Origin of the sequence: Moraxella sp. FZFQ2102, assembly GCF_024137865.1 — a bacterium.
GTDB lineage: Bacteria > Pseudomonadota > Gammaproteobacteria > Pseudomonadales > Moraxellaceae > Moraxella.
Window position 1 is genome coordinate 2,018,500 of the sequence record NZ_CP099960.1, and the last position, 57,671, is coordinate 2,076,170.

The window sequence follows — 57,671 nt, forward strand, 5'->3', positions numbered from 1 at the left end:
AGGACTGCTTTGGCAAATCGCAAGGCTTGATTGGCTTTGGTGATCGGCAGATAAATCTCAAATCCCAAACGCATGGCAAGCTTGGCAATTACATCGGTTGGCAGCTCACCAAAATCATCCAAATAAATACCGATTTTGGCATGGCGTGGCAATTGGCGAAATAATTTGAGCAAGTGCCGACTTGCTAAAAATGCTGTCGTTTGCCGCTGCTTGGCGGATAGGGCGCGGCGCTGTTTGGTAAAGGTTTTACGAGAAATGGGGCTGGCTGTCATCATATTTGGTCGGTATGGATGAATGAGTGAATAAAAAGCCAAGAATTTCGTGCGGATTTGTTGAAAAACTGAAGCTTTTTGGGGATAATAGCACATTTGTTGATAATTATAAATCTTAACCACCATGACCGCCACAACCACCGCCCCGCCCACCAAACAGCGCGCCAGTAAAGACAAAAATTCTCGCCGCGATCCTGCTGACATCGCTGCTAATAATTTTTTAAAACAAACCTTTAAACCTGTCAAAAAATCCATCTATCTGGCATGGCTGTGTGATGTTGTCAATGTGCTATTGCTCATGGTGCAGGCGTGGGTGATTGTGCTGATTTTTGATGGATGGTTATTGCCGTTCATCCCTCAGTTTGCCCATCATGATGCGATGGCTATTGCTGCGTTGTGGTTGTATTTGGCAGTGCTGTTTTTGGTGTTTGTATGTCGTGCGTTGGTGGGTTATGCACGAGATGCGATCTTGACGCGTGTGGGCGTACAGGTGGCAGGCGATGTACGCGCGCGATTGATGGCGAAGCTTGGCGGGATGGGCGTGGCGCGTAGATTTTTTGGCTCGGATGGGGTTTTGGCAAGCAAAGTCGTCGATGAGCCTGAACATTTGCTTGGTTTTGCGCGCTTTGAAGTACAGAAAATGACTGCGGTGACGACGCCGATTTTATTGGCAATTTGCATCAGTTTTTTTAGTAAAGTATCGGCGCTGATTTTGCTCGCTACCGCGCCTCTTGTGCCGATTTTTATGGCGATCATTGGCATGGCGACCGCGCGCAAAAGCCGTGAGCAGATGGATGCGATGGGACAGCTTGGCGGGCGGTTTTTTGACTGGATTCGCGGTGTGAATACTTTAGCTCGGCTAAATGCAGTACAGATCGCAACGCAGGATATTGAGCGCTCGAGCGAATCCTACCGCCAAAAAACCATGGATGTGCTAAAGATTGCGTTTTTAAACAGTGCGGTGCTTGAGTTCTTATCTGCTTTATCGATTGCACTGGTGGCGGTGTATTTGGGTTTTGGCTTGATGGGGATTTTGCCGTGGCAGACGGGTGTGATGGTGACGAGCTACAGTGCAGCGCTGTTGATTTTGCTGCTTGTGCCGGAATTTTATGCGCCACTGCGCCGACTTGGGGCGGAGTATCATGTCAAAGGACAAGCACAAGGCGCGGCAAAGGCGATGGTGGATTTTTTGGCGTTCAAACCTGCACAAACTGGCAAAACACCGCTGATCATCACGGATAAAACAAGCATCCGACTGGATAAAGTCACGGTCTTTGGTGATGATGGGCGACTGCGCTTGCCGCCGACCAGTCTTGATTTTCAAGCAGGGCAAATCACAGGCGTGCAAGGTCAAAGCGGCTCTGGCAAATCGACGATTTTACAGGTTTTGCTTGGCTTTGGACAGTTTACAGGCACGATCACCTTTGATAATGGTGTGCAGATGCATTCATTAGATACGCTAGATATTGTTAAGCTGCGCGAACAAATCGGCTATTTGGCACAGACGCCAGCATTATTGCCGATGTCGATTGCGGATAATTTACGACTTGCCAAGACTGATGCAACCGATGATGAGCTGATGGCTGCACTGGACGCAGTGGGCTTACAAGATGTGGTGACGGCATTACCACAGGGGCTAGATACCGTGCTTGCTGAGCGCGGCGGTGGTTTATCGGGTGGTCAGGCGCATCGGCTTGCCATCGCGCAGCTGTTATTACAAGACGCTGCGATTTGGCTATTGGATGAGCCGACTGAGCATTTGGACGCTGAGACGGCTGAGCGGATTACGGCGCTGCTGAAGCGTTTGGCGGTGGGTAAGACGGTTATTTGGGTGACGCATGATGATGAGACGGCGGCATCGTTCGCGGTATGTCATCGCTTGGGCGCGCCGCACGCGGATATGGGGGCGTGATGAAAAAGACACAATTTCAACTGCGCCAACTGATCGGCACGCAGACAGCCATGTGGATTTTGGCGTGGTTTCTAGGCTTATTGACTGTGTGGTCGGTGCTTGGCTTGACCATACTCTCAGGCTGGTTCGTCACCATGTCGGCGGCGGCAGGGCTTGTGGCGGTCGGCGGTCATACCTTTAATTATATGATGCCAGCGGGGATCATTCGTGGCTTTGCCATCGTGCGCACCTTGTCGCGTTATGGTGATCTGATGGTGTCGCATCATGCGGTATTTGGGCTGCTGAAAGATTTGCGCGTGCGGTTTTTTCAGCGTTGGGCAAGCTTAAGTTTCGCCACACGCAGCGCGCAAGCAGGCTCAAGCAGCCAAAGAATGCACCGACTGGTCAAAGACATCGATGTACTGAATGAATTTATCCTGCGCTTCGTCACGCCGTGGGTGATGGCAGTCGGCGCGGTGCTTGCGGTGAGCGCGGTGACGATCGCCATCTTGCCAAGTGCGTGGCTGTCGGTACTGCTACTGATCGCAGCGATGGCGGTCGCAGTCGTGGCGATTTATCTTGCTAAAGCATCTGCCATCCAAGAAAGCACACTGCACGAACAGCACAAATCACAGCTGTTAGACACTTTGCCTGCCTTGACATCGCTGCTGATTTGGGGGCAATGGCGTAAGCAAACCGCACAATTGACCCATATCGAAAATCAGCGGCACGCGCTTACATTGTCCACACACAGACTGCGCCGTATCAGTGCCTTTGTGATTCAGATACTACACGCTGTTGCCTTGCTACTATTACTATGGGCGATGGGCGAATTTTTTGCGGCGGCTGACATCGTGCCATTTACCGAGCATCTGCTCAATGACTATCCGATGATGAGCTCGGCAGTGGCTTTGGCGCTGTTTTTGGGTTTGGTGGGCTTGGGTGAATTTTTACAAAATTTGGTGGCTGAGCCTTTGGCATATGGCCGCTCATTGGTCGCCAAAGATCGCCTAAATGCGATGATCGCTGATGAAGATAACATTGCCAAATCTGTGCATATTGATGAATTTGACATCAATCACCTATCATTAAAAATTGAAAATGCCACAGTCAAAGCGCCCAAAGCCATTATCGGTGCAAGTCATCTGAACGCCGTTATTACGCATGATAAACCTTGCCTAATCGTCGGCGCTTCAGGCGCGGGCAAATCGACACTGCTCCACACCATTGCCCAAGAGCATCAGCTAGTGGCAGGGCAGATGTGCCTTGCTGATGCTGTGCAATCGGCTGAGCTTCAGACGGTAGATTTTGGTGCGTCGATGGGCTTTTTGGGTCAGGCGGTGGATATTTTTGATCAGACTTTGGCGGATAATTTACGCTTAGGCAAGCCAACTGCCAGCGATGATGAGCTGTATGCGGTGCTGAATGCGGTGGGTCTGGGCGACTGGGTGCGCGCGCAGCCGCAGGGTCTTGCCACGCCACTGGGCGAATATGGCATGGCGGTATCGGGCGGTCAGGCGCGGCGCATAGCCTTGGCGCGTTTATTGCTTGCGCCAAAATCACTGCTGCTGTTGGATGAGCCATTTGCAGGGCTTGATAGCGACACGCGCAAAATCGTTTGGCAGTATTTGGCAGACGAACAGCGTGCAGGACGCATCGGCTTGTTGATCATCTCCACACATCAGCTGTGGGATGAGATGGGCGCGGTGGATGTGCTGAAAGTGGGCGAATAATAAAAACGGCTGGTGTGATAATCAGCCGTTTTTGCATATATTGCCAAGCTATCGCTAATCCGCCTTTTTATCCGCTTTGTTCGGGTTATCTTTAGCGGTGATGATGTCGGCATTGGGATCACCGAAGCTGAAAATTTCGGTGAAGTTCGGCTGTAGCTTGAGCAGTAGTTGTTCGTTTTTGAGCGTGGCGTGATTGACCTGCGCTTGGCGCAATTTGTCCTTATGGTCAGCCTTAAGCCAACGACCGATATCCAAATAAATCACATCGTCTTTATGCTCGGTAAATGGCACGCCTTTAATTTTAATCGAACTTAAAATAAACGGTAATGGATCTTTACGCATGATCGCACGATAGCTTGCGACGGCGAACTTGGCAAGCGGTGCTTTGTACCATTGGCGCGTGTGCAGTTCGATGACATCGGTGTCGCTGATCTGTCTTAGGATCAGGCGCTGATGATGGCGATCCAGCTGTAGATTCACCAATTCAAAATTACTGGCGACACTGGCAAAAATCCCATGAAAATCAACAGTGCAATACAATCTGAGCCAACCATCATGCAGATCAAGATGTACATCGTGCAGCATCTTGACATTGCGCGTGACGAAGCGATACAGCGCATCATTGATTTGCTGTTCACTGGCTGTTAATAAAACTTCATCAATATAACTGTCAGCAGCAGTGGCATAATTATGCTTAATATTGCCCAAAGTCTGCTGCCAACTGATCAAAAAAGAATCAAACAATCGCGCTGCATCAAAGGTTTCTTCGTAGCATTCTGCGCCGATTTCGTTGGCATCGTACTTGGAATTTGTGGTGTCATTCATGGTTTTGGCTGTGTTTTGTGTGTAAATTTGTCCATTTTAACAAATTTTTGCCAAGAAGTGTGTTTTTGATGGTAAATAAGCATTTTATGGACAAAGCTGATACAATGGTGGTGAGTATTGGCACTTATTCAAAAAATTGAGTATGGGTGTGCTGTTAGGGCAGTCAATCGACAATTGCCCAAGATTTTTATAAAATTTATTTAAATCAAATGCTTGTGATGAATTAATGTGTGGAATGAATTCAAAGAGCAATGCTACACATAAATTAAGTTTTGCCAAAAACCAACCCAATTATTCAACATTGTCATTAAATAAAGAAGTTATTTTCATAGAAAAATGTTGGGTTTTGCAAGCTTAACCCAACCTACGGGCTACCATGTGGGCAGATTGGGGCTGTGGGTGCATAATGCGGGTTGTTATGGGGCTATTTCAATCAAATAACAACCACAGTCACCCACCCAAAAAATCACCACCATAACAGCGGTGAAAATAAATAACTGCAAACTTAGCAAATCACAAACCCAAAAAATCCACCACAAAATCGCTATTTGGTGTGGCGAACAGCTCAGCAGGTGTGCCGATTTGTTCTACCTTACCATGATTCATGATGACAATTTTATCCGAGATGGCTTGTGCTTCTTCTTGGTCGTGGGTGACCATAATGCTTGTGATGCCAATCTCACGCTGAATATCCTTGAGTGAGCTGCGCAGCTCTTTACGCACTTTGGCATCAAGTGCGCCAAATGGCTCATCGAGTAGCAGTAGGCGTGGCTTGGTTGCGAGTGCACGAGCCAGCGCGATACGCTGACGCTGACCGCCTGATAGTTCGTGTGGATAGCGATGCTTGGTTTGGGGAAGTTGCACCAGTTCAAGCAGTTCATCGACACGCTGATCAATGCCACGAGCATCAGGGCGCACATTTTTTGGTAGTAGCGTCAAACCAAAGGCGATGTTTTGGGCGACGGTTTGATGGCGAAACAGGGCGTATTGCTGAAATACAAAGCCGATACCACGCTTTTGGACAGGGATATCGGTGACATCCACACCTTCAAAGGCGATGCGACCGCTGTCGGCATTTTCTAGCCCTGCGATGATGCGCAATAGTGTCGTTTTGCCACACCCTGATGGGCCAAGTAAGGTGGTTAGCTCGCCTGTTGGAACTTCGATATTAATATCGCCAAGTGCCACAAAGTCGCCAAACTTCTTATGAATGTGTTTAATCTCGATGCTCATGGTAATTCTCAATACTATATTTATAAATAATGGATAATCAGTGGCTTTGTTTGCGCGTCATGATGCCTTGGATAATCAGTGTCACCAGTGCCAATAGTGCCAATAGGCTCGATAGTGCAAATGCTAAAGTAAAGGCGTATTCGTTATAAGCAATCTCAATCATCAGCGGCATGGTATTGGTCTCGCCACGGATATGCCCTGAGACGACACTCACTGCACCAAATTCGCCCATCGCGCGGGCATTGGTTAGGATGATGCCATACAGTAGCGCCCATTTGATATTTGGCAAAGTCACTTTCCAAAACATCTGCCAGCCGTTCGCCCCTAGGGTCAACGCTGCTTCTTCTTCGCTATCGCCTTGGGCTTGCATCAGCGGAATCAGCTCACGAGCAATAAACGGAAAAGTGACAAATAAAGTCGCAAGCACAATCCCTGTCGTCGCAAAAATCACCTGAATGCCCATGCTCTCAAGCCAACCACCAAGCAGCGTATTGGCGCCAAAAACCAGCACAAACATCAGACCTGCTACCACAGGCGATACCGCAAAGGGTAGGTCGAGCAAGGTGGTGATGATAAATTTACCACGGAATTTATGGCGGGTAATCAAATACGCCAATGCTACACCAATAAGGGTGTTAATTGGTAGTACGATGGCAGTGGTGATGAGCGTCAATTTAATCGCCGAGAGTGCATCAGGCTCAACGAGTGCCACCTGATAAGCCGCCCAACCTTCACGCAATGCTTCATAAAACACCGATAATAAAGGTACGACAAGCATCACGCCCATGAATAGCAAGGCAAGGCTAATCAGTAGCCATTTGACCCACGGTTTATCACGAGTAGCAGGGTTGTTTTGGTATGCGTATTGAGTTGAACTTGCCATAGCTGACCTGTGTGATTAATTGGTTTTTGCACCCAAGCGGGCAGATAGTTTCCATTGGGCAAAGTTGATGCCAAATAGCACAATGAGTGATAGTAGTAGCATAAATAACGCCACGCACGCCGCCCCTGCGACATCAAATTGCTCAAGCTTTGAGACGATAATCAGGGGCAGGATTTCTGATTGCATCGGGATATTACCAGCAATAAAAATCACCGAGCCGTATTCGCCAGTAGCACGAGCGAACATCATCCCTGAGCCAATCAAAATCGCAGGGATAATCTCAGGCAATACCACACGGCGAAATGTCGTCAAGCGAGATGCGCCCATCACTGCTGCCGCTTCTTCAAATTCGACAGATAATTCTGCCAAGACAGGCTGTACTGCACGCACAATGAAAGGGAAGCTGACGACAACGAGCGCAAGCCAAATGCCAATCGGTGTAAAGGCAATCTTAATCGGCTCACCAGTCAAGGCGATACCAAGTTGGCTAAACCACTGACCAAAGAGTCCGTTGGGCGCATAGAGTGTCGCAAGTGCAATACCAGTCACCGCTGTCGGCAGGGCGAAAGGTAAATCAACCAAGGCATTGATGATGGATTTGCCCCAAAAATCATAACGCACAAGCACCCAAGCAATCAGCGTGCCAAAGATGACATTGGTCAAGGTGGCAAGCGCAGCCATGCTCAATGATAGCTTGATGGCAGCAAAGACCTGTGGCTCACGGATGGTGCGAATGATGTCAGCAAAGCCCATCTCAAGCGTCGTCAAAATCATCATCGCAAAAGGCAACACAACCAATAGCGATAGGGCAAACACGCTAACACCAAGGCTCAGCCCAAAAAACGGCATCACACGACGGGCGCGGTTTTTGGGTTGGTTGGTGGATGATGACACACTCATAATAAATCCTGTGATGGCGACTGCTAAATCAATGATAATGGATAATATATTTGATAGCGTACTTTAAAATATCACCCATCAAAACACTACTAACAAAATGGACTTTTTATTTTCGATATTGGAATTTAAGAGATGGCATTAGAATTAAAGGCATGATAAGATAAACAAGATAAATTATTTAAGGGGCTGTCCTAGATAATGACCAAAAACTCCATTTTTAAAATAATTAGTTAGGGGTGGTTTGGTTTAGTTATCTAGGACAGTCTCTTTTTATTTGTCATCACTCGTACTTGGCGATGTATTGCTATTGTATGGTTGAATGAATATCGTACAACCCATAAAATTATCAATAAAAATTTAATAAAAACCAATATAACACAACACTTGTTCACTGAGCATGGCTTGCCTAACTGCCTAAAAAATAAACAAAAAATTCCCTACAAAGTTTATGGATTGATTAAAAAACATACAAAACTATAAATTTATATAAAAATTTACAAAAAAATATAAATTCAACTTTCGTAGCAAAGAAATATCAAGGCTTGCTTAATAATCCGCACTTTTAAATTTAATTTTAATAAAGGTTAATGATAATCAATCCCAATAAATGCAATATAGTATAGACTTTTTATATAATTATAATTTTGTTATTAATTATAAACTTTTTGGATATATCAGATTTTTCTCTATAAATCAAAAACTTATATGAATAAAATTTAAACATATCGTATTATTATAACATTTTTATATATTACATTAATTTACATAACTTATGGTAATAATTGAGCATCTAGTAACTTTGTGTCATTATTTTAATTAAGTATAAATAAATAAAATTAAGTATTATATACCAATTTTAAAAAAAGAAAATATATTATAAAACAATAGCTTATAAAATAGTATCAAATATTTATCCATCGTGTTTTCATATTTTCCGCAGGGGGGGGGGTGTAGCATTGTATAAATTTTCTTGCTAAAATAATACTGTTCATGGTCTATCTATTGAGTTTTTTGATCATGATTTATTTGGAATATTGTTTGGTGATTTATCATAAAAAATTGATAAATGTACCAATCAATAATAAAGCACATATTGCATTCATTAGCTCATATATAAGGTGATGTATGAACAAGGTCTATAAGGTTATTTGGAACCATGCAACCCAAACATGGGTAGCGGTGTCTGAGATTGCTCAAGCTAAGGGCAAGACTTCGTCAAAAACAGACAAGCGCGCAAAATTATCAAAGGCCGCTGCGGTGGTATCACTGGCAGTTGCAGGGAGTGCGTTGATAGGTGGGCAGGCGCAGGCAGCGGTTGTGGACTACACTCTTCAGCCTGGTAAAATTGAAAATCGTTGGGATTACAAGCCTGTTGCGTTAGGAGTTGGGTCTGAAGCATTGGGCAATAGTTCTGTTGCTATTGGTAATTCTGCTAAAACAAGAAAGCTATCGGAACTCGCCGATAGTAGAGCGGCATCGGAGAATAGGTTGATTGTAACAGATTGGCGGTCATTGGCGCTTAAAAACGACCAAGGTCAGCCTATTGATAGCGATCAAACAACTTCATCAGTCTTTGGAGGAAGAGCTGCGACTTATGGTCAGCAAGCAACTGCAATTGGTGAGTCTGCTGAGGCAGTTATTTTCTCAACAGCAACAGGCCAGAATGCTAAAGCTATGGGCTTTGCCTCGGTTGCGACAGGTCAAGATTCCCAAGCATTAGACCGTTGGTCAGTTGCTGTGGGTGTTAGGGCTAATGCTAGAGGGGAGTATTCTAGCTCTCTTGGCGGTCTGGCAAATGCAACTAAATGGGGCTCTACTGCATTGGGTACATACACTGTCGCCAATGGTGATGAAGGTACAGCGGTAGGTTATCATGCCGATGTCACAGGTCGTGATGGTACAGCTTCGGGTGCCCAATCTTTAGCAGCAGAAAAAGCAACCGCAACAGGTGCACAAGCCAAAGCAGAAGGTAATCGTGCAACAGCATCGGGTTTCCAAGCCAATGCATCAGGTGCGAATGCTGTCGCAGCAGGTGTGAACTCAAGTGCAAGTGGCGAATCTGCGGTGGCTGTCGGTCGTAATACCACGGCGACCAAAGCAGGTGCAACGGCAGTGGGTAACGAAGCGGATGCGACAGGTGATTTTGCCACTGCAGTAGGTCACGAGTCCAATGCTTCGGGTAATAATGCCCTTGCATTAGGTCGTGGCACAATCGCAGATCAGGCGAATAGTGTTGCACTAGGTAGTAACTCTAAGACAGCACCAGCAATCAAAACAGAAAGTACAACTCTTGGTTCATTTACATATGATTTTGATGGCAATAATGTTGCATCAACGGTCAGTGTGGGTAATGATGATGTCAAACGCACCATCACCAATGTCGCTGCAGGTCGTGTGAATGAGACTTCGACAGATGCCATCAACGGCTCACAGCTATATGCAGTGGCGAGTACATTGGGTTATGAAATTGAAAACATCTATTTCCATGCAAATACCAATACCTCCCAAGGTGCTGGAGACTCTGTAACCAACAAAGGCAAAATTACCGATAAAGCTGGTGCGACGGGTGCGTTTTCTGTCACTGGGGGTGTGAATGCCAAAGCGGTAAATGACAAAACCGTCGCAATGGGTTATAACGCTCACGCTGGTTTGCAGGTGGTAAAAGATGGCGAGCTATTAACACAGGGGCATACAGCTGTAGCTATCGGTAATGACTCTCGAGCAGACTCGACGGGTAGTATCGCTATTGGTAACAATGCTAAAGCAGAAGGGATTTTTGAACCAGCACATCGACCAGCATCACACTCTATTGCTATTGGTGATAATGCGGCTGCTCGCGGTATGGAGTCGGTTTCTATCGGTGGCTTCTCGCAAGCGGGGATTGAGACCAATGTGGATGCCGCTTATTCGGTTGCAGTAGGTCATAATGCCAAGGTGTTATCTGCCAATGGTGTAGCTGTCGGTCATGGTGCTAATGTATCGAATGCTCATTCTGTCGCTATTGGTAAAAATGCAAATACAACAGGTTCTGAAGCTGTGGCATTGGGCGTTGAAACAAAAGCACTCTCAGCTCATGATACTGCATTGGGTCGTTTGGCAGTTGCATCGGGTGGTAGCTCGACGGTCGTGGGTAACCGCGCTAATGGTACAGCGTTAGGTTCGCAAGCATTTGGTACGCTGTCTAATGCAGTGGCTCGTTCTGCGTTGGCTGTTGGTCATGCTGCAAGATCTGAAGGTCTATACGCGACAGCGGTAGGTCGCCGTGCGAATGCGACAGCAGAAAGTGCGATTGCCATCGGTGAGAATGTCTTGACCACAGGTCAAAATGCGATTGCCATTGGTGCATCAAGTAAAACCAAAGATAAAGAAAACAGAGATTTAACTATCAATGACCGCACTCAAGCAACAGGTACTAATGCTATTGCCATCGGTTATCTCTCAAAAGCTACAGCAACAAACTCAATCGCTATCGGTACAGGTCATGTGGTAGAGGCTGAGAACGCAGGTGCATTCGGTGATCCATCATACCTAAATGCCGATGCAGATGGCTCGTATGCGATTGGTAATAACAACACCATTACGACGGAGAATACCTTTGTACTAGGTAGTGGTATCAACCGTATTGGCACTGGTGCAAATGGGGCAGGCACAGTTGCTAATTCAGTTTATTTGGGTTATGAATCAGAAGTGACGGGTGGACGTGGTTCGGTAGATCAGTATGGTCGTGGCACACTAGAAACGCTGGATAAGGACCAAGGTCGTGAATGGGGTAATGTTGGTGACTTATCGCAAACAACCGCAGGTGCAACTGGCCGGGTAAATACGGCAAAAATTAATGGGGTAACCTATGGTTCATACGTCATGTATGGCCCTACTGAATTTGCTGGTGCAGAAGCCAAGGGTGCTGTAACGGTGGGTGCAGGAGGTATGGAGCGTCGTATCCAAAACGTCGCTGCAGGTGAAATCTCTAAGACTTCAACAGATGCAATCAACGGCTCACAGTTATACGCTGTCGCAGATCAGGCATCTAAGCCAATAAGATTTACCGCTAATAGCAATAAAGACACGGCAAATACAACTATGTCTTATATCGGTGAAAATGGCTTGGAGCGTATTTTAGGCGATACCATTAACATCCAAGGCGCTACTACAAGTAAAGGCCTTTCTCGTAATACAGATGCTGCAACAGACAGCACATATAGTGCGCGTAATGTTCAAACTGTTGTGGACAACCAAGGTATCCAAATCCAAATCGCAACGAACCCAATCTTTGATAGCGTACAGTTTGGTAGCAATACAGGTCCAAAAATCACCAATGATGGCTCTAACATCAAAGTCGGAAAAGCGGATGGATCAGCGACAAGAATTACCAATGTTGCTAACGGCACCGAACCAAATGATGCAGTGAATCTATCACAGCTGAATGCAACGCGTGTATCTGTCGTGGCTGGTAATAACACCTATGTCACCGAAAAACCATCGGCTGATGGCAAGACCTATAAGATTGACGCAGAAAAAACTGTCGTCACCACTGGTACAGGTCTAACTGTTAGTACATCAGGGGGAGATAGTGCAAACAACGTCACCACTTACAATGTTGCTCTAGATAAAGCGACACAAGATCAAATCGCTAAAGAAGAAACTGTTTCTACAGGTACCCCTGATTTAGTAACAGTAACGACCAATGCAACGAAAAATGCAACGGGTGGTAATGACTTTGTGGTGAATGTAACTAAGGGTACATTCAATAATCCAACCTCGACGGGTGAGTTGGCCGAAGGTAATACAGGCGTAGCAACAGTTAAAGATGTTGTAGATGCAGTAAATAAAGGCTTCTTAACCACAAAAGTTAACGGCACTCAAGTTGAGCAAGTAGGCTTTGGTGATGACATCAACTTTGTTGACGGCAAAGGCACAACTGCACGTATCTCAGGCCAAGACATCACTTATGATGTGAACCTGGTCTCAAGCGATAACTCTATCAGTATCACTGATGGTACAAATGGTGCTAAAGACTTAACAGTCAACACAGGTACATCAACAGTGGGTGGTGATGGCAAAGCAATCACAACTGATGCGGATGAGGTAGCAAACCTAGGCGATGTGGTTAATACTATTAACAATGTGTCTTGGTCTGTAAACTCAGTGGCTGCAGGTGGTGAAAATACTTACAAAGTAACTGATACATCTAAGATCAGTGCAGGAGATAAGTTAAACATCAACGCAGGTAAAAACATTGCAATCAGTGGTGAGGGCGATACCCTAAATATCGCAACATCAGACAATGTGACGTTCAACAATGTGACAACCAATAACTTCACTGTAAACCAAGGTGGTACAGTGAACATGGGTGGCAACACCGTTACCAATGTAGCAAATGGTACGAATGCAACAGATGCAGTTAACCTACAACAGCTAAACGCAACTAAAGTAGCGGTATTGGCAGGGGATAACACTGCGGTTACTTCTGCACCAAATGCAACGACAGGTGGCACGGACTACACTGTTCATGCAGATAAGACAGTTGTTTCACCAGCAACAGGCTCTAATATTACTGTAACACCAACCACAACAACCAATGCGAACGGTACAGAAACCACAACTTATAGCTTAGATCTTGATCAAGCAACCAAAGATCAAATCGCTAAAGAAGAAACTGTTTCTACAGGCACACCTGCCCTTGTTACAGTCACTACCAATGCCACCAAAAATTCAACAGGCGGTAATGACTTTGTTGTGAATGTCACCAAAGGTACTTTCAATGGTGCAACAACAGAAGGCGCTCTAAATACTGCTGGTACGACAGACGGTGTAGCGACAGTAGGTGATGTAATCGCAGCGGTTAACGCAATAGGCTTCAATGTCACATCAGGCGGTAACAAAGCTGCTGGTGATGATGCAAGCTCAACCTTAATCAACCCAGGTGAAGAAATCACTTACAGCGCAGGTAAGAACCTAACCGTTAAACGTGTAGGCAATGAATTTACCTATGCAACCGCTGATGATGTGACTTTCAACAACATCACAACCAATAATTTCACTGTAAACCCAGGTGGTACAGTGAATATGGGTGGTAATACCATCACTAACGTTGCTAACGGCACCAATCCAAACGATGCAGTTAACCTAAGTCAGCTAAATGCTTCTACAGCAGCTAATGCTTGGAAAATCACTGGTAACAACGATGATGCAGCTGCAACCACCGTTGGTAACCAAACTGTTAGCTTCAACAATGGTGCAGCAACAACAGCAGTTGTAGATGGTACCAATGTGACTTATAACGTGAATGCAGATGGTAAAACCACGCAAATCACTTATACCACAGCGACAGGTGCGACTGTTTATCAAGTAACCGATCCTGTAACAGGTGTGGTAACTTACAACACTCAACAAGATGGTAAAGGTCAAACTGTTGATGCACAGTATGTGACTGGTAGCCAAATTACTGCGATCGTACCGACATTTAATAGCACGGTATTTAATTCGACTGTCAACAGCACTACAGGTGCGCCAGAGATCAATATCATCACTGGCGGTACAGAAGCAACAACAAGCGGTACAGCAAAAGTTTCATCAGGTAGTAATGCAACTGATGTCGCTACTATCGGTGATTTGGTTGAAACCATCAACAACATCGGCTTTAACGTCACATCAGGCGGTAACAAAGCTGCTGGCGATGATGCAAGCTCAACCTTGATCAACCCTGGTGAAGAAATCACTTACAGTGCAGGTAAGAACCTAACCGTTAAGCGTGAAGGCAACAACTTCACCTATGCAACCGCTGATGATGTCACTTTCAACAACGTGACTACATCAAACCTAACTGCAACGGGTAACACCACAGTGAGCAATTTCACTGTTACACCAAATTCAGTGGTGAACATGGGTGGTAACACCATCACCAATGTTGCTCCAGGCACCAATGGTACAGATGCAGTAAACCTTAATCAGCTAAACGCAACTAAAGTCACTGTCCTAGAAGGTAAAAACACCAATGTAACTTCTGCAGTCAATCAAACGACTGGTGGTACAGACTACACAATCAATGCAGTAGATACTTCTGCATCAGCATCGGTAGATGATGCATCATCTAAATACCTAACTGTCGCTGCCAATGGCACAACAGAAGTAGGTAATGCAACAGTCACTGACTACAAAGTAGGTCTATCAGCAGAAGCCATCAACAAGCTTGATAATGCCATCATCGCTGTAGAAGACACGGCAACCGTTAACATGACTGTAACTGACGGCACACTAAAAGCTGATGTCATCACCAATAACGGTGCAGGCACTACTGTAAACACCACAGCAGGTGGCGTATCATTTGACATCAAGACTGATGGTACAACTGTTAAAGTGGGTGATAACAACGCTCTAACCGTAGTCACTGGTGGTACAGAAGCAGCGACAAACGGTACAGCAAAAGTTTCATCAGGTAGCAATGCAACGGATGTCGCTACTATCGGTGATTTGGTTGAAACCATCAACAACATCGGCTTTAACGTCACATCAGGCGGTAACAAAGCTGCTGGTGATGATGCAAGCTCAACCTTAATCAACCCAGGTGAAGAAATCACTTACAGCGCAGGTAAGAACCTAACCGTTAAACGTGTAGGCAATGAATTTACCTATGCAACCGCTGATGATGTGACTTTCAACAACATCACAACCAATAATTTCACTGTAAACCCAGGTGGTACAGTGAATATGGGTGGTAATACCATCACTAACGTTGCTAACGGCACCAATCCAAACGATGCAGTTAACCTAAGTCAGCTAAATGCTTCTACAGCAGCTAATGCTTGGAAAATCACTGGTAACAACGATGATGCAGCTGCAACCACCGTTGGTAACCAAACTGTTAGCTTCAACAATGGTGCAGCAACAACAGCAGTTGTAGATGGTACCAATGTGACTTATAACGTGAATGCAGATGGTAAAACCACGCAAATCACTTATACCACAGCGACAGGTGCGACTGTTTATCAAGTAACCGATCCTGTAACAGGTGTGGTAACTTACAACACTCAACAAGATGGTAAAGGTCAAACTGTTGATGCACAGTATGTGACTGGTAGCCAAATTACTGCGATCGTACCGACATTTAATAGCACGGTATTTAATTCGACTGTCAACAGCACTACAGGTGCGCCAGAGATCAATATCATCACTGGTGGTACAGAAGCAGCGACAAACGGTACAGCAAAAGTTTCATCAGGTAGTAATGCAACTGATGTCGCTACTATCGGTGATTTGGTTGATACAATCAACAGTGTAGGCTGGTTCACCAACTCAACTAACGCAGGTGGTAACACCACAGGTACAGCAGCTGATACGAAGATTACAGCAGGTAAAGCAGTGAACTTCGAAGCAGGCACTAACCTGAAAGTTGAACAAAAAGTCGTTGACGGTAATGTAACTTACACTTACTCAACCGCTGATGATGTGACCTTCAACAACATCACTGCATCAAACCTAACTGTAGGTCCTGTCACCATCACTAACGATGGCATCGATGCAGGTAACACCACCATCACCAATGTTGCTCCAGGCACCAATGGTACAGATGCAGTTAACCTAGATCAGTTGAATGCTTCTACAGCAGCTAATGCTTGGAAAATCACTGGTAACAACGATGCTGCAACTGCAACCACCGTTGGCAACCAAACTGTAAGCTTCAACAACGGTACAGGTACGACAGCAGTCGTAGATGGCACCAATGTCACTTACAACATCAACACTGATGGTACAACCGTTAAAGTTGGCACTGATGGCAATCTAACTGTAGTCACTGGTGGCTTAACTAACAATAACAACGGTACCGTTTCTGTACCAACAGGTGAGACTGGTTCAAGCCTAGTTAACCAAACCACAGTTGCTAATGCAATTAACAACTCTGGCTGGCAGACGACACTAACCAATGGTACAGTGGAGACAATCAATCCAGGTGATAAAGTTAACTATGTCAATGGTACAACCACGATAGCGAATGTTGCTAAAGATGGTTCTGGTACAGTAAATGTATCTTATGAAGTCAATACAACTGCGATTTCTCAACCAATCAAAGCAAACACTGATGGTAAGGCTGAGCTAATCCCTGTTGATGGCAAAACCGATGCTAATAAGCTGGTCACTGCTGTTGATGTGATAAACACTATCAACCAATCTGGTTGGAAACTAGCAGCAGACGGCACAGCAGGTACTGAGCTAATCAACCCAAGTGAGACTGTGACATTCAAAGCAGGTACCAACCTAGAAGTGGTTCGTGACGGTGCAAACATCACTTATAAGACTGCTGATAATGTATCGTTCAACAACATCACAACCAATAACTTTACTGTAAACCCAGGTGGTACAGTGAATATGGGTGGCAATACAGTTACCAATGTTGCCACAGGCACCAATGGTACAGATGCGGTTAACCTAGATCAGTTGAACTCAAGCGTTGCAGCGGCTAAGACTGAAGTAACTTCGAAAGACAAGACAGTGACTGTGAACACCACCACAGGTACTGAAGGTCAAACAATCTATGATCTGTCTGTCAAGACCGATGGCACAACTATTAAGTCGAATGCAACAACTGGCGCGCTAGAGGTTGTGACTGGTAACACGACTGTGAACTCAAACGGTACAATTGGTATTGCTAGCGGTTCAAATGCGACTGATATTGCCACTATCGGTGATATCACTAAAACTATCAACCAAGGCTATTGGACAACCAAAGTTAATGGTACAGAAGTTGATCAAGTAAGCTTTGGCGACGCTGTAAACTATGTCAATGGTAATGGTACGGTTGCCCGTGCAAATGGCACGAATATCACCTTCGATGTGAAGACTGATGGCAGCACCATCATCGTAGATGGCAACGGTAGCCTAGCAGTTAATACAAGCAATCTGCCAAAAACTGTACTAGCAAACGGCACAAATACCGTTGTGACAGGCGCAGGTTCGGCAGCAGACCCATACAAGGTGAATGTTGCAGGTGATTTGACTAACATTACTTCTATCTCTAATGGCAATACGACAATTGCACTTGGTGATAAGGTTGTTAATGTCGGTGGCTCAACGATCACTGGCGTTGCCAATGGTACCAAACCAACTGATGCAGTGAATGTACAACAGCTAAATGCCGCTAAGACTGAAGTCAAAGCTGGTAATAATGTCAATGTCACTTCAGAAACAGGCTCAGCAGGTCAAACGATCTACACGGTCAATGCTGAGAAGAGTACGGTAACAGCAGCTGATGGCTCACCAATCACTGTCAATTCAACCACCAACGCAACGACTGGTGTAACTAACTATGAGTTGGATGTGGCGGTTGATGGCGACACCATCACCATCAAAGACGGTAAGCTGGTCTCTGTGGCAGGTGAAGCGAACAAGGTTCGTGAGACCGTCGTCGCAGGTAGCACCAATGTTGTCGTCAAAGATGACAAGACCAACGCCACAGGCGGTAAAGAGTTTACTGTTGATCTTGCCAAAGATATTACGGTTAATTCTGTCACTGCGAACACCGTGAATGTCGGTCCTGTCACCATGACGGGTGGCACTGCCGAAGATGGCGTGAATGAGCTAAGCGTAGGCACCGAAACTTCACCAAGCCGCATCACCAATGTCGCACCAGGTGTCAAAGGTACAGATGCGGTGAATGTGAATCAGCTACAAGGTGCTGTGACCAACATCAACAACCGCATTAACGATCTTGAAGATGATCTAGATGCTGGCATGGCTGGTGCCCGTGCGATTGCTGCATTGCCACAAGTCCATCGTCCAGGCTCATCAATGCTAGCTGTGGGTCTAGGCTCATATGGGGACAAAGGCGCAGTTGCCGTTGGCTTCAGTAGCCTTAGTGACAACGGTCGCTTGACATTCAAGGCAAATGTTGATGCCAATACCGAAAACAAATTCGGTGCTGGTGTCGGTATGGGCTGGGAATGGTAATTGCTGACTGATTAGCAAACACCAACAAAAACAGCGTTCACAGTGTGGGCGCTGTTTTTATTTATGCAATCTACTAATAGATTGATTAATTAATCATTATAGAAAAACTGCTCAAGCAACAAGTGTTTTGCATGAGCAGTATTTTGGATTTATACTACTTTGATAAAGCAGGTAATCAGGTCGCTACTGCTCAAAATGTCGCCGATGCGATCAATAAATCAGGCTTCACACTAACCGCAGAAGGTGCAAATGGTTCAGTTGTAAACCCAGGTGAAACTGTAGATATGAACAATACTGATGGCAACATCAATATCACCAAATCTGCAGATAACAACGATGTTGTCAATAATATGGCGCCAGATGTGAAGATTGAAAAATCTGTCACAGCACCAACGGTTAATGCCAATACAGTAAATGTTCAAGGTACTGCAGGCAATACAGCACTAACCACAGTCGCAGGTGGTAACTATAACTCTGCAGGTCAAAAAATCGATGATACAGCTGTACCAGCTCTAAGCGTCGGTGGTAACCAAATCACCAATGTCGCCAATGGTGCGATCAGTCCATCATCTACAGATGTGATCAATGGTAGCCAGCTATATGCATTGCAAGATGTGTTCAATCAGTAGATCGGTGGTGTCAATAACCGTATCGACGACCTAGAAGATGAGAGCCGTGCAGGCATCGCAGGTTCTGCTGCGATGATCAACATCCCACAAGTTACCCGTCCAGGTGCGAACTTGCTAGGTGTAGGTCTAGGTCATCACAAAGGTGAAAGTGCAGTTGCTGTTGGCTTCTCAAGTGCAAGCGACAACGAACGCTTGATCTTCAAGATGTCAGGTAGCGCCAACACCCAAGGTGACTTCACCATCGGTACTGGTATGGGCTGGCAGTGGTAATCTACCACCAAACCCACAAAACCTCCCCATCACACGATGGGGTGGTTTTTCCTAATTTACTTATCATAAGGACTTAACCATGAAAACCATCTACAAAGCCCTAGCAGTATCAGCCCTAGCTGCTGCCATGACTGCTTGTGGTACTACTCCAACCAAAGTCACCGCTGAAGGTACAACTGATAACCCAGTATGGCCTCGTTGGGACTCTGTCACCTTTGACAAAAACCGTGGTACTTTCCCAAATCTTGCTAGCCTAAAAGAAGTCAAAGCTGGCATGACCAAAGACCAACTATACCAACTACTTGGCCGTCCACACTATGATGAAGTATGGCGTCCACGCGAGTGGAACTACCTATTCCACTTCCATACCCCAGGTGTGGGTACCGATGATGTGACCACTTGCCAATTCAAAGTCTTATTTGATAAAGACAAGTTCACCCGTACCTTCTACTGGAACCCAGTAGATCCTGTGGATGGTGCTTGCCCACCAGCACAACCAGCGCCAGAAGTCATTGTAAAAGAAGTGCCTGCACCAGTTGCACCAGCACCAAAAGCACCAAGCCTACAACGCTACACGCTAAATGCTGACGCTCTGTTTGCCTTTGACAAGCACACTCTAAACGATATGCTACCAGCAGGTCGTCGTGACCTAGATGAGCTAGCAGCTCGTCTGAAGACTTTCGACCAACTAAATGGTCTGGTCGTTACTGGTCATACTGACCTACTAGGTACTGATGCGTACAACCAACGCCTATCACAAAACCGTGCTAAGACTGTCGTTAACTACCTAGTCAGCCAAGGCATCCCAGCGAACCTAATCCGTTCATACGGTGCTGGTGAAACTGAACAAATCAAAGCCTGTGATATGAAACTACCACGCCCACAACTGATCGACTGCCTACAGCCTAACCGCCGTGTAACCGTTGATGTCGATGGCTCAGGTATCCTAAATCCAGGCGAAACTGCACCAGTGATTCGCAAATAATCACCAAGCAAACACACAAATGACTACATTTGTGATGTGAAAACACCGCTACTTTGAACCGACCCCCAAATCTTAGACAAAGTTAAGATTAAGGACTAGGTTTAAATTAAGTGGTTTGGTCAAGGACTAAGCGCCTGTATTTTACAGGACTTAGTCCTTTTAGTTTACTCTTTATTCTATCATGATTGTAGTAATGGATGTACTCATCAATCGCTTGTTTAAGCTCATCAATGGAGGTAAATCTTCTTTGATGTTTGTCATGAAAGAAGATTTCTTCTTTTAATGTGCCAAAGAAGCTTTCTATCACCGCATTATCCAAGCAATTACCCTTTCTTGACATACTTTGAATGATGTTGTTGTCTTTTAAGGTTTGTTGATAATTTTGCATTTGGTAGTGCCAGCCTTGATCTGAATGCAATATTGGTGCTTCATCTGCTTTAAGCTTGCCCAAAGCATCTTTTAACATCTCATCGACCAATTGATAAATGGGTTTGTCTTTCATGCAATAGCTAACAATTTCTCCATTAAACAAATCCATGATGGGAGACAAGTAAAGCTTTTTGACATTACCTTGTTTATCCAACACTTTAAACTCAGTGACATCAGTCGCCCATTTTTGGTTGGGTCGATCTGCTTTAAAATCACGCTTGAGTACATTATCAGCGATTTTACCCACCTTACCCTGATAAGCACTAAATCTGCGTTTAGAGCGAATCCGTGCTTTCAGTCCCATTTGGCTCATCAGTCGCCACACTTTTTTATGATTGATGACAAAGCCTAACTGTTTTAAGGCAAGGGTGATTCTGCGATACCCATACCTGCCTTGATGGGTGTGATATATCTTTTTGATTGCATCTTTGATGTCTTGATGTTTATCCTTTTGCTTGAATTGCTTTAAGTGATAATAAAAGGTTGCTTTGGCAACACCAAGATAAGTCAGTAATTGTTTTAATGGATAAATCTGCCTTAGCTCGTCAATCACTGTGATTTTATTGATGATGATTTGCTTTTTCTTTGCTGACGCTCCAAGGCTTCTAACTTTTTTAAGATGTCATTCTCCATGCGTAAGTACTGCAGTTCAGCAATCAATTCAGCATGGGTCTTTTGTTCATCAAGTTTGGATGTTTGCTTTGCTTTGCTGGTTTTAGGCACAGATTTTCTACCTTTGGGTTTGGGAGTCAGTCCTATGATACCATGATTTTGATAGGCTTTTAACCATTGAAACAGCACACTTGGGTTGCTGATATTTAATTCAATCGCCAAAGTGCGTATGGATTTACCAGCAAGTAGTTGTAATACTGCAGTGTGTTTGAATTCTGGTGAATAACTAGCTTTGCTCTTTCTGATACGAATACCATCAACACCATGAGTTTGGTAGAGTCTCACCCAGTTTTGGACAATAGAGCGTTTAATACCAAAAGAGTTGGCTGTGTTGTGGTAACTATGTCCTGTTAAATAATGATCAATGACTTCAAGTTTAAAGTCAATTGTGTATTTGGTCATAAAAACACCCCAAAGGTTGTCTAACTTTTGGGGTGCGGTTCACTTATGTGGCGGTGTTTTTTTGTTGTAAATACATCATGTAGTATCAGTCACTTGATAAGCCACACTCAAGAATATGCTGACAGAAATACTCTGTCGCATGATCATCCTGTCGTGACAGTAGAACGATGGCGGTGATGATAATTGGCTTGCCATCATCATCGGTCAGGGGGATAAAGCCACTATCACCAGCAAAATTTGCCAAGCTTTCAGGCACGAGTGCCACAAGCTCACTACAGCTGACCATGGCGATTTGGGCGACGGCTGATGTGGTTTCGGCATAGATTTTTGGCTCAAAGCCGACGGATTTACACGCACCGATGACTTCATCAAAGGATTTTGGACTGACAGAACGCTTATGCATTACAAAGCTTTCTTGTGCCAGTGTCGATAGCTTAAGTGTATCTGCCTTGGCGAGCGGATGGGATTTTGGTAGGACGGCACACAGTGTGTCATTTTTGATGGGGATGCTACGAATCCCGACAGCTTGATGACCATCAAGCGGTGCGCGCACCAGTGCCACATCGATGTGACCATCAGCAAGTAGGGCGGTTGCCCCTGCGCTATTGATCTCTTGGACGATAATTTTGGTGTCGGGATAGCGTTTGCCAAATTCATCCATGAGCCGTGGGAGCATCTGTGTCATCGACTGGGTAATCGCACCGACACGGATGGTGTGATTGACGCCTTTTAGCACGTCATCGATTTCTTGTTGTAGCGTCATCATCTGCTGCACGAACAGCTGTGCTTTGGGCAATATCCGCTGACCTGTACTGGTCAGCTGCACGCCTGATTTGGATCGGTGAAATAGCACAGTGCCAAGATTGCTCTCAAGCGTCTTGATATGCTCAGTCAATGGCGGCTGCGACATACCCAGTCGCTCAGCAGCACGACCGATGCTGCCTTCTTGGGCGACGATGGTGAATAGGTATAGATGGCGAATGAGCCGAAAGTTAAACATAGTTTTTGCCTATGGATGATAGCTTTTAAATATATTTTACCTATAAAAATAAAGCTTGTACACTACCTGCATCTTATTTATTTAGATGGGGAGTGACAGATGTTTGGTATCACGGATTTGATGGCTTATGTATTGACGGTGTCGGTGTTGATTGCTTTACCAGGGCCAAACTCGATGTTTTGTTTTGGCACGGCGTTGACACATGGTTTTGCCAAGGCGAGATTTGCCATCATGGGGACTTTTTTGGGCAATGGTACGCTGATTGTGGCATCGGCATTGGGTGCAGGGGCGCTACTTAGCCGTTATCCATTTTTATTCGGTGCGATCAAGATGGCAGGGGCGGTGTATTTGACTTATTTGGGCGCTCGTCTTTTGATAAACCTGCTAAAGTGCCAAAAGCCAAAGTCTCAGCATACAGGCCACACCAATCCTACGCCAAACCCAACCACTGATGCAGCCAAAGCGATACAGACACACACATCAGTACGCCCAATCACGCTATTTAAAAAATCGCTGCTCATCGCACTATTAAACCCCAAAGGCCTGGTGTTTTTCCCTGCGGTGATGATTCAGTTTGTGGCGACAGATACGACCAGCCCAATGATCATTTTGTTGGTGTTGGGTATGATTTTTCAATGTTGTAGCTTGATGTTTTTACTGATTTTAACCAAATGTTCAGGCTTGATAGGTCAAAAGCTAAATCAGTTTGCTTGGCTCAATCGCCTAGGTCAAGCAGGTGCAGGGCTGATTTTCTTGGGATTTGCAGCAAGACTTGCGATGGCGTGATGGCTTAATAAATACATGGCAATGTCAAAATATTGGCTAATATTATTGAATTTATCTGAACAAAAGTTTGGATTTGTATTATCATCATGTCGTCACTTGCGATCAATGGCTGATAATGAAGATTTCTTTGAAGCCAGTTGGGCATATACACACACCATAAAAAAAGACAATTTAAACCAAGGGTGCACAGTGTGCATCCCACACACTTAATCCGCCAAACACCTACAGATGTTCAAAAAAATAAGCATACCGACACTCATCGATATGCTTATTTTTTGGCTTGTCAGATTATCTTAGACTTCCAGATAATCCAAGATGCCTTTGGCGGCTTCGCGACCTTCCCAAATCGCAGTCACAACAAGGTCTGAGCCGCGCACCATATCACCACCAGCGAAGATTTTTGGGTTGCTGGTTTGGAATTTGTAGGTTTGCTTCTCAGCAGCGATCACGCGGCCATCGGCGTGCATCTCGATGCCTTGGGTGCCGAACCAATCGGCAGGGCTTGGGCGAAAACCGAATGCCAAGACCACTGCATCAGCAGGCAAGATCTCTTCTGAGCCTTCGACGATCACCGCGCTTCTGCGACCATTGGCATCAGGCTCGCCAAGCGTGGTGGTGACGACTTTGACGCCCGTGACTTTGCCATTTTCGCCGACGATCTCGACAGGTTGGCGATTGAATAGGAAATTCACGCCTTCTTCGCGTGCGTTGGTGACTTCACGCTTAGAGCCCGGCATACTGTCTTCATCGCGGCGGTAGGCGCAAGTGACCGATGCAGCTTGTTGGCGGATGCTTGTACGGTTGCAGTCCATCGCGGTATCACCACCGCCCAATACCACAACGCGTTTGCCATTCATATCGATGTACGGCTCAGCATCACTTTGCCAGCCGTGGCAGTGATTGACATTACCAATCAAGAAATCCAGTGCGTCATACACACCGTCCAAATCTTCACCTGCAAAGCCGCCGCGCATATAGGTATAAGTACCCATACCCATAAATACAGCGTCAAACTCAGTTAAGATTTCTTCAATAGTGATGTCTTTGCCAACTTCGGTATTTAGGCGAAACTCGATGCCCATGTCGGTGAAAATCTCACGACGGCGCATCATCACTTCTTTTTCCATCTTAAATTCTGGAATACCGAAAGTCAAAAGACCGCCGATTTCAGGGCGTTTGTCAAACACCACGGGACGCACGCCATTACGCACCAAGATATCCGCACAGCCAAGACCTGCAGGACCTGCGCCGATGACTGCGACGCGCTTGTCCGTCCAGACGACATTGCTCATATTTGGTCGCCAGCCGCGCTCAAAGGCGGTGTCGTTGATGTATTTTTCGATATTACCGATCGTCACCGCGCCATAGCCGTCGTTCAGCGTACACGCGCCTTCACACAGGCGGTCTTGTGGGCAGACGCGACCACAGACTTCGGGCAGGGTGTTGGTGGTGTGGCACAGCTCGGCAGCTTGCTCGATCAAGCCTTCAGTGGCAAGCTTTAGCCAGTTTGGAATGTAGTTATGTACAGGGCATTTCCATTCGCAATACGGGTTGCCGCACTCAAGGCAGCGGTGCGCTTGCTCGGTGGCTGATTTTTGGTCAAATGGTTTGTAAATCTCGATAAACTTAGTTTTACGAGATTCGATGGATTTTTTGCTTGGATCGGTACGTGGCGTATCCAAGAACTGAAAATCATTATGTAAGCGAGCAGTCATTTAGTTATCTCCTTTGGCGCTGATTGAGTCGTATTTTGAAATTGTCCATGATGTCAAAATGCTTTCACACCAACAATCAACACCCAAAATTCATATCAAAAATTAGTAAAAACAGTCAATTATTGTGGATCGGCCATGGTTGATTTCACCAAAGTGGCGATGTTTGCCGCTTTTGGCTTGACCAAATAGAACTTACGAACATAATGTTCAAAGTCGCTTAGGATGGTCTGACCCCAGACGCTGCCTGTTTTTTCGACATGAGTTTCGATGATTTTACGCAAATAAATGCGATGTTCTTCGGTTTGCTCGCTTGAGATGCGATGTAGGTCGATCAGCTCGTGGTTGCAGCGGTCGAAGAAATCACCTTGCATATCAAGCACATAAGCAAAGCCACCTGTCATACCTGCACCGAAGTTCAGACCTGTGCGACCCAGTACTGTCACCACACCGCCTGTCATGTATTCACAGCAGTGATCGCCTGCGCCTTCGACGACGGCATGGCTGCCCGAGTTACGCACCGCGAAGCGTTCACCTGCAGTACCAGCTGCATACAGTGCACCACCAGTTGCACCATATAGACAAGTGTTGCCGATGATGGCAGATTCGCTGGTCTTGATGTGGGCAGTGCGTGGTGGGTAGATGACGATTTCGCCACCTGCCATGCCTTTACCGACATAGTCGTTGGCATCACCTTCAAGCTCGATGTTCAGACCGCCTGCGTTCCACACACCCAGTGACTGACCTGCAGTACCTGTTAAGTGCAGCTTAATAGGCTTATCGCTCATGCCTAGGTTGCCCCAAGTGGCAGCGATCTCACCTGAGATGCGCGCACCGATTGAGCGATCGCAGTTATTAATGCGGTAGCTGTACTCGCCGCCGTAGCCTTTTTTGATGTTGATCGCCATATCGCTGACCATGCGTTCAGCCAGTACGCCTTTGTCAAATGGTTCATTGTTCGCCACTTGGCAAGTGTGCGGCGCACCTTGGGCGCGTGGGTGGCTGTACAGTAGCGGCGTTAGATCTAGATGGTTTTGTTTGCTAGTTTCACCTTCTAGGATTTCTAACAAATCAGTGCGACCGACCAGTTCTTCTAGCGTGCGAACGCCCAGTTTCGCCATCCAGTAGCGCGTTTCCATAGCGACGAATTTGAAGAAGTTAATCAGCATATCTACTTCGCCGATGTAATGCTCTTCGCGCAAGTCGATGCGCTGTGTGGCAACACCAGTTGGGCAGTTGTTCAAGTGGCAGATGCGCAGATATTTACAGCCGACAGCGAGCATTGGTGCCGTACCAAAGCCGAAGCTTTCTGCGCCTAGGATGGCAGCTTTCACCACATCTAGGCCAGTTTTTAGACCGCCGTCCGTTTGGATGCGCACTTTATCACGCAGACCATTGACGCGCAGAGACTGATGTGCTTCAGCCAAGCCTAGCTCCCATGGCGAGCCTGCGTAGTGGATCGATGACAATGGCGATGCCGCTGTACCGCCATCATAGCCTGAGATGGTGATTAGGTCTGCATAAGCCTTGGCAACACCTGTGGCAATCGTACCCACACCAGGACGAGAGACCAGTTTCACTGAAACTAGGGCATTTGGATTGACTTGTTTTAGATCAAAAATCAGCTGCGCCAAATCTTCAATCGAATAAATATCATGATGTGGCGGTGGTGAAATCAGTGTCACGCCCGGTACTGAGTAGCGTAGGCGTGCGATCAAGCCATTGACTTTACCACCCGGTAGCTGACCACCTTCACCTGGTTTTGCACCTTGAGCGATTTTGATCTGTAGGACTTCAGCACTGCGCAGATATGCAGGGGTTACACCGAAGCGACCTGATGCGATTTGCTTGATTTTTGAGTTTTTCAAAGTGCCATAGCGCGCAGGGTCTTCACCGCCTTCACCAGAGTTTGAGCGACCGCCGATGGTATTCATTGCCATTGCGATTGATTCGTGTGCTTCTGGTGACAATGCACCCAGTGACATCCCTGCTGAGTCAAAGCGTGGCAAGATATGCTCAATGCCTTCGACTTCATCTAGGCTAATCTCACCATCGGTCTTCAGTGCGAGTAGGTCACGGATGGTGGCGACAGGGCGGTTATTGACGATGTCGGCGTATTTTTGGTATTCGCTATAATCACCCGAACGCACCGCAGCGTGTAGTGCGCGCACAACATCAGGGTTGAATGCGTGATATTCTTTGTCAAAGACAAACTTAATCAAGCCGCCTTTGTCAATCGGTGTGCGACGGTTAAAGGCATTTTTGGCAAGGATGGCTTGGTCTTTGGCAAGATCATCAAAAGTCGCACCCTTGATACGGCTTGACACACCAACAAAGCACAGCTCAACGATTTCTTCTGACAGACCAACAGCTTCAAACAGCTGTGCGCCGCGATAAGATGCAATGGTTGAGATACCCATTTTTGATAGGATTTTTAATAAGCCCTTATCAATGCTCTTACGGAAATTGGCGCGCGCGGTGATGGCGTCGATTTCGATTTCGCCAGTTGCCACCAGATTATCAATCACATCATAAGCAAGGTATGGATAGATACAGGTTGCACCAAAGCCAATCAGTACCGCTGCATGGTGTGGATCGCGTACAAAGCCAGTCTCAACGACGATATTGGCATTGGTGCGCAGACCTTGTTTGATTAGGTAATGATGCACCGCGCCTGTGACCAGTACCGCATTGGCTGGCACTTTGCCTTTGGCGATGTTTTTATCCGATAGGATGATCAAGGTATAGCCACTTTCGATCGCAGCTTTCACATCAGCGCAGATATTTTCGATCGCAGCTTTTAGGCTTAAGTTTTCATCATAATTAAGATCAATGCGACGGCTTAAGAACGCAGGATCTTGCAAGGCTTCTAGCTGCGCCATCTTGCTTGCCGATAGGATCGGTGATGATAAGATGATACGGTGTGCGTCTTTTGCCGACGGGGTGAAGATGTTTGTCTCAGCACCTAGGCAAGTTTGCAAGCTCATCACGATCGATTCGCGCAGTGGGTCGATCGGTGGGTTTGTCACTTGAGCGAACTGCTGACGGAAGAAGTCAGCGACATGGCGAATGTGGCGTGACAGCACTGCCATTGGGGTGTCGTCACCCATTGAGCCGACCGCTTCTTGGGCGTTTTCGGCGGCAGGGCGGATGATCTCGGTGCGCTCTTCGCTGGTGATGTGGAACATCTTTTGTAGCGATGCGATGGTGTCAGTGTCTTTGACATCAGCCGCTTGTGCTTTTTCGATAGCTTCGACATCACGGATGCGCATGGCATTTTCGCGCAGCCATTTGCGATATGGATGGGCTTTTTTCAAGATGGTTGCGATGGTCTTGGTGTCCATGATCTGACCGCTGTGAGTGTCGATGACCAGCATTTGACCTGGGCCGATACGACCTTTGCCAGTGACATCTTCAGGGGCATAATCCCAAGTACCAACTTCTGATGCAACGGTGATGTAGCCATTCTTGGTCGTAACCCAGCGAGATGGACGCAAGCCGTTGCGGTCAAGCATACACACTGCATAGCGACCATCTTGGATTACAAGACCTGCAGGGCCGTCCCACGCTTCCATGTGCTGTGAATAAAATTCATAAAACGCGCGTAAATCCATGTCCATGCTATCGACATTTTGCCACGCTGGTGGCACAAGAATGCTCATGGCGTGGAATAGGCTCATGCCACCATTCATCAAGACTTCTAGCATATTATCAAGGCTAGATGAGTCAGAACCTGTGGTATTAACCAGTGGCGCAAGCTGCTGTAGGCTTGGCAGTTTGTCGGTTTTTAGTTTTGGTGTGCGTGCCACAGACCAGTTGCGGTTACCTGTGATGGTGTTCAATTCACCATTGTGCGCAAGGTAGCGGAACGGCTGAGCCAGTGGCCATTTTGGCAGGGTGTTGGTCGAGAAGCGTTGGTGGAACACGACAATGTGCGATGCCAAGCGTTCATCTTGTAAGTCCAAGAAGAAATTTGGCAAATCGGCAGGCATCACAAGACCTTTATAGATCACAGTTTGGCAGTTGAGCGCAGTGACATAGAACAGCTCATCATCTGTTAGGGCAAGCTCAGCTTTTTTGCGCGCGACGAACAGCTTGCGATTGAACACTTCAGCAGGCATATCGCTTGGCGCATTGACGAAAATTTGCTTAAAATCAGGCAGGCTTTCGCGAGCGATTTCACCGACGATGTCAAGATTGACAGGCACATCACGCCAGCCAGCGACGCTCAGCTCTTCAGCGATGATGGCGTCATTAAAGACTTTCATGCTGTGTGCAGCTTTGTCTTTGTCCAGATTAACAAACACTGTGCCGACCGCGAAATTTTCAGATAACTCAAAGCCCAATTCTTTGGCTACCGCCTTAAAAAACCCTTCAGGCTTAGCAATCAACAGGCCGCAGCCGTCACCAGTTTTGCCATCAGCAGCGACACCACCACGGTGCGTCATGCAGCTGAGTGAATGAATGGCGGTCTTGACTAGGTCGTGGCTTGGCATCCCTTCGACATGGGCAATCAAACCAAAACCGCAGTTATCAGAAAAATCATTTGGGCTTGCCAAATGGCTGGTGGAGCTGATCATTGACATGGCTTATCCTTTTAAAAAACCAAGCAAAACGCTTGGAAAATGGCAAAACTGAGTAACGCTTGGCTTGTCCTTGTTATTATCGCTAACATCACTCTGTACAAAGTCGCGCGCTAGCATTATTTTGTATAAAATTCATACAAAAATCAGGGCAGGCACTGACGACATCGGATATATTATACTTTTTTTTATAAAAAATCTAGTTTTCATTTGAATTTATTATGTCTATATCATTTTTTATGATAAATAGGGCGATATTTAAAAATAATCGTGAAAAAACTTGCAGTTATCAAGGATATAAGCAAAGGATTGGTTGGGTAAAATTTGGGCGGTTTTATGCAAATGTGTAAAAATTTGCTATACTTACTCACCATCTTAACTTGTCAAAGATCTTGAAAAACCGCCAGGTGGTTATATTATTTGATAAGTTAATTTTACGATAAATACCTTGAAGGAAAATTATATGAGTATCACACCAACCGATCATCAGCGCCGTATTATTTATCAAGCGCGCCGCGGACTTAAGGAGCTGGATTACTACATCGATCCTTATGTCAAAACTACATATCTGACTGCCGATAGCGATGAGCAAGCGGCATTTGAGACTATGCTGACCTATGAAGATCCCGATTTGCTGCTGTTTTTTATGGATCAGGCTAAGCCTGCAGAGACGGCGGTGGCGGAGCTGATCGCTAAGATGAAGCAGCTGAAACACGGTGCTTGATAGTGGTGTCAAATACCTGCGTTGCTGGCTATAAGGTGTTCATGGATAAGTAATAATGACTGGTGGCGCACAAGCTTTTACCAATGCCAAAAAAGCCATCGCGATTGATCTGCACCTAGTAAACAGCCGCCATGCTTGGCTGATGTGGCTTGGCGTGGCGGGGCTTGTGTGGCTGATTTGTGCCATCGTATCGCTTGCGTGGTGGCAGTGGTTGATTTTATTTATCGTCAGTATCGGTGCTAGCGTGTGGCACGCGGCTGTGCGCTCATCTATACCTATTAAGATTGTTGCTGATAATTTGGATGGCATTTGGCTGTTGCAGCTGCCACAGAATAAAGCGGATAAAAATCGCGATAAGCCATTGATTTATCAAGCGTATTTTGATGAATGTCGCTTGGTGGATTTAGGATTAACTCAGGTGATTGTGCTGAAATTTTTCGTCGTCATTCCTGTTAAGACGCCACTTACGGTGGTGATTTATGCCGATCAATTAAGCACGCAAGCCTTTGGGCAACTTGTGGTACTGTCTCGTTTTGTGGGTAAGAATACCGGCTGAACAATCAAGGGCATATGCGATACGCCTGTACGCAACAGTTTCATTAATCAAATTCAGTAATATCAGCATTGATGGAGTTTTTTTACCAAAACCACTTTTTCCAATGTCGCACAAATCATTACACAATTGCCATAGAACTGGCAGGTGGCTTTGTTTAAGATAGTATCGTTGTATTATTGTAGAGTAATTTTATTAAGGAAATCTTATGAGTCTATTACAAAGCATCGTTACTGAAGTCATCAAAAATGCCGCACAATCACAGCAGCCACAGCAGCAAGCCCAAGGCGGTTTGGGTGGTCTGTTGGGCGGCTTGGCAGGTGCGATGAGTCAAGGTCAGTCTAATCAGGGCATGGGCGGCGTTTTAGGCGGGGTGCTTGGTTCGGTATTGGGCGGTCAGTCATCACAAGCACCACAAGCACAAGGCTTGGATGCGATCTTGGGTGGTCTGCTTGGTGGTCAAAAAACCAATGCCAGCCCAACCGATTTGGGCGGTATCTTAGCTAGTGTGCTGGGCGGCGGCAATCAAGGCGCGCAAGGCGGCATGAATAAAAGCGCGCTACTGCTTGCGCTATTGCCAATCGTACTGACTTTTATCCAAAAAAATGGCGGCCTGTCGGGTGTTTTGGGTAAATTTAGCAGCAGCGGCATGAATAACCAAGCGCAATCATGGGTAAATATCGATACCGATAATGATGGCATCGATGCAGGTGATATTCAGCGTCTGTTTGGCGAGAGTGAAATCCAAGCGGCGTGCGCGCAAACAGGTGCAAGCCAAGATCAAGTTTGCCAAGGTATCGCCGAGCTATTGCCGCAGGTGATGAATGATCTGACCCCACAAGGTGACTTAAGCACCGAGCAAGAAGCTAATGATGAAATCGCGCAAATCCTAGCGCAGATCAAAGCTAATAAATATTGATTGATTTTCAATAAGACATCAAAGCAGCCGAGTCACATCAGCTGCTTTTTTTGTGCCTAAAATTCGCCCAAAACCTTGCAACTTAGCTTAAGATTGGCGATAATGGCGTGATTTTTATGATAAGGATAAGCCTATGCCAAATCTTGCTTTATTTGATCTTGACATGACGATGCTCAATGTCGATAGCGATCACAGTTGGGGGCAGTTCATCGTTGAAAAAGGCTTGGTGGATGCCAAAGTCTATGCCGATGCCAATGATAAATTTTATCAAGATTATATCGCTGGCACGCTGGATGCGGTGGAATATAATGAATTTGTTGCGGCATTTTTGCATACGCAGAAGATGGCGGATTTGGATGTATATCGTCAAGAATATCTAAACACTTGGATCAAGCCAAATATGCGACCTAAGGCAATCGAGCAAATCAAAAAGCATCGAGATAATGGCGATGTCGTCGTGGTAATCAGCGCAACCAATGATTTTGTGGTTGTGCCGATTGCCAATCTTTTTGGGGTGGATAGTGTGCATACTTTAGCCACGCGCCTTGAAGTGGTGGATAATCACTATACAGGTAAAGTCGCTGATCGTCCGAATTTTAAAGATGGTAAGATTTATCATCTACAAAATTTGATCAAAGCTTATGCAGACAAGGGCGTGGCATTTGATAAGCTCATCGCCTATTCAGATTCAAAAAATGACTTGCCATTGTTAAGTTTCGCTGATGAAGCAGTTTGCGTGACACCTGATGCGATTTTAAAAGAACACGCACAAAATAACGACTGGCAAATCGTCGATTGGTCAATGTAAGCTTAATGTGGTTTGGCTGTAGCTTTCATGTACCTTATGATGGCAAATGGTCGCCAAAATTGCTATAATAGCCTGTTTTAAATTGATACATTATTGGAGTCATCATGGAAATCGCCGTTTATCAAGAGCAAATCAAAGACCTAGCCGCTCGCGGTCAAGAACTTCGGGGGTATCTTTGACTTCGAAGGCAAAAAAGAACGCCTAGAAGAAGTCAATCTGGAGCTTGAAAATCCTGAGCTTTGGAATAATCCTGAACTTGCCACCAAGATTAGCAAAGAAAAATCTGTGCTTGATGGCATCATCGGCGTGATCGAAGGCTTGGATGTTAGCCTAGATGATGCGGCAGCAATGCTTGAGCTTGCGGTGGAAGCTGAAGATGAAAGCTTACTGGATGATGTGCAAGCAGAGCTGGATGCGGCGCGCGCGAAAGTGGAAGATTTGGAATTTAAGCGAATGTTCAGCGGCGAGATGGACGCCAATAACTGCTATTTGGATATCCAAGCAGGCTCGGGTGGTACAGAAGCACAAGACTGGTCACAGATGCTGCTGCGTATGTATCTGCGCTGGTGCGAGAGTCACGGCTTTAAGGCAGATGTGATGGAAGTGTCTGAAGGTGGCGTGGCGGGCATTAAGTCTGCGACGATCCATGTCAAGGGTGATTATGCCTTTGGTTGGCTGCGTACCGAGATCGGCGTGCATCGTTTGGTGCGTAAGTCGCCATTTGATAGTAATAATGGTCGCCATACTTCGTTTGCGGCGGTGTTTGTCTCGCCTGAGATTGATGATAATGTCGAAATCGACATCAATCCTGCCGATCTGCGTATCGATACCTATCGCTCAAGCGGCGCAGGCGGTCAGCATGTCAATACCACAGACTCTGCAGTGCGTATTACTCACCAACCAACGGGCGTGGTCGTGGCGTGTCAGAACGAACGCTCACAGCACGCCAACAAAGACACGGCGATGAAAATGTTGCGTGCCAAGCTGTATGAACTAGAAATGCAAAAACGCATGGAAAAGCAGCAGGCACTTGAAGACAGCAAATCGGACATCGGCTGGGGCAGTCAGATTCGCTCGTATGTGCTGGATGATTCACGCATCAAGGATTTGCGCACTGGTGTTGAGACTTCAAACACAGGTGCGGTGCTTGATGGTGATTTGGATAAGTTTATCGAAGCGAGCTTGAAAGCGGGGCTGTGATTGTTGTTGCTTGTTAAGAAAAACCGCATCTGAAGAAGGTGTGGTTTTCTATATGGTCAGTCGAATTGCTTGTTGTTATATTTACATAGAAAGTCTGATCGCAAGTTGGGATGAATGATTCTTCACCCCAACCGACTCACACCTGCACCTTTAATAACACTTGCCCCATTGGCAGATTTTTCAATGATGATCTGTGTCTCTATGCGTTCTTTTAGGCTTGCGACATGGCTGATGATGCCGATGCTTTTGCCATTTTGTTGAAGTTCAAATAAAGTATTGAGTGCCATTTCTAATGCGTCTTCATCGAGTGTACCAAAGCCTTCGTCTAAGAATAGCGACTCAATTTGCACTTTTTGGCTATTGATCTGAGATAATCCAAGTGCCAGTGCAAGGCTTACGATGAAAGTCTCACCACCTGATAGGTTCTTACTACTGCGAATGGCATCGCCTTGATATAGGTCGGTGACAAGTATCTCAAGGGCTTTGGCGTGTTCGCCATCATGAATCAGTACATAGCGATCAGTCATCTTGCCAAGGATTTGATTGGCATGATGTAGCACCAAATCCAGTGTCAAGCCTTGCACAAAATTGCGATATTTCTTACCATCTGCCGAGCCGATCAACGCATCAAGCTTTGCCCAAACGGCTGTATTTTCATTGTGTAATTCGATCTGATTGATAAGATCAGCTTGATAACTACGATTGATATCTTCCTGCTGTTTTTTGTTGGTAAGATTGCCAATTTGCTGATTTAATTGTGCTAACTGATCGCTGATGGTTTGTTCTTTGGCGCTTAATTCATCTGCAGATAGTGTAATAATATCAGGATTATTTTGCTTAAGCTGCGATAATTTGTCAGCGATGTTGTGTAAATAATTTTCAGAATTATGCAGGGTTTTATTTAATTCATCTGAGCGATTTTGTAGCGTTTCTAGCTCTTGCGTATCCAATAAAGCAAATAAAAAGTCTGCCTGTGATGTAAAAGGCGATGTACTTAATGCCTGTTCAAAACCCGCCATGGCTTGCTCAAGATTTTGCATCATCTCATCAAGTAAGGTCGTGACGGTATTGATGGTGCTGATTGCAGTTTGCTGATCCAGTGCCAGCTGCTGTTGAAGCTCGGTTTGTTTGTTTAACTCATCTCGTAGTTCGGTGATTTTCTTTTGATATTCGCTTTCTACTGCATCGACTGATTGCTCTGCAAATAGCGTTGTGCGTTCTTGTTTTAGTGCATTGATGGCTTGGCTTTGAGTATCAATCTCATTAGATTGAGCCTTGACGATAGGCTCTAAGCGTGCGATTTGCTCAAGCTGATTTTGTTCTAAGGTATTGATTTTAATAAGTTTATTATTAAGTTCTTGATGTTTGTTTTGTAAAGCGTGAATAGTGCTTTGCTGCTCTTGTAGTGTCATAAGCGTCTGATTGAGCACATCGGCAAGCTGATGGCTTAAGCCGTCATCAAGCTTAAAAATAGCAGGTAAATCATCACTGGTCAGTAAGCGAATGGCATTCGTATCTTGGGTGTCGATATGGGGCTGTGTTTGAATATTATGACTGGTATTAGACAAATAATTTTGTAATTGAATTAATAAATCTTGACCTTTGAATATCGATAGTGCACCAAAATTTTTCAGCAAAGAATCCGCAGAATTAAGATGTGAGTCAAGCTTGGATTGTAATTGGTAAAATCCTTGTAATTCATGCACAATGGCAAGTTGCAGCTGTTCAGCACTTTGGATTTGAGTATTGTGAGTAATTTGTAGCTTTTCTTGATGGTGAAGAGCTTGTGACAGTTCGCGAAGTTGTGCATCTGCCTGCTCAATAATTTGTGCTTGCTGCACAATTTTCTGCTGATATTGCTGATGAAATTCACCAAACTGTGAATGATTTGGTACTGTATCATATGGTAAGTCTTGCACCAAGTATTGTGGTAAAGTGGCCCATGATTGATTCAATTGATGCATCAGTTGATTGGACTTATTGCGTAGTTGATCTACATTATTTTGCTTATTGTTTAATAGGGTCAGCAGGGCGTAGTGCTGCTTTTCAAGTGACAATTTTTGCTGCGCTATATCATTGAGTTTTACTTGCTGATCATCAAGTGCTTGCTTTGCTTGCAGAGCTTGTGTGCCGTCGAGATAATTTGGCAAAGACTTGTAGGGATGTTCTGTTGCACCGCATAAAGGACAAGGATCGCCATCGCTGAGCTCATCAAAATGCGCTTTCATATGTAAGATTTGCTTATGAAGCTCATGATTCTCTACTAGGCTATGATACAGTTTTTCAGCATCAAGATATGATGCGGTGATGGCATTAAGCTCAGTGCTTAACGCCTTAAGCTCATGCTGATTTTGAGTTAGTTGTACTTGTAAATCTTGTAATTCAGCATTTAATGGCTCATGCTGCAGATACAGCTGAGCTATGGCGGTTAGTTGTTGCTCAGACTGCTGTGCTTGACGGTGTGTATTTTTAATATCATCGATATAATTAGATAGGCTTTGATAATCCCATGCATTCTCCGAATATTGAGCTTTAATGTCAAGTATATCTACAATATTTTCAGTCAAATTATCAGCATCAAGCTTATGCTTCTCAAGCAGTAATTTGGTTTGTTTAAAATCTGCACGCAGCTGATTTCTTTGATTAAGAAGCTGAATAAGATTGGCATGAGCGGATTGCTGCTGTGTATAAATCTCATCGGTATCGCTTAGTACGCGCTGATATTGCTCTTGACCAAGAGTGAGTGTGTTAAGAATTTTTTCATGATTATTATGGTCAAATGTACTCAGCTGCTCTGTAATATTATTGAGCTGATTTTGGGTATCGGTTTTGGTTTGTTGGATATTGGCGAGCGCTTGCTGTGTATTTTGTAGAGTAGTGCAATTGTCTTGATGGGTTTGCTTGATGGTGTCTAGTTTTGCTATATCCACCACAAGCTGCTGATCAAGGCTGCGCACTTTCGCAAGAACAGGCTTGATTTCATCGAATGCTGTGATATTTTCTTGCAAAGATGCCTGTAGATTTTCCTTGATTTTATTGGCAGATTGATAAGTTGATTTTAATAAAGGTAGCTTATCATTGAGTGCGTTTAGCTCATTAGTTTTTTGCTGCTGTTGGTTGTTCAGGTCTTGAAATTTTTGATACAGCGGTTCAAGTGACTGTGCACTCTTGGCAAGATCCAGCTTTTTTTGTTCGTTAGCAAAGGCTGCCACATCCTGCAGGGCTTTTTGATATTGATCCCGCCAATGTTTTTCCTCTTTGATGTATTCTTGATATTGTTTAAATTCTCTTAATTGCTCACTGCAAGCCTTTAGATCATTTTCAAGCGTGGTTTTTTGTTGATTGTACTGATTGATTTCGCTTAATAATAATTCATAGGCATCAGTATCCAAAAGCTTGACTTCACCAAGCTTGGTATTCAGCTCTTTTAAATGTGCGGTCAGGGATTTGTGCTTTTCAAAAACTGCCTGCCCGATACTGGCATAGATCTGCGTGCCAGTGATTTGCTCAAGAATTTCACCGCGTTTTTCGGCATCAGATTGTAGAAAAGCTGCAAAATTCCCTTGAGCGAGCATTACTGAGCGCGTGAACTGCTCAAGCGTCATGCCTAGGATTTTTTCTATTTTGGCTTTGACAAGGCTTGCTTTTTCTTGTAGGATTTGACCTTCATTGTCATCAGTGGATTTTAATAAAGCAAGTTCGCGCACGGCAGCTTGTAGCTTGCCATCGCTTTTTTGATTGGCACGCCGCTGTGACCAAAACGCACGGTAGATTTTTCCACCAGTTTGTAGAATAACTTCACTTGAGCAGTATGCCGTACCGATACTCATCAGCTCATTTTGGCTAGGTGAGATTTTCACGCGGGGTGTTTCACCATACAATGCAAGGCAGATGGCATCTAAGATGGTGGTTTTGCCCGCGCCTGTCGCACCCGTGATGGCAAATAGGGCATTGTCATCAAATGCCATGTCTTCAAAGTCAATTTCCCATTTGCCTTTGAGTGAGTTGATGTTTTCAAAGCGTAATTTTAGAATTTTCATACTATTTATAAAAACTTATCAAATAAGGATATTTAAGTATTTTGCCCATCTTCTTCATGGATGTGTCTGACGATTTCTGCATATGCAGCGGTCAGCTCTGATTTCTCAATATCGCTCAGATCGGCAGTTGTCAATCGCTGAGCAAATACATCCATTTCGTTCAGTGTTTCTAAATTAATATGTGCTTGTGTCTGCTTAAGCGTACGATTGCGAATTCTGGGGATTTTGGTAGCAAGTACGCTTAATTGGGAATTTTCAATCAGCTTATCAATGTCGGATTTTAGATTTGGCAATAGCGCCTTGCCAGTATATTCGATCTCAAGATAAATATTAGCATCTAAGGATTTGAGCTGATTGAGCGCATCGCTGATTTCATCAAAATCGCCACTAATACGAGCAAGATTTTCAAATACAGGGATGGGCAGCTGATACGCTTGTGAGTCGATTTTATGATTTTTTTCTTGAAAATCAATCACTAAGCATTCTTTGGCACGACCAATTTCACCAAAGCCCATGGCAATCGGCGAGCCACAATAACGAATGTTCTCACGATTTGCGACCATTTGCGCACGATGAATATGCCCTAGAGCGACATAGTCGATGGCAGAATCAAAGATGGTGCCGTTGATTTGTCCCAGTGTGCCGATTTGTAACGAGCGCATACCATCATCATCAGATGATGGGCTAGAGCCTGCCGTGTATAGATGACCTGTGGCGATGATTGGGATGGCTTTTTGATAAGTTTTGCTAATGTGTTGTTGTTTTTCTTTCGCAATTTTTGTCAGTGTGTCATAATGATTGGCAACGCCTGCCAATAGCTGCTTATTGCGGTCGATGTCGCTTTGATTGTCGCCACTGTTACGCACATCACGATCACGAAGATAGGGCACAGCGATGATGATGGCGATAGGTTCTTGTTTATCATTATTAAGTACAATCACATTATCGGAAGGATCATGGCTTGGTGTGCCGATGACATGGGTGTTGAGCACGCCAAGCACATCCTTGGTTTTTTGTAGATTAGTCGGTGAGTCATGATTGCCCGCAACGATGATGACATGACTAAGATTAGCGCGATAAGTCTTGGCAAGAAATTCATGATATAGATGCTCAGCGCGGTTGCTTGGTGTCATGGTGTCAAAAATATCACCGGCGACAATCAGCACATCGACGGATAATGCTTTCATCTGATCGTGTAGCCAAGCTAAAAATTTTTCAAATTCATCATAGCGCGCTTGATTATATAGCATTTTACCCAGATGCCAATCAGAAGTATGTAGTATTCTTAAATTATTCTTAGGTTTATCAGGAATGCTGTGGCTGGTGTCAAATTCACCGATCAGATGGGTTTTGAGCGTCATGTCCGTATCAGTTTATTATGCTAAAACAAGAAAAAAGACTGCACAAAAGGCAGTCTTTGGATTGGGTCATACCACAGTACGCACGGTTTTGGCGTTATCCAGTGCGGTATATAGGCGATTCACTTCATCGGCAGAAGTCAGGTACAGACTTAGGCGCAGTGAGTGAAAACGACCAGTGCGAGAAGGGCGCACTTGAATGGTGGCGTGATCAAATTCTGGGAAAATCTCCGCCAAAATCAGTTTTACTTCATTAAGAAGTTCTTCACGATGACCTTCATGTCCGATGATGCTCATTGGATAATCCATCGGAAAATTCCACAATTCTGGCGTTTGGATCTCGGTGCGTAGTGGTGTGGTTTGTGTTGTCATGGATGTATTCCTTATAATAGTTTGTTAAGCTGTATATGGGGATTGGTTGGTTGATTTCAAGAGAGACTTAAGCTTGACAAAAAACCAACCAGTCGGTATCTAAGAAATAAACCCAAAATTGCCTTTGTTTTTCTCGCTTTGATAATGCACTTCGTTGATGTTGGTAATCTCCGCCAGTGTTTTTGGCTCTGTCACGACAATGTCTTTGCCTTGTGATGCCAAATACTGATTGGCTTTTTCCACGCTCAAGGTGGTGAATTGATACTCGGCGATCAAGCGTCCGCGGCGCAATAGGGCGTGGTCAATGTCCATGAGATCGGCATTGAAAGTGCAGATAAATTGGCATTCAAGCACATCGGATAAGATGCCATCGGCGATATTTAGAATGGTTGAGACCACATCGGAAGTGTTGCCGCCACCGACGCGCTCAGCGATGTAATTTTCGCAATCTTCAAGCACCAGTACTGAGTTTTTGTTGTCAATAAGCATACTCATGAACTGCGGTTCGGCAAGCGCACCGATCAGATTGTTCGGCACAAAGATGAAATTTTTATCAGGGACTTGCGCGGTCAGCCATTTGATATAGTTGGTCTTGCCTGAACCTGCCACGCCATGGAGTAGCACTACGCCTTTGTTGCTTTGAGTTAGCTCATCTTTGATCTTGCGATGCACGGGCAAAAAGTCGTCATTGTACATGGTGTTCAAATCAAGGCTCAGTGGCTTGATGCTGTGGGTCTTAAACACCAAATCTTGACCTTCTTTTAATAGCAGCGAAATCTTGGCATCTTGTGAGGTGTATTTGGATAAATAACGGTCAAAAAATTCACGAATTTTGGCAAGATTATCGGCTTTTTGGTTGTCATAGCCCAGTCGAATCACGCTATAAAAACCTGCTTCGATGATGGTCTTGTCATATTCATTGCTCAAATCTTCATTGAGTAATAAGAAAAACTCATACTCTGGGTGATAATAGCACAGCTCGCCTGCATAAAAAATGCCCGTTTGTCCATTATAATGTGCGGTGCTGTAGTCGGTGCATTGTACAAAATCCTTTAAAAATTCTTTTTTGATGACAATATCATCACCACGAAAATTAATCGATGCCATCATCGCGCCGATCAAGCCTTCAAAAGGGTGATTGTCCGCATTCAGGCGTTCATCGATGCTTTGGCTCTGTAGATGATAGTCACCGTTAATGTGTCGCTCGCTGATGATGCGACGCGGTTTATAATGCTTAGATTGTAAAATTTTCATAAAATATCTGATTTGTAAATTGATTATCTGATAAGATAAAAACTGTTTAGAAAAAACAAGCCTGCCAAAATGACAAGCTTGTAGAGTTCGCCAAACTAAAATTAATCATTTTCCAAGAACGAACGCAAATGCTCTGAGCGCGATGGATGGCGCAGCTTACGCAGGGCTTTGGCTTCGATCTGACGGATACGCTCACGCGTAACATCGAATTGCTTACCGACTTCTTCTAGCGTGTGATCGCTTGGCATATCGATACCGAAGCGCATTTTTAGTACCTTAGCTTCTCTTTCGGTCAGATTATCCAGCACTTCGCGCGTCGCTTCACGCAAACCTTCAGCGGTCGCGTTCTCAATCGGGCTTGAGATGGTATTATCTTCGATAAAATCACCCAAGTGGCTATCTTCATCATCACCGATCGGCGTCTCCATCGAAATCGGTTCTTTAGCGATTTTTAACACTTTACGGACTTTGGCTTCGTCCATGTCTAGGCGTTCGCCCAACTCTTCAGGTGTCGGCTCACGACCCATTTCCTGTAGCAGCTGACGGCTGACGCGGTTGATTTTATTGATGGTCTCAATCATATGCACAGGAATACGGATGGTGCGCGCTTGGTCGGCAATCGATCGAGTGATCGCTTGGCGAATCCACCATGTTGCATAGGTTGAGAATTTATAACCGCGACGGTATTCGAACTTATCCACCGCCTTCATCAAGCCGATGTTGCCTTCTTGGATTAGGTCAAGGAACTGCAAACCACGGTTGGTGTATTTTTTAGCAATGCTAATCACTAGACGCAAGTTGGCTTCGACCATATCCTTCTTGGCGCGGCGGGCTTTGGCTTCACCGATTGCCATTTGGCGTGCGACAGCTTTCATGTCACGAATGTCCATTTTTAGGGCAAGTTCGTGCGCTAGGATTTTTTCTTGTAGGGCAACGACATCTTTTTCGATTTTTGCCAAGGTCTCAGCAAAAGCAGGTTTGCCATCAATACGATGAGCAAGCCACTCGACATTGGTTTCGTTGCTTGGGAAAGTTTTCTTAAATTCTTCTAAAGGCATCTTGCCACGGCGAATCACCAATTTCATGATGCGGCGTTCGTTCGCGCGGACATCTTCATAGACTTCGCGCATCAATTCCATCACTTGATCTGACAAGCGATTGTTAAGCTTGATTAGCATAAAGCGGTTAGCAAGCTCATCTTCGGCAGCTTTAGCCTGTTTGCTACCACGACCGTGTTTTTCAAGTACGGCTTGCGTCTTGTCATACAAAGCTTGCAGCTCTTCAAAGCGTGTGCGCACTTCTTCAGGGTCAAGGTTTGAATCATCAGCATCAGCATCCATTGGTGCATCACCGTCATCATCTTCGCTGTCATCGTCCAGATCATCGATCTCAGGTGCGTCAGCTTTTGGTGTGTCAAGCTCCAATTCTGCATCGTCATTGAGTTCAAATTCGGTGTCTTCTAGGCTCAAAAAGCCTGATACGACATCAGAAATTTTCTTCTCACCATCAAGCACTTGTTGATATTCATCTAAGACTAGCTTAACAGTACCCGGCCAATATGCCATGATATACTGCACTTCGCGTGTGCCTTCTTCGATACGCTTGGCGATACCGATTTCACCTTCGCGCGTCAGCAGATCAACCGTGCCCATCTCGCGCATATACATACGCACAGGATCGGTGGTACGCCCCGGTTCAGTCTCAACCGATGCCAATACCGCCGCCGCTTCATCGGCCGCCATGTCGTCATCACTGCCGCCATCGGCAAGCAAAATGTCATCGTCATCTGGGGCGACTTCAAAGACCTGAATGCCGACATCGGTCAGCATTTGAATGATGTCTTCGATTTGGTCGCTTTCGGTCACCGAGTCGGGCAGTTGGTCATTGACTTCGGCATAGGTCAAGTAGCCTTGTTCTTTGCCAAGGCGAATCAGCTCTGCAAGCTGTGATGATGATTCTGGGTAATCTTCGCTGCCTGTGGTGGTCTCGTTGATCATGATGTGCTCTTTTTGTCGTGGCAAAAGGGGTAAACAATGAATTATACCGCTGTTTGGGTATGGATTCAATAGCCTATATGTGGGTATGGCTTGCCAAAATTTCAACCAGCTTATCAGAAGTTTTGTGCATATTTTGGCAAGGCTTAGTAAATTTAAAGTCTTAAACTAAAGCTGCTTGATGTATATCGCCTTAGCTGATGCGAAAAATCCGCGCAAGTCGTTGGTCAAATCGATGCAGACTTGGGCGCAGGCGGCGACTGTGAATGATCATACCGCCAAGCAAACCGATCACACAGCCCAATAAAGTATCCCAAAATCTGGCAATGATCACCGATGTCTCGGCATTGGCAGTGTGCACGACTTGGCTACTGTATTCTGCCATCAAGATGGTCAAAGGTGTAACAAAGGCAATCGCTAGGGCATAATTGCGCACCACCAGCGTCTCAATAATCACCACCAATAGCAGCATGGTAATGGCGACTTGCCAAGGATTTAGATCAAATAGCAGCAAGCCCCAAGCCACCGCCATGCCAAAAAAAGTACCGATCACGCGCTGTAATTGCTTGGTCCAAATGCTCAGCACCGTCATGCCTGTGATAATGGTAAAACAGCTCACCGCCACCCAATACGGACGCGACATACCCAACAGCAGCGCCACTGCCAATGATGCAGTAACTGTCGTAGCGACCAGTGCGCTATCGACCATCATGTCATCACGATACACAAAAGGCTCGCTGTGGGTGTTTTGCTTGCCGCCTGCGAACAAAGACAGCGTATAAATACACGCAATCACCCCTGAAAATAAACAGCCCAAGCCGATCAAGCCAATATAAAAAGGAATCTGAAGCGGTGCAATCGGCATAAACAGCGCAATCGCCGCCGCCATCAGAATAAAAGTCCCAGCAGGTGGTGTAAGGCGAAAATAGCGACCAAATAACGCCACCCAAAAAGTAACGAAAAACAGCAACGGTAAGGTCAATCGTGGCTCTAGATGGGTGATCAAACCCACGGCATAACACGCCACAAAGCCAAAACTACACGCTAAGACTTGGGTCATGCGAAAGAAGAATGTGCCTTGATAAGGTAAATTTAAAAATACCATCGCGCCCAATGATGCCACAAGCCCTGATGATAACTGATCAAAATACGCACCAAGAAAAATCGGAAAACTGGTGGCGATCGCTGCCATGACAGGCATATGCCATGCGCGAGAATGCTGATGATTAAAGCGAATTAGGTCATTGATCTGCCGCTTGAGTAGTGATGTTATCGTTGTGCATTGTGGTGATCTGGTTGTCATAATGGTGTGTCCATACGATGTTTATTTTTAATAATTATTAAACAAATACAACAATATTCAATGCGATGATGAACGAAATTCACACTCTGCTACATGATCATTGACCATGCCTACCGCTTGCATAAAGGCATAACAGATGGTTGCACCGACGAATTTAAAGCCATCTTTTTTCAGCTGCTTGGCAAGTCTGATGGATGCTTCGGTTTGGGCAGGGATGTCGTTTGGCGTGCTAGGACAGTTGTCAATTTGCTTGCCATCGGGCGTGGTAATACCCCACAGATAATTGCTAAACGACTGATTTTGCTTGATTTTTAGATAAGCTTTGGCATTATCAATGATGGCAACGATCTTGGCACGGTGGCGGATGATGCCTGTGTTTTGCATGAGCTCATCGATTTTATTGTCATCATATAAAGCAATCTTGGCAGCATCAAAGCCATCAAAGGCTTGATAATAAGCATCGCGCCGCTTTAAAATCGTAATCCAGCTTAAACCTGCCTGCATCCCCTCTAGGCACAGCAGGGCAAAGAGCGTATCGTCATCATAGACAGGCTTACCCCACTCTTGATCATGATAGGCGATGTAGATTGGATCGGATAAGCACCAAGTGCAGCGCGTGGTCATGAGTTACGCCTTTTACTACTTAATTTTGCTAATGATACAACTTAGATGGTGAAATCATTTGCGCCATCATCATCCAGTACGGATAAATCATCTTTACAGATAGACTTGATGGTCTTGGGTGTAAAATTTGGGTCTAATGTCTTGACAGCGTTCATCAGCTCGCAGATTTGCTTATCTTGGTCTTGGATATGAGCAAGCAAGGCGGCGATGCTGGATGCCACAGGATCTTTGGCATTGGGCTTAAGTCCATAGGCATTGAACAGATGCTCGGATTGGGCTTGGTGTTCGGTTGGGCTGACGGGCTCTTCTTTGACGATCATGCGTGCAGCACTGCCGACCATGGTCGCACCTGCTGGTACAGGCTTGACGACGACGGCATTTGAGCCGACTTTGGCATCATCACCGACGCTAAAGCCGCCCAAAATCTTCGCGCCTGCACCGACGACGACATTATTACCCAATGTCGGATGGCGTTTTGCACCTTTTTCCCAAGACACACCACCCAAGGTGACACCATGATATAAAGTAACATCATCACCGATTTCGGCAGTCTCGCCGATCACTACACCCATGCCATGATCGATGAAAAATCGTTTGCCAATCTTGGCGGCAGGGTGAATCTCGATGCCTGTGGTGCAGCGGCTAAAGTGCGACAGCGCACGCGCCAAAAATTTCTGATCGGCATTCCACAGTGCGTGCGCGCCACGGTGCATGATGCGCGCGTGGATACCAGGATAAGTAAGCAGCACTTCGGCTTTGGTGCGAGCAGCAGGGTCGCGTTCTAGGACGGCACTGACATCTTCACTGATGGCTTGTTTGAGCGCGCAGAGTTTGGCAAATACTGACATATTAATTTCCTAACTTTTTAATCTTAATAAACCTAAATATATAAACCAGTGCTTGTTTACTGATTTTAAATGACTGATCTTAAACTGTAAATATGAACCACTCATCCAAACTGATAAATACCGATAAACATAGTAGCGGTGCTTGGAGTAATTATCAAGTCATCACAAATATTTTGTGGTTGATTATACCATTTGGCTACTTAATATTTTGGTCAAGCTTAGCAAGCAGGGCGCGAATTAGTGCGTATTCTTTTTGGTCAAGCTGCAGGCGGTGCGTTAAGCGCGCCAAGCGATTAGGCAGGTGTTTTAAATCTTGATCATTGGCAAGATTGAGCTTTTGCATTAGGCTGATGATCGCATCATCAAGGCTTGCCATCTGTGCGTGCGTGGCGGCAGGCTCATCCCAGTCGCTGCGAATGCTGATGTCAAGCGGGTGGCTGATCTGTGCGACGCCTTGGGTTTGTTTGGTGCTGTGATTGCCATCAAAACCCAGCTGCTCATATAGATAGCTTGCGATGACTTGAATGGCGGCAGCGACATTGAGCACAGGATAAGCAGGGTTGGCAGGGATTTGGATGTGATAATGCGCCATGCCAAGTTCATCGTTATTGAGTCCATGATTTTCACGCCCAAATAAAATGGCAATCGTCGGCAACGCGCCATCTGTTTGCGATGAATGCGCACCAAAGTGCGTCTGTGCGATCTGTGCTGCCATCTGTGGCGTGACCACAGGGCGCGGCATCTGCCGACTGCGCGCACTGGCAGCGAAAACCAAGCTGCAATCCGCCAAAGCATCATCCAGCGTCGGCACGATACGCGCCGCTGATAGCACTTGGGTTGCGCCTGCGGCATTGGCATGGCTTGTGTCATCGATTGGCAGGCGTGGATTGACTACTACCAAATCAGATAAACTCATGGTGTGCATGGCGCGCGCTGCCGAGCCGATATTGGCAGGCAAGGTGGTCTCAACCATGACGATGCGGATCTGTGCTAAGTAGTGTTGGGCTGTGGTTGTCATTGCTTTTTCTTTGCTTATTAATGATAAAAAATCTTAGGGACCGTCCTAGATAACTAAACCAAACTACCCCTAACTAATTGTTTTAAAATGGAAATTTGAGATTTTAAGTCACTGTTGTTAAAACGCCATTCGCATTCTTTCAGATACAGCTCAAAATGATCTTTGGGAATACCGTTAAACTTACGCAAATGTCGTTTTGCTTGATTCTAAAAATTCTCAATTCCGTTAATGTGATTTTGTTTTTTGTGGCAATGTGTGTGCTGTGATTGATTCTAAAGTGATTAAAGTCACTGACATCTAGCGCATCATAGCTTTTGTAGAAATCTGTGTAAACAATACTGTCTGGCTTTACTTTTTCTCGTATCATGGGGAGTAAAGTCGCTGATTGCGTATTAGGTACGGCAACGGTATAAACTTTGCCGTTTCGCTTTAAAAGACCGAAGACGGCTGTTTTACCACCAGCACCACGACCGCGTTTACCTTTACGGATGCCGCCGAAATAACTTTCATCAGCTTCAATTTCACCATCTGGCATTTCTAAATTTTGGCTGTGCTGATAGATAAGTAAGCGCAGTCGATGAAAATAGTAAGCAGCGGTTGTTTTGTTTACATTGACTCATTGAGCTGCCGTTCTTGCAGTAACATCTGCAACAAACAGCTCAATGAGTTTATTTTGTTTATGCTGACTTAGACGACTTTTTCTCATTTGGCTATTTTAACCTAAATGGAGTTTTTGGTCATTATCTAGGGCAGCCCCTAATTTTATCTAAAAATCATATGATCAACGCCGACCAAGGCTTTGAGTCGTGCGATGTTCGGCTCGCTTGGATATAAGCGGAAACGCTCATTGACATTGATGCGGCTGATGCTACAATCATCATACACATACAAGACAACGGGCACGCAGTAATCCGCGTGGCGTGTGCTTGGTGCATCATCGTCTTCATCGATTTGGTAAGCCAAAGCCTGTGGCGGTGGGCTATTTTCTTTTAATAAAGCGATGATATTATGCAGTTTATCTACATTATTCGATGGCAGCTTGATGTGTACTTCGCTTAAGCGTCTTAGGCGTGCTTGCTCGATCGGCTCAGCCCCTTGTAGACGCATGAACAGTCGTCCATCATCGCTTTCGCGCACGCTGACTTTGGCGATGATGACATTGGCGATGTCCATCATGTCGCGCTTAGGCTCGGCATTTGGGTTGTTTTTATCGACTTTCATCACCGCTTGATATTCTTCATCGTAAGCAGGGACTTTTTTGCCAGTGGTGAGAATCTTGCTATAGCGGGCAAAGGTGTCGTTATAGCAGCTGAACTCCACGCGTGCTGTGCCGTCATCGATTTTGATCACGCTGCGATTACCAAAGTGCGCGACATCATAGATCACGCCTGCGACTTTTGATGTGCCTTTAAAGCCTGTATCGCTCAGGTTTAATACACTGCCATCGGTGGTATATAGACTAGATTCACCGCGATATTCATCAAGTGGATGACCTGTCAAATACAGCCCCAAGGTCAAAAGCTCATAGCGTAAGCGGTCTTGGGCATCCCATACCACATCATCAAGTACTGGCGCAACGGATAAGCCATCATCGACTTCGGCAAACAGATCAAAAGTACCTGCCAACTGGTTTTGGCGGTTTTGGTCGGCGGCAGCCATCGCTTCAGGCAGCTGACGCCACAGCCCGCGGCGGATCTGATAACTGTGATCGAAATTTTCACCGATATAATGTGGCTTTAGTGTCTCGGCAAGGATATCAAAACAGCCTGCTTTGATCAATGCTTCTAAAGATCGTTTACCAACTTTCTTAATATCCACACGATTACAAAAGTCGTATAAATCACGGAATGGTCCATCACGGCGCGCAGCAACAATGCTGTTTACCGCTTCTTCGCCCACGCCTTTGACCGCGCCAAGACCATAGACAACGGTTTTGCTGTCGCGGACGACAAATTTCCATTGGCTGTGATTGACACTCGGCGGAATGACATTTAGGTCAAAATTATCTTTACAATCACCAAGCAAGAAGACCACTTGGTCGGTATCATCCATCTCTGATGTCAGTACCGCCGCCATGAATTCGGCAGGGTAGTAGTGCTTTAAGTAGGCGGTTTGATAAGCAAGTACGCCATAGGCAGCCGAGTGCGATTTGTTAAAACCATAGCCGGCAAACTTTTCTACCAGATCGAAAATCTGCGCTGCAAGTGCGCCATCCACGCCTTGATTGATCGCGCCATCGACGAAAGTGGAGCGCTGCTTTGCCATTTCTTCAGGTTTTTTCTTACCCATCGCTCGGCGCAGCATATCAGCGCCACCAAGCGTATAACCTGCCAAAATCTGTGCAATCTGCATCACCTGCTCTTGATAGACGATGACGCCATAAGTCGGCTCAAGCGCAGGCTGTAGCCAGTCGTGCTGAAAATTTGGATCAGGATAGGCGACTTCTTGGATACCATGCTTGCGGTCAATAAAATCCGAGACCATGCCCGACTCAAGCGGACCAGGGCGATACAACGCACACATCGCGATAACATCTTCGATGTTTGATGGCTTAAGCTGCGCTAGATATTTTTTCATGCCTGAGCTTTCTAGCTGAAACACGGCACTGGTTTTGGCTTCTTGAAGTACGCCTTCATACACCGCAGCATCATCGAGCGGTAGCTTATCAAGGTCAATCGGATCTTCGCCGAGCGCCTTACGCGTGTTGTTGATGTTATCAATCGCCGCTTGGATGACCGTTAGGTTTCGAAGACCCAAGAAGTCGAATTTGACCAAGCCCACCGCTTCGACATCGTCCTTATCGAACTGACTGACAGGATGACCTTCATCATCGCAATACACTGCACTAAAATCACTGATGCGATTGGGTGCGATCAATACGCCGCCTGCGTGCTTGCCGACATTACGCGTCAAGCCCTCAAGCTTTTTCGCCATATCCCAAATCTCAACGATGGCATCGTGATCGGGATTATCTTCATCGGTGATGAAATCTTTCAGCTGCGGTTCTTGCTCTAGGGCATCATCTAGGCTGATACCAGGGGTTTTGGGGATAAGTTTTGAGATACGATCGCCTAAGCCAAAGGGCTTACCTTGCACACGCGTGACATCGCGCACCACCGCACGCGCCGCCATCGTACCGAAGGTGATGATTTGGCTGACCGCTTGGCGTCCATAAGTGCGCGCGACATAGTCAATCACACGGTCACGCCCTTCGATACAAAAGTCAATATCAAAGTCAGGCATCGAGACGCGCTCTGGGTTTAAGAACCGCTCAAACAGCAAATCATAGCGCAAAGGATCAAGATCGGTGATGTTCAAGGCATAAGCGACCAGTGAGCCTGCACCCGAGCCACGCCCTGGACCGACAGGCACGCCATTGGCTTTCGCCCAGCGGATAAAGTCCATCACGATGAGAAAATACCCTGGAAACCCCATCTTAAGAATGATATCCAGCTCATAATCAAGCCGCTCATCATAGGGCTTTCGCACCGCTTCCCAGTCATCAGCACGCTCACTGACAGGATAGAGCTTATCAAGGCGTTTATTTAAGCCATCAGCTGCGGTCTTACGGAAAAATGACTCAATCGTCTCACCATCAGGAATGGGAAAATCAGGCAAGACATTGATGCCAAGCGTCAAAGTGACATTGCAGCGACTGGCAAGCAAGGCGGTATTTTCGATGACTTGCGGTAAGTCTGCGAACAATTTCACCATCTCAGCTTGGGTCTTGAAATACTGTGCTTCGCTATAAATGCGTGGACGGTTCGGATCGCCCAGTGTGTAGCCACTGGCGATACAGACACGCGCTTCATGCGCATCAAAATCAGTGCTGACATCATCATCTTTGCCGCCTGTGCTCTCAGGGCGCGGATTCATAAAGCGTACATCATTGTGCGCGATGATGGGAATGCCAAGTGATGATGCTTGGATGATGGCTTGTTCGTTAAATAGGTTGTCAGATGGGTGCGTGCGCTTGATGCCCAGATACAGCCGATCACCAAAGACCGCTTGCCATGCTTGCATGATGGGCAGGGCGTTTTCGGGGTGATTGCCCATCAGCGGCGAGTAGATCTCTGATCGTGATGTTAGGATTGCGATGATGCCATCAGCACGAGAAAAGAGAGCTTCTTTGGTGATGATCGGTGTTGAGACACTCACCGAGCCATTGGCTCCAATCGGGCGTTCGGTATAAGCATCCGACACTAGGCGCAGCAAGTTTTGGTAGCCGTCATTGTTCATCGCGTATAGAATCACGCTGAATTTATTATCTTCATCTTCGCGACTGATGGCATTACCGATGACAAACTCCGTGCCGATCACAGGCTTGATCCCTGCACCGATACAGGCTTTATAAAACTTGACGACAGCGAACATATTGTTCCAATCGGCAAGTCCAAGCGTGGTTTGACCATCAGCAACAGCGGCTTTTACCAATGCTTTGATACGGATGATGGAATCGACGATGGCGTATTCACTGCGCACGCCCAAATGAACAAATGACATAGTTTATCAACAATCCATTTTAAAAGCTTTTATAAATCAAATACTTATCAATATAAAATCAGCCCATCAGCAATGAGCTATTGGTAAATAATAAAAAGACAATCAAGGCAAATCCCAAGATCAAAATCGCCAAACGAAAAATTCGCGCAGGCGAGAAGTGCGCTTTTGGGCGAGTGTTACGCTTGTTGGGCGCATGATTGGGTGGTAGTGGTGCATTCATGGTTTTGCAAGTGATTAATTGGCTGATTAATTTGGCAATTATAGCATGATAGTCATGGATAATTGACAAAAAACTCGGTAAAATTGTGAGATGATCTGCAATGCAGTTTATTGATAAATTTTTTTATTCATACACCAGTAATTTAAAGCATAGAATTTACCATGTTTGCCATCACTCAGTCCAATGATACACAAGTGCTGTTATCGCGCTTGATCGAGATTTATAAGCAGCACAGCCACAGCAGTCAGGATAATGCTGATGGTGGTGCGATGAGCGCGCTGTCGGCACAAATTTTTGCGCCATTTACGGTGATCGTGCCATCGATGGTATTGGGTGATTGGCTGACCAAATCGGTGGCGTCACAAGTGGGAATCAGCACGCTTTTGACCGCGCAATTTTGGGGGCAGTATCAATGGCAGATGATCCAAGCAGTGCTTAAGGTCGATGCAGAATTTACTCATGCTGCAGGGCGTGATGATGCCTTACAAGTGCCTGAAGTGGCGGTACTGTCTGCGTCGGTGATGCGGTGGCGTTTATTTGGATTTTTTTGTGAATTTCAAGGTGAGAAACTGATAGAAATTCTAAATAATCAATCACATCCACTGCACAGCTTATTGCACTTTTTATATCAAGAAAATCCGCACAGCCAAAAGCCGCAATTATCTGAGCAGCGCATTTGGCAGCTGTGTGATGAGCTGGCGGCGGTATATGTCAAATATTTGACCCATCGCCCAGAATGGCTTGCTGCTTGGACGCACAATACACCACTGCCTAAGTCTGTCGATGTCATGCTTGCTGAGAAACAGCGATTTGAGCAGGCGTATCATGATGATGAGATGCCTGAATGGCTGATTGCGCATTATCATCAGCTTGAGATGCAGCTGCGTTATCTGTGGCAGGCGTTATTTGCGGATGTGTATGCGTATCGTGAAGCGTTGGAGCAGCGGTTTTGGCAGGTGCTGAGCGGCGCACGCGGTGCAGCAGTATATCAGGCGGCGCTTGCCAAATTACCCAAAGCCTTGTATCTGTTCACCGTGCAGCAGATTCCTGTGGTAGAGCTGCAGTTTTTGAAGCGCTTATCGACTTTGATCGATGTAGAGCTGCTGCATTTTAATCCATCAAAGATGTTTTGGGCGGATATTGTTGATAAAAACTGGCTGATGACACAGCGTATCATTCATCCTGATACGGTGTATCTGAAGGATCATGGGCACAGTCTATTATCAAGATTAGCTAAAGAGTCTCGAGAGACTTTCGCAATGCTTGCCGATATGTCTGGTGGTGAGTATTATTATGAAAAACCGCCAATTGATAGCACAGATGAGCTGCCAATGCCGCGTGATTGGCAGGTGAGTTGGATGGATCAATTTGTCAATGACCCAAAACCTGTGGGGCTACTGGCACAGCTAAAGCAAGACATCTTGATGCTTGATGAAACAGGGATGTCTAAGCAGTGGCTGACACAGGCGCTGGCAAGCTTGACTGAGAAAAATCAGCCTAAGCATCCAATGCATTTGTTTGACGATGGGCAGTTTGCAAGCTTAAGTATCCATGCTTGTCACAGTCTAAAACGACAGCTTGAGATCGCGCGCGTGATGATCGCACGGTATTTGAACATTCCTAATGCTGATGGCAGTGCACGGCATTTATCCGATGTCGTGGTGTATCTGCCTGATGTCGCTGCAGCCGAAGATTTGATTCGCTTGGTGTTCGATGATGGTGTGGGTGCAGATGGCTTGCGGCTGCCTGCCAAGATCACGGGCACGACCAATCGCAGTATTGAGACTTTGATGAATGCGATCGCAGGATTTTATACACTGCTTGGTGGGCGGGGCGCGCGGTTTTATCGTGAGACAGTGTTTGAATGGCTGATGCTACCGCCAGTATATCAAAGCTTTGGGCTTGATTTTGAACAGATGAGCCGTGCTTGTGAGCTTTTGACCCAAGCAGGATTTCGTCGTGGCTTTGATGCAGAGCACTTGGCGATGACGCTCGATGAGTACGATGTTGATTATCGCTACAGTTTTAGCTATGCGCTTGATCGCTTGGTGACAGGATTATTAATCCCTGATGAACAATCCAAGCCAAATAAACTGTTCTACCCGCTGCACTGGCAACAAGGTGTGTTCCAAGAAGCAACCGCACCTGTGCTCACTGTCAGCCTAGCAGATGAGCCTATCATCAGTGCTTTGTGCCGTATTCATGAAGGCTTATCTGCGTGCTATGGTGCATATGATCGGGTTGATCGCGTGCAGACTTGGCTTGATAAGATCGAGTATGATGTCATTGATCGTTATTTTGCAAATCTTAAAGATACCGCGCAAATGCGTGCAATTTTTGAAGCCAAAAACAGCATGGCAGCCAGTCTGCGCGCCAATCAATATTATCACAAGCATCATACTTATAAGTATGAAGGAAGTGATGCGCAAGACAGCCATGAGATTCGCTTGAGCCTACAGTTTGTATTAGAAAGTCTAAACAGTATGCTACAGAGTCAAGCCATCAGTGCCGAGCCTGCCAATGTCATCACCTTTGCGCGATTCGGTGCGCTGCGCAGTGTGCCATTTGGCTTAACAGTAATGCTTGATATGAATTTATCGGCATTTCCGCGCCGTGATGGCGTGCGTCGTATGGATCTGATGCGCGCAGGGCTGAAGCGTCGCGGCGATCGCATGAATGAAGATGATGATAATGGCGCGTTTTTGGATGCGATTTTGTGCAGTCGTGATGCGTGTATGATTTTTTATAACAGCGTTGCATCTGATGGGGTGACTGAATTATTACCCGCAGCGCCTGTGTCTGAATTATTAGAATTTTTTAAAACGGGTGTTGATTGGCAAAATGATTTTCATGCCTTGCTATATGCACAAAATTCGACAGATGATACCGATGCCAATCGCTTTGATCGCGAGCAAATCACCAATGCCATCATCGCTGCCATGCCAAGCGTGGTGCAGACATATCTGGTGACGCACCATACGGCGACCAGTTTTGATACGGCAAATTTCTATGACAAAATCACACCAAAAATGCCTAATAAAAGCACTGATGCTGATGAGAAGCAGATACAAGACTGGGTACGAGCACGGTTAATTCACGCGATCGAACAAATTAAAAAATCTGAACAATCATATCTGCCGCCTGCGCCACTGTGGCAGAAGATTCGCGGTATTTTAGATGCTGCCACACAAGCCAATGATCGCGTGATTGTCACTTTACCTGATGATGCGACTTATCAGCAGATCGCACGCATCATCACGGCGCAGCAGCACGATGAGCAAGGGGTGGATAAGATGGTGGATGCCTTGTTATCGCACCATGAGATTATCGTGCCGATGATGGTGTCTATGGAGAATATTTGTACTTGGCAGCATAAATTTTCATTAAATTATTTAAATAATAAGATTGAGCTGATGCCCGAAGAAGACGATGAAGATGTAGAAGAGCCATTGGGACTCGATGGCTTGGGGCGATATCAGCTCAATGATGCCATCATCCAAGCGATGGCGCGTGGTATTTTTGATGGTGTGGCGATGAGCGAAGAGACGATGCTTACTGCCTTAGAAAACACACAGGCGCACGATGAGTTTTATGCGATTTATTTTGATAAATTATTGCCAGCTGGAGAGAGTCGTTTTGGCAGTTTGGCGTCTCAATTACAAACGCTTGAGCAGAGTGCAGAAGCGTTATACAGCACTGTATCGGCAAATGCATTATTAAATTTTGATCAACAAAATCTACGCAGTGATTGCGGACATCTGCACTATTCGCAATTAATCAGCGGCACTTATGAGCAGTCCATCGCGCTGAATGTGGGTAGTGAAACCATGACCGTATCGGCAAATGTCGCAGATGCTGATCAGCCATATTGGTTGTCGATTTCACCAAGTAAAGCAACTGCCAAAAACATCGTCAATGGTTGGCTTATGCATTTGGCTTGGCAAGTGGTGTGTAAGACTGATAATCAAGATATATCTAATAATAATCATGTCAGTATTCGTAAGTTTACCCAAGGTTCATCAGTGTTAAAACCTTTGGGATTTGACGAAGAACAGACCGCCATCTGCTATCAGCCTGTGCTATGGCAGGATGCGCAGCGGATTTTGGCGGGATTTGCTACGCTTGGACTCTTGTCGCAAAAGTTACCACTACCGATTACCAGTGAGACGGCACTCACTTTTGTGGTCAATGATGAGTGGCAAAATGATGAATTGACACCGCGACTGTATGACGCATGGGTGAAAGGCTATACATGGAGCGTGAACAGCAGTCAGCACCCATCGTGGCAGCTGATTTTGGGCGCAAGTGATCCGCTAGAGCAAGCGGCGCGAGCATTGCCAATCGTGTATCCACTATATCAAAGCTTGCCAAAAACACTGTGCAAACCTGAAGAACTGCAAGGCAAACAAGGGGGTGTGTCATGACACAGTCAGTACAAAATACACAAAATAGCACCATCCCTGCTGCCATCGCCTGCAAGCTGACAGGCGGCTATCTGATCGAGGCATCGGCAGGTACGGGCAAGACTTGGACGCTGACAGGGATCATTCTGCGGCTATTGATTGAGAAAAAGTACGCACCTGAACGCATTATCGCCACGACTTTCACCAAGGCGGCGGCGGCTGAAATGCAAGAGCGGATTTATGAGCGATTACAGTCGTTTTATGCACTTGTGCGCTGGCTAAAAAATGTACAGCCAAAATATCCGCACTGGTTCGGTGTCGAATCATCTGTGGTACCTGATATTTTAGCTGAGCTAATCACAGCAACCAAAGCAGTGGGCGTCGATGGTGAAGATTTGATCAATCAGCATTTGCTTGTACAGATCCTACAGACTGGCGCAGATGCACTGGATGAGACCATTCGCCGCACTGCGCTTGTGCTGATGACTTTGGATAAATTATTCGTCGGTACGCTCGATAGCCTTGCGCAAAAATGGCTCAAAGAATTTGGCTTGCAGACAGGACAGGCGAGTGAGCGGCAGATGCTCACGGATGAATCGGCATTGATCCGTGCACTGGTGCATGACAGGCTGCGTGCCGAGCAGTCGCGATTATCGGTACAATCACCGAGTATATACAAGCAAATCATTGCACATAAGTCGCACGCTTTTAGTGATGTTGATGGCTTGAGCGCGCAGGTTAAGACAGTGATTGATTTTTATCATGCGCCGATTGATGAAGTGCCTGCGCTTGACGATGGTTATGATAAGCTTAACAATCTACTCGATGAAGTTCTTGCTATCAATATCGAAGATTTTTTACCTTTTTTAAATAAAACATATCGTAATCAGATTGGTATCAATGCACGATCAGCCGCACCAAATCGACTGGGATCTTTGCCTGAGATTTTATCATTGATCCGTACCCATCGGCTTGATTTTGTAGCTGAATTATCTGGTCATCACATCGAAGCATTGGAGCAGTTTACTAAGTTTGTCGATACGGATTTTTTTAAAAAAAGTGGTGTCGATGCCAATGCCAAAGTGCGCTTTAATGCTTTACCATGGCAGCGTGTGGCGGCGATTCATGAGCTGTATCAGCTGCTGATCGCTCGTGCGCAATATCATTATGATGCGCTGCGTTACCGTGTGGCAGCTAGCGTGCGCACATCACTGATGCCGATGCTTGAAGCGCGCGGTGAGACGACTTTTGTCATGCAGATGGTGCGACTGACCGACGCGCTGCAAGATGCTGCACTTGCCAATTATATTCGCCATCAGTACCCTGTGGCGCTGATTGATGAGTCGCAGGATATTAATGGCTTGCAGGCGTTATTGATCGAGCG

Annotated in this window: 35 protein-coding genes and 1 pseudogene (2 of these 36 only partly in view); 14 read left to right on the plus strand and 22 right to left on the minus strand. The window is 45.7% G+C overall.

What is annotated here, in order from left to right:
• On the minus strand, positions 1-275 hold the beginning of the coding sequence (locus NGM44_RS09495; protein ID WP_253223419.1) for a 5-formyltetrahydrofolate cyclo-ligase. 298 nt of this gene lie to the left of the window's left edge; only the first 275 of its 573 coding nucleotides appear in the window; the start codon lies at positions 273-275; its stop codon lies off the left edge, out of view.
• A gap of 121 nt (positions 276-396) precedes the next feature.
• Here NGM44_RS09495 and cydD point away from each other — a divergent pair, with 121 nt between their 5' ends.
• Together cydD and NGM44_RS09505 are read left to right on the plus strand one after the other, a co-directional pair.
• Positions 397-2,184, plus strand: a complete 1,788-nt coding sequence (gene cydD, locus NGM44_RS09500; RefSeq protein WP_253223420.1) for a thiol reductant ABC exporter subunit CydD — start codon at positions 397-399, stop codon at positions 2,182-2,184.
• Positions 2,184-3,896 carry an amino acid ABC transporter ATP-binding/permease protein gene (locus tag NGM44_RS09505; RefSeq protein ID WP_253223421.1) on the plus strand — a complete coding sequence of 571 codons (1,713 nt, stop codon included), beginning with the start codon at positions 2,184-2,186 and terminating at the stop codon, positions 3,894-3,896. Before cydD ends, NGM44_RS09505 begins: the two co-directional genes overlap by 1 nt.
• Positions 3,897-3,950: 54 nt before the next feature.
• On the opposite strand, the gene NGM44_RS09510 is transcribed toward NGM44_RS09505, so the two are convergent.
• The 4 genes from NGM44_RS09510 to cysT all read right to left on the minus strand — a co-directional run bounded on the left by NGM44_RS09510 (position 3,951) and on the right by cysT (position 7,737).
• Entirely contained in the window at positions 3,951-4,721 is a 771-nt protein-coding gene (locus NGM44_RS09510; protein ID WP_253223422.1) for a hypothetical protein, read from the minus strand.
• Between the two features lie 513 nt (positions 4,722-5,234).
• Complete coding sequence (locus NGM44_RS09515) at positions 5,235-5,954, minus strand: sulfate/molybdate ABC transporter ATP-binding protein (protein ID WP_253223423.1); 720 nt, start codon at positions 5,952-5,954, stop codon at positions 5,235-5,237.
• Between the two features lie 37 nt (positions 5,955-5,991).
• Positions 5,992-6,837, minus strand: a complete 846-nt coding sequence (cysW, locus tag NGM44_RS09520; RefSeq protein WP_253223424.1) for a sulfate ABC transporter permease subunit CysW — start codon at positions 6,835-6,837, stop codon at positions 5,992-5,994.
• Between the two features lie 15 nt (positions 6,838-6,852).
• Positions 6,853-7,737: a sulfate ABC transporter permease subunit CysT gene (cysT, locus tag NGM44_RS09525; RefSeq protein WP_253223425.1), complete on the minus strand. Its 885-nt coding sequence runs from the start codon at positions 7,735-7,737 to the stop codon at positions 6,853-6,855.
• A gap of 1,125 nt (positions 7,738-8,862) precedes the next feature.
• Between cysT and NGM44_RS09530 the strand changes: the two genes are divergently transcribed.
• From NGM44_RS09530 to NGM44_RS09545, 4 genes are all read left to right on the plus strand, one after another.
• The gene (locus tag NGM44_RS09530) at positions 8,863-18,678 is read left to right on the plus strand and encodes an ESPR-type extended signal peptide-containing protein (RefSeq protein WP_253223426.1); all 9,816 of its coding nucleotides are present in this window, start codon (positions 8,863-8,865) and stop codon (positions 18,676-18,678) included.
• 131 nt (positions 18,679-18,809) lie between these two features.
• Positions 18,810-19,307 (plus strand): hypothetical protein, encoded by a 498-nt coding sequence (locus NGM44_RS09535; RefSeq protein ID WP_253223427.1) that lies wholly within the window; start codon positions 18,810-18,812, stop codon positions 19,305-19,307.
• Between the two features lie 72 nt (positions 19,308-19,379).
• Positions 19,380-19,577, plus strand: a complete 198-nt coding sequence (locus NGM44_RS09540) for a YadA C-terminal domain-containing protein (RefSeq protein ID WP_253223428.1) — start codon at positions 19,380-19,382, stop codon at positions 19,575-19,577.
• Positions 19,578-19,656: 79 nt separating this feature from the next.
• Complete coding sequence (locus NGM44_RS09545) at positions 19,657-20,562, plus strand: OmpA family protein (protein WP_253223429.1); 906 nt, start codon at positions 19,657-19,659, stop codon at positions 20,560-20,562.
• A gap of 106 nt (positions 20,563-20,668) precedes the next feature.
• On the opposite strand, the gene NGM44_RS09550 is transcribed toward NGM44_RS09545, so the two are convergent.
• The 3 genes from NGM44_RS09550 to NGM44_RS09560 all read right to left on the minus strand — a co-directional run bounded on the left by NGM44_RS09550 (position 20,669) and on the right by NGM44_RS09560 (position 23,065).
• The gene (locus tag NGM44_RS09550; protein ID WP_371923552.1) at positions 20,669-21,565 is read right to left on the minus strand and encodes an IS3 family transposase; all 897 of its coding nucleotides are present in this window, start codon (positions 21,563-21,565) and stop codon (positions 20,669-20,671) included.
• Entirely contained in the window at positions 21,541-22,065 is a 525-nt protein-coding gene (locus tag NGM44_RS09555; RefSeq protein WP_253223430.1) for a helix-turn-helix domain-containing protein, read from the minus strand. Before NGM44_RS09555 ends, NGM44_RS09550 begins: the two co-directional genes overlap by 25 nt.
• 85 nt (positions 22,066-22,150) lie before the next feature.
• Complete coding sequence (locus NGM44_RS09560) at positions 22,151-23,065, minus strand: LysR family transcriptional regulator (RefSeq protein WP_253223431.1); 915 nt, start codon at positions 23,063-23,065, stop codon at positions 22,151-22,153.
• A gap of 99 nt (positions 23,066-23,164) precedes the next feature.
• On the opposite strand from NGM44_RS09560, the gene NGM44_RS09565 reads away from it, so the two are divergent.
• Positions 23,165-23,851, plus strand: coding sequence for a LysE family transporter (locus NGM44_RS09565; protein ID WP_253223432.1), 687 nt, complete (start codon positions 23,165-23,167; stop codon positions 23,849-23,851).
• Positions 23,852-24,144: 293 nt separating this feature from the next.
• Here the strand turns inward: NGM44_RS09565 and NGM44_RS09570 are convergent, their stop codons facing one another.
• Positions 24,145-25,566 carry an FAD-dependent oxidoreductase gene (locus tag NGM44_RS09570; RefSeq protein WP_253223433.1) on the minus strand — a complete coding sequence of 474 codons (1,422 nt, stop codon included), beginning with the start codon at positions 25,564-25,566 and terminating at the stop codon, positions 24,145-24,147.
• Positions 25,567-25,685: 119 nt separating this feature from the next.
• Positions 25,686-30,149 carry a glutamate synthase large subunit gene (gltB, locus tag NGM44_RS09575; protein ID WP_253223434.1) on the minus strand — a complete coding sequence of 1,488 codons (4,464 nt, stop codon included), beginning with the start codon at positions 30,147-30,149 and terminating at the stop codon, positions 25,686-25,688.
• Between the two features lie 460 nt (positions 30,150-30,609).
• Between gltB and NGM44_RS09580 the strand changes: the two genes are divergently transcribed.
• The 5 genes from NGM44_RS09580 (at position 30,610) to prfB (ending at position 34,350) form a co-directional block, all read left to right on the plus strand.
• A complete protein-coding gene (locus NGM44_RS09580) occupies positions 30,610-30,870 on the plus strand; it encodes a succinate dehydrogenase assembly factor 2 (protein WP_253223435.1) in 261 nt (86 codons plus the stop codon).
• A 55-nt stretch (positions 30,871-30,925) separates the two neighbouring features.
• Positions 30,926-31,426: a hypothetical protein gene (locus tag NGM44_RS09585; RefSeq protein WP_253223436.1), complete on the plus strand. Its 501-nt coding sequence runs from the start codon at positions 30,926-30,928 to the stop codon at positions 31,424-31,426.
• A gap of 205 nt (positions 31,427-31,631) precedes the next feature.
• Positions 31,632-32,342, plus strand: a complete 711-nt coding sequence (locus NGM44_RS09590) for a YidB family protein (protein WP_253223437.1) — start codon at positions 31,632-31,634, stop codon at positions 32,340-32,342.
• A gap of 133 nt (positions 32,343-32,475) precedes the next feature.
• Complete coding sequence (locus NGM44_RS09595) at positions 32,476-33,150, plus strand: HAD family phosphatase (RefSeq protein WP_253223438.1); 675 nt, start codon at positions 32,476-32,478, stop codon at positions 33,148-33,150.
• A gap of 104 nt (positions 33,151-33,254) precedes the next feature.
• A protein-coding gene (gene prfB, locus NGM44_RS09600) for a peptide chain release factor 2 (protein WP_253223439.1) occupies positions 33,255-34,350 on the plus strand; the annotation gives its coding sequence in 2 pieces (ribosomal slippage) (positions 33,255-33,326 and positions 33,328-34,350; 1,095 coding nt in all).
• Positions 34,351-34,472: 122 nt separating this feature from the next.
• On the opposite strand, the gene NGM44_RS09605 is transcribed toward prfB, so the two are convergent.
• From NGM44_RS09605 to NGM44_RS09660, 12 genes and pseudogenes are all read right to left on the minus strand, one after another.
• A complete protein-coding gene (locus NGM44_RS09605) occupies positions 34,473-38,390 on the minus strand; it encodes an AAA family ATPase (protein ID WP_253223440.1) in 3,918 nt (1,305 codons plus the stop codon).
• Between the two features lie 32 nt (positions 38,391-38,422).
• A complete protein-coding gene (locus NGM44_RS09610; protein WP_253223441.1) occupies positions 38,423-39,751 on the minus strand; it encodes an exonuclease SbcCD subunit D C-terminal domain-containing protein in 1,329 nt (442 codons plus the stop codon).
• 66 nt (positions 39,752-39,817) lie between these two features.
• Positions 39,818-40,120 (minus strand): YbeD family protein, encoded by a 303-nt coding sequence (locus NGM44_RS09615; protein WP_253223442.1) that lies wholly within the window; start codon positions 40,118-40,120, stop codon positions 39,818-39,820.
• Between the two features lie 99 nt (positions 40,121-40,219).
• Complete coding sequence (locus tag NGM44_RS09620; protein ID WP_253223443.1) at positions 40,220-41,374, minus strand: AAA family ATPase; 1,155 nt, start codon at positions 41,372-41,374, stop codon at positions 40,220-40,222.
• A gap of 101 nt (positions 41,375-41,475) precedes the next feature.
• Positions 41,476-43,371, minus strand: a complete 1,896-nt coding sequence (rpoD, locus tag NGM44_RS09625; protein WP_253223444.1) for an RNA polymerase sigma factor RpoD — start codon at positions 43,369-43,371, stop codon at positions 41,476-41,478.
• 190 nt (positions 43,372-43,561) lie between these two features.
• On the minus strand, positions 43,562-44,671 hold the full coding sequence (locus NGM44_RS09630) for an FUSC family protein (RefSeq protein WP_253223445.1): 1,110 nt from the start codon (positions 44,669-44,671) through the stop codon (positions 43,562-43,564).
• 57 nt (positions 44,672-44,728) lie between these two features.
• Positions 44,729-45,295, minus strand: a complete 567-nt coding sequence (locus tag NGM44_RS09635) for a DNA-3-methyladenine glycosylase I (RefSeq protein WP_253223446.1) — start codon at positions 45,293-45,295, stop codon at positions 44,729-44,731.
• A 41-nt stretch (positions 45,296-45,336) separates the two neighbouring features.
• Positions 45,337-46,143: a serine O-acetyltransferase gene (cysE, locus tag NGM44_RS09640; protein ID WP_253223447.1), complete on the minus strand. Its 807-nt coding sequence runs from the start codon at positions 46,141-46,143 to the stop codon at positions 45,337-45,339.
• A 196-nt stretch (positions 46,144-46,339) separates the two neighbouring features.
• Positions 46,340-47,161 carry an RNA methyltransferase gene (locus NGM44_RS09645; protein ID WP_253223448.1) on the minus strand — a complete coding sequence of 274 codons (822 nt, stop codon included), beginning with the start codon at positions 47,159-47,161 and terminating at the stop codon, positions 46,340-46,342.
• Between the two features lie 53 nt (positions 47,162-47,214).
• Positions 47,215-47,867: pseudogene (locus NGM44_RS09650) on the minus strand (IS1595 family transposase).
• A 56-nt stretch (positions 47,868-47,923) separates the two neighbouring features.
• Positions 47,924-51,664, minus strand: a complete 3,741-nt coding sequence (dnaE, locus tag NGM44_RS09655; RefSeq protein WP_253223449.1) for a DNA polymerase III subunit alpha — start codon at positions 51,662-51,664, stop codon at positions 47,924-47,926.
• A 58-nt stretch (positions 51,665-51,722) separates the two neighbouring features.
• Positions 51,723-51,884 carry a hypothetical protein gene (locus NGM44_RS09660; RefSeq protein ID WP_253223450.1) on the minus strand — a complete coding sequence of 54 codons (162 nt, stop codon included), beginning with the start codon at positions 51,882-51,884 and terminating at the stop codon, positions 51,723-51,725.
• A gap of 161 nt (positions 51,885-52,045) precedes the next feature.
• Here NGM44_RS09660 and NGM44_RS09665 point away from each other — a divergent pair, with 161 nt between their 5' ends.
• Together NGM44_RS09665 and NGM44_RS09670 are read left to right on the plus strand one after the other, a co-directional pair.
• Positions 52,046-56,308, plus strand: a complete 4,263-nt coding sequence (locus tag NGM44_RS09665; RefSeq protein WP_253223451.1) for an exodeoxyribonuclease V subunit gamma — start codon at positions 52,046-52,048, stop codon at positions 56,306-56,308.
• On the plus strand, positions 56,305-57,671 hold the 5' portion of the coding sequence (locus NGM44_RS09670) for a UvrD-helicase domain-containing protein (protein WP_253223452.1). It continues 2,521 nt past the right edge of the window; the window shows 1,367 of its 3,888 coding nt (coding positions 1-1,367); it begins with the start codon at positions 56,305-56,307; its stop codon lies beyond the right edge, outside the window. Before NGM44_RS09665 ends, NGM44_RS09670 begins: the two co-directional genes overlap by 4 nt.

Bases quoted from the DNA above. Each gene is read 5' to 3' on its own strand.
- NGM44_RS09635 (WP_253223446.1), bottom strand. From the start codon at position 45,295: ATGACCACGCGCTGCACTTGGTGCTTATCCGATCCAATCTACATCGCC.
- NGM44_RS09590 (WP_253223437.1), top strand. From the start codon at position 31,632: ATGAGTCTATTACAAAGCATCGTTACTGAAGTCATCAAAAATGCCGCA.
- NGM44_RS09555 (WP_253223430.1), bottom strand. From the start codon at position 22,065: ATGACCAAATACACAATTGACTTTAAACTTGAAGTCATTGATCATTAT.
- NGM44_RS09545 (WP_253223429.1), top strand. From the start codon at position 19,657: ATGAAAACCATCTACAAAGCCCTAGCAGTATCAGCCCTAGCTGCTGCC.
- NGM44_RS09605 (WP_253223440.1), bottom strand. From the start codon at position 38,390: ATGAAAATTCTAAAATTACGCTTTGAAAACATCAACTCACTCAAAGGC.
- NGM44_RS09570 (WP_253223433.1), bottom strand. From the start codon at position 25,566: ATGACTGCTCGCTTACATAATGATTTTCAGTTCTTGGATACGCCACGT.
- NGM44_RS09535 (WP_253223427.1), top strand. From the start codon at position 18,810: ATGAGCAGTATTTTGGATTTATACTACTTTGATAAAGCAGGTAATCAG.
- dnaE (WP_253223449.1), bottom strand. From the start codon at position 51,664: ATGTCATTTGTTCATTTGGGCGTGCGCAGTGAATACGCCATCGTCGAT.
- cydD (WP_253223420.1), top strand. From the start codon at position 397: ATGACCGCCACAACCACCGCCCCGCCCACCAAACAGCGCGCCAGTAAA.
- NGM44_RS09610 (WP_253223441.1), bottom strand. From the start codon at position 39,751: ATGACGCTCAAAACCCATCTGATCGGTGAATTTGACACCAGCCACAGC.
- rpoD (WP_253223444.1), bottom strand. From the start codon at position 43,371: ATGATCAACGAGACCACCACAGGCAGCGAAGATTACCCAGAATCATCA.
- NGM44_RS09645 (WP_253223448.1), bottom strand. From the start codon at position 47,161: ATGACAACCACAGCCCAACACTACTTAGCACAGATCCGCATCGTCATG.
- cysT (WP_253223425.1), bottom strand. From the start codon at position 7,737: ATGAGTGTGTCATCATCCACCAACCAACCCAAAAACCGCGCCCGTCGT.
- cysE (WP_253223447.1), bottom strand. From the start codon at position 46,143: ATGTCAGTATTTGCCAAACTCTGCGCGCTCAAACAAGCCATCAGTGAA.
- gltB (WP_253223434.1), bottom strand. From the start codon at position 30,149: ATGTCAATGATCAGCTCCACCAGCCATTTGGCAAGCCCAAATGATTTT.
- NGM44_RS09615 (WP_253223442.1), bottom strand. From the start codon at position 40,120: ATGACAACACAAACCACACCACTACGCACCGAGATCCAAACGCCAGAA.
- NGM44_RS09565 (WP_253223432.1), top strand. From the start codon at position 23,165: ATGTTTGGTATCACGGATTTGATGGCTTATGTATTGACGGTGTCGGTG.
- NGM44_RS09620 (WP_253223443.1), bottom strand. From the start codon at position 41,374: ATGAAAATTTTACAATCTAAGCATTATAAACCGCGTCGCATCATCAGC.
- NGM44_RS09515 (WP_253223423.1), bottom strand. From the start codon at position 5,954: ATGAGCATCGAGATTAAACACATTCATAAGAAGTTTGGCGACTTTGTG.
- NGM44_RS09560 (WP_253223431.1), bottom strand. From the start codon at position 23,065: ATGTTTAACTTTCGGCTCATTCGCCATCTATACCTATTCACCATCGTC.
- NGM44_RS09530 (WP_253223426.1), top strand. From the start codon at position 8,863: ATGAACAAGGTCTATAAGGTTATTTGGAACCATGCAACCCAAACATGG.
- NGM44_RS09595 (WP_253223438.1), top strand. From the start codon at position 32,476: ATGCCAAATCTTGCTTTATTTGATCTTGACATGACGATGCTCAATGTC.
- NGM44_RS09540 (WP_253223428.1), top strand. From the start codon at position 19,380: ATGATCAACATCCCACAAGTTACCCGTCCAGGTGCGAACTTGCTAGGT.
- NGM44_RS09505 (WP_253223421.1), top strand. From the start codon at position 2,184: ATGAAAAAGACACAATTTCAACTGCGCCAACTGATCGGCACGCAGACA.
- NGM44_RS09630 (WP_253223445.1), bottom strand. From the start codon at position 44,671: ATGACAACCAGATCACCACAATGCACAACGATAACATCACTACTCAAG.
- cysW (WP_253223424.1), bottom strand. From the start codon at position 6,837: ATGGCAAGTTCAACTCAATACGCATACCAAAACAACCCTGCTACTCGT.
- NGM44_RS09580 (WP_253223435.1), top strand. From the start codon at position 30,610: ATGAGTATCACACCAACCGATCATCAGCGCCGTATTATTTATCAAGCG.
- NGM44_RS09665 (WP_253223451.1), top strand. From the start codon at position 52,046: ATGTTTGCCATCACTCAGTCCAATGATACACAAGTGCTGTTATCGCGC.
- NGM44_RS09660 (WP_253223450.1), bottom strand. From the start codon at position 51,884: ATGAATGCACCACTACCACCCAATCATGCGCCCAACAAGCGTAACACT.
- NGM44_RS09510 (WP_253223422.1), bottom strand. From the start codon at position 4,721: ATGAATGACACCACAAATTCCAAGTACGATGCCAACGAAATCGGCGCA.
- NGM44_RS09585 (WP_253223436.1), top strand. From the start codon at position 30,926: ATGACTGGTGGCGCACAAGCTTTTACCAATGCCAAAAAAGCCATCGCG.